The 57293-nt window shown below is 68.1% G+C and carries 49 protein-coding genes and 1 pseudogene (2 of these 50 running past the window's edge); 19 read left to right on the top strand and 31 right to left on the bottom strand.

Going from position 1 to position 57293, the window contains the following annotated elements; all coding sequences use genetic code 11:
• The 6 genes from ligA to ACAM26_RS05875 all read right to left on the bottom strand — a co-directional run.
• Positions 1-715 carry the 5' end (the start) of an NAD-dependent DNA ligase LigA gene (ligA, locus tag ACAM26_RS05900; RefSeq protein ID WP_369613269.1) on the bottom strand. The gene continues 1553 nt to the left of window position 1, outside the view, so the window shows 715 of its 2268 coding nt (coding positions 1-715); its start codon is at positions 713-715; its stop codon lies off the left edge, out of view.
• Positions 712-1437, bottom strand: a complete 726-nt coding sequence (locus ACAM26_RS05895) for a cell division protein ZipA C-terminal FtsZ-binding domain-containing protein (protein WP_123139376.1) — start codon at positions 1435-1437, stop codon at positions 712-714. The genes ligA and ACAM26_RS05895 overlap by 4 nt, the downstream gene beginning before the upstream one ends.
• Positions 1438-1779: 342 nt before the next feature.
• Positions 1780-5271, bottom strand: a complete 3492-nt coding sequence (gene smc / locus ACAM26_RS05890) for a chromosome segregation protein SMC (protein ID WP_369613268.1) — start codon at positions 5269-5271, stop codon at positions 1780-1782.
• Between the two features lie 92 nt (positions 5272-5363).
• On the bottom strand, positions 5364-6197 hold the full coding sequence (gene mepA, locus ACAM26_RS05885; protein ID WP_123142837.1) for a penicillin-insensitive murein endopeptidase: 834 nt from the start codon (positions 6195-6197) through the stop codon (positions 5364-5366).
• Positions 6198-6240: 43 nt separating this feature from the next.
• Positions 6241-8034, bottom strand: a complete 1794-nt coding sequence (locus tag ACAM26_RS05880) for an SLC13 family permease (RefSeq protein ID WP_123142836.1) — start codon at positions 8032-8034, stop codon at positions 6241-6243.
• 13 nt (positions 8035-8047) lie between these two features.
• On the bottom strand, positions 8048-8635 hold the full coding sequence (locus tag ACAM26_RS05875) for a hypothetical protein (RefSeq protein ID WP_123142835.1): 588 nt from the start codon (positions 8633-8635) through the stop codon (positions 8048-8050).
• An 84-nt stretch (positions 8636-8719) separates the two neighbouring features.
• On the opposite strand from ACAM26_RS05875, the gene ACAM26_RS05870 reads away from it, so the two are divergent.
• The 5 genes from ACAM26_RS05870 (at position 8720) to ACAM26_RS05850 (ending at position 12881) form a co-directional block, all read left to right on the top strand.
• Complete coding sequence (locus tag ACAM26_RS05870) at positions 8720-9397, top strand: Fe2+-dependent dioxygenase (RefSeq protein ID WP_123139381.1); 678 nt, start codon at positions 8720-8722, stop codon at positions 9395-9397.
• 257 nt (positions 9398-9654) lie between these two features.
• Positions 9655-10194 (top strand): glycine cleavage system protein R, encoded by a 540-nt coding sequence (locus ACAM26_RS05865; RefSeq protein ID WP_005222440.1) that lies wholly within the window; start codon positions 9655-9657, stop codon positions 10192-10194.
• Between the two features lie 81 nt (positions 10195-10275).
• Positions 10276-10746, top strand: a complete 471-nt coding sequence (locus ACAM26_RS05860; RefSeq protein ID WP_123139382.1) for a peroxiredoxin — start codon at positions 10276-10278, stop codon at positions 10744-10746.
• 224 nt (positions 10747-10970) lie between these two features.
• Entirely contained in the window at positions 10971-12389 is a 1419-nt protein-coding gene (locus ACAM26_RS05855; RefSeq protein ID WP_123142832.1) for a PhoH family protein, read from the top strand.
• 72 nt (positions 12390-12461) lie between these two features.
• Positions 12462-12881: a DsrE family protein gene (locus ACAM26_RS05850; protein WP_123139384.1), complete on the top strand. Its 420-nt coding sequence runs from the start codon at positions 12462-12464 to the stop codon at positions 12879-12881.
• Positions 12882-12961: 80 nt separating this feature from the next.
• Here ACAM26_RS05850 and ACAM26_RS05845 read toward each other — a convergent pair whose 3' ends face one another.
• Positions 12962-13978 carry a class 1 fructose-bisphosphatase gene (locus ACAM26_RS05845; RefSeq protein WP_132229103.1) on the bottom strand — a complete coding sequence of 339 codons (1017 nt, stop codon included), beginning with the start codon at positions 13976-13978 and terminating at the stop codon, positions 12962-12964.
• Positions 13979-14181: 203 nt separating this feature from the next.
• Between ACAM26_RS05845 and ACAM26_RS05840 the strand changes: the two genes are divergently transcribed.
• The 8 genes and pseudogenes from ACAM26_RS05840 to ACAM26_RS05805 all read left to right on the top strand — a co-directional run bounded on the left by ACAM26_RS05840 (position 14182) and on the right by ACAM26_RS05805 (position 24300).
• On the top strand, positions 14182-14748 hold the full coding sequence (locus tag ACAM26_RS05840) for a GspH/FimT family pseudopilin (RefSeq protein ID WP_369613267.1): 567 nt from the start codon (positions 14182-14184) through the stop codon (positions 14746-14748).
• A gap of 11 nt (positions 14749-14759) precedes the next feature.
• On the top strand, positions 14760-15209 hold the full coding sequence (locus ACAM26_RS05835) for a prepilin-type N-terminal cleavage/methylation domain-containing protein (protein WP_369613266.1): 450 nt from the start codon (positions 14760-14762) through the stop codon (positions 15207-15209).
• On the top strand, positions 15206-16216 hold the full coding sequence (locus ACAM26_RS05830) for a prepilin-type N-terminal cleavage/methylation domain-containing protein (protein WP_190288090.1): 1011 nt from the start codon (positions 15206-15208) through the stop codon (positions 16214-16216). Before ACAM26_RS05835 ends, ACAM26_RS05830 begins: the two co-directional genes overlap by 4 nt.
• A complete protein-coding gene (locus tag ACAM26_RS05825; protein WP_123139388.1) occupies positions 16213-16797 on the top strand; it encodes a PilX N-terminal domain-containing pilus assembly protein in 585 nt (194 codons plus the stop codon). The genes ACAM26_RS05830 and ACAM26_RS05825 overlap by 4 nt, the downstream gene beginning before the upstream one ends.
• Positions 16798-16815: 18 nt before the next feature.
• Complete coding sequence (locus ACAM26_RS05820) at positions 16816-21006, top strand: pilus assembly protein (RefSeq protein ID WP_369613265.1); 4191 nt, start codon at positions 16816-16818, stop codon at positions 21004-21006.
• A 3-nt stretch (positions 21007-21009) separates the two neighbouring features.
• Positions 21010-21420, top strand: a complete 411-nt coding sequence (locus ACAM26_RS05815; RefSeq protein ID WP_369613264.1) for a type IV pilin protein — start codon at positions 21010-21012, stop codon at positions 21418-21420.
• Between the two features lie 111 nt (positions 21421-21531).
• Positions 21532-21828, top strand: a pseudogene (locus ACAM26_RS05810) (PAS domain-containing protein); the annotation flags it as partial.
• A gap of 6 nt (positions 21829-21834) precedes the next feature.
• Positions 21835-24300: an EAL domain-containing protein gene (locus tag ACAM26_RS05805; protein WP_369613481.1), complete on the top strand. Its 2466-nt coding sequence runs from the start codon at positions 21835-21837 to the stop codon at positions 24298-24300.
• A gap of 12 nt (positions 24301-24312) precedes the next feature.
• On the opposite strand, the gene ACAM26_RS05800 is transcribed toward ACAM26_RS05805, so the two are convergent.
• On the bottom strand, positions 24313-26466 hold the full coding sequence (locus tag ACAM26_RS05800; protein ID WP_369613263.1) for a methyltransferase domain-containing protein: 2154 nt from the start codon (positions 26464-26466) through the stop codon (positions 24313-24315).
• Positions 26463-27014 (bottom strand): gamma carbonic anhydrase family protein, encoded by a 552-nt coding sequence (locus tag ACAM26_RS05795; protein ID WP_200189335.1) that lies wholly within the window; start codon positions 27012-27014, stop codon positions 26463-26465. Before ACAM26_RS05795 ends, ACAM26_RS05800 begins: the two co-directional genes overlap by 4 nt.
• 134 nt (positions 27015-27148) lie before the next feature.
• Here ACAM26_RS05795 and ACAM26_RS05790 point away from each other — a divergent pair, with 134 nt between their 5' ends.
• Complete coding sequence (locus tag ACAM26_RS05790) at positions 27149-28369, top strand: hypothetical protein (protein ID WP_369613262.1); 1221 nt, start codon at positions 27149-27151, stop codon at positions 28367-28369.
• Here ACAM26_RS05790 and radA read toward each other — a convergent pair whose 3' ends face one another.
• From radA to ACAM26_RS05730, 12 genes are all read right to left on the bottom strand, one after another.
• Positions 28370-29743, bottom strand: coding sequence for a DNA repair protein RadA (gene radA, locus ACAM26_RS05785; RefSeq protein ID WP_123139394.1), 1374 nt, complete (start codon positions 29741-29743; stop codon positions 28370-28372).
• Positions 29744-29763: 20 nt separating this feature from the next.
• Positions 29764-31173: a replicative DNA helicase gene (dnaB, locus tag ACAM26_RS05780; protein ID WP_123139395.1), complete on the bottom strand. Its 1410-nt coding sequence runs from the start codon at positions 31171-31173 to the stop codon at positions 29764-29766.
• A gap of 267 nt (positions 31174-31440) precedes the next feature.
• Positions 31441-31890, bottom strand: coding sequence for a 50S ribosomal protein L9 (gene rplI / locus ACAM26_RS05775; protein ID WP_005222409.1), 450 nt, complete (start codon positions 31888-31890; stop codon positions 31441-31443).
• Positions 31891-31937: 47 nt separating this feature from the next.
• A complete protein-coding gene (locus ACAM26_RS05770) occupies positions 31938-32822 on the bottom strand; it encodes a hypothetical protein (RefSeq protein WP_369613261.1) in 885 nt (294 codons plus the stop codon).
• Between the two features lie 85 nt (positions 32823-32907).
• The gene (gene rpsR, locus ACAM26_RS05765) at positions 32908-33132 is read right to left on the bottom strand and encodes a 30S ribosomal protein S18 (protein ID WP_005222396.1); all 225 of its coding nucleotides are present in this window, start codon (positions 33130-33132) and stop codon (positions 32908-32910) included.
• Positions 33133-33154: 22 nt separating this feature from the next.
• Positions 33155-33511, bottom strand: coding sequence for a 30S ribosomal protein S6 (gene rpsF / locus ACAM26_RS05760; RefSeq protein ID WP_062271666.1), 357 nt, complete (start codon positions 33509-33511; stop codon positions 33155-33157).
• Between the two features lie 394 nt (positions 33512-33905).
• Positions 33906-34604 (bottom strand): molecular chaperone DnaJ, encoded by a 699-nt coding sequence (locus tag ACAM26_RS05755; RefSeq protein WP_123139397.1) that lies wholly within the window; start codon positions 34602-34604, stop codon positions 33906-33908.
• Between the two features lie 41 nt (positions 34605-34645).
• The gene (locus ACAM26_RS05750) at positions 34646-36553 is read right to left on the bottom strand and encodes an ATP-dependent DNA helicase (RefSeq protein WP_123139398.1); all 1908 of its coding nucleotides are present in this window, start codon (positions 36551-36553) and stop codon (positions 34646-34648) included.
• 35 nt (positions 36554-36588) lie between these two features.
• Positions 36589-37377, bottom strand: coding sequence for a tetratricopeptide repeat protein (locus ACAM26_RS05745; RefSeq protein WP_123139399.1), 789 nt, complete (start codon positions 37375-37377; stop codon positions 36589-36591).
• Positions 37378-37379: 2 nt separating this feature from the next.
• A complete protein-coding gene (mrcB, locus tag ACAM26_RS05740) occupies positions 37380-39755 on the bottom strand; it encodes a penicillin-binding protein 1B (RefSeq protein ID WP_123143455.1) in 2376 nt (791 codons plus the stop codon).
• Between the two features lie 407 nt (positions 39756-40162).
• The gene (locus ACAM26_RS05735) at positions 40163-40939 is read right to left on the bottom strand and encodes an ABC transporter permease (RefSeq protein WP_123139401.1); all 777 of its coding nucleotides are present in this window, start codon (positions 40937-40939) and stop codon (positions 40163-40165) included.
• Between the two features lie 5 nt (positions 40940-40944).
• Positions 40945-41874 carry an ABC transporter ATP-binding protein gene (locus ACAM26_RS05730; protein WP_123143495.1) on the bottom strand — a complete coding sequence of 310 codons (930 nt, stop codon included), beginning with the start codon at positions 41872-41874 and terminating at the stop codon, positions 40945-40947.
• Positions 41875-42329: 455 nt separating this feature from the next.
• On the opposite strand from ACAM26_RS05730, the gene ACAM26_RS05725 reads away from it, so the two are divergent.
• Positions 42330-43082 carry a TSUP family transporter gene (locus ACAM26_RS05725; RefSeq protein ID WP_369613260.1) on the top strand — a complete coding sequence of 251 codons (753 nt, stop codon included), beginning with the start codon at positions 42330-42332 and terminating at the stop codon, positions 43080-43082.
• A 6-nt stretch (positions 43083-43088) separates the two neighbouring features.
• Here the strand turns inward: ACAM26_RS05725 and ACAM26_RS05720 are convergent, their stop codons facing one another.
• Complete coding sequence (locus ACAM26_RS05720) at positions 43089-43499, bottom strand: bacteriohemerythrin (RefSeq protein WP_369613259.1); 411 nt, start codon at positions 43497-43499, stop codon at positions 43089-43091.
• Positions 43500-43970: 471 nt separating this feature from the next.
• A complete protein-coding gene (locus ACAM26_RS05715) occupies positions 43971-44549 on the bottom strand; it encodes a hypothetical protein (RefSeq protein WP_369613258.1) in 579 nt (192 codons plus the stop codon).
• A gap of 425 nt (positions 44550-44974) precedes the next feature.
• On the opposite strand from ACAM26_RS05715, the gene mutS reads away from it, so the two are divergent.
• Positions 44975-47569, top strand: a complete 2595-nt coding sequence (gene mutS / locus ACAM26_RS05710) for a DNA mismatch repair protein MutS (RefSeq protein ID WP_369613257.1) — start codon at positions 44975-44977, stop codon at positions 47567-47569.
• 13 nt (positions 47570-47582) lie between these two features.
• Here the strand turns inward: mutS and ACAM26_RS05705 are convergent, their stop codons facing one another.
• The 5 genes from ACAM26_RS05705 to ACAM26_RS05685 are packed head-to-tail and all read right to left on the bottom strand — an operon-like array spanning position 47583 to position 51006.
• Positions 47583-48368 (bottom strand): PP2C family serine/threonine-protein phosphatase, encoded by a 786-nt coding sequence (locus tag ACAM26_RS05705; RefSeq protein ID WP_369613256.1) that lies wholly within the window; start codon positions 48366-48368, stop codon positions 47583-47585.
• 26 nt (positions 48369-48394) lie between these two features.
• Complete coding sequence (locus ACAM26_RS05700) at positions 48395-49126, bottom strand: DsbC family protein (protein WP_123139407.1); 732 nt, start codon at positions 49124-49126, stop codon at positions 48395-48397.
• An 8-nt stretch (positions 49127-49134) separates the two neighbouring features.
• The gene (locus ACAM26_RS05695; RefSeq protein ID WP_123139408.1) at positions 49135-49617 is read right to left on the bottom strand and encodes a YajQ family cyclic di-GMP-binding protein; all 483 of its coding nucleotides are present in this window, start codon (positions 49615-49617) and stop codon (positions 49135-49137) included.
• Between the two features lie 34 nt (positions 49618-49651).
• Entirely contained in the window at positions 49652-50548 is an 897-nt protein-coding gene (gene xerD / locus ACAM26_RS05690; protein ID WP_132229081.1) for a site-specific tyrosine recombinase XerD, read from the bottom strand.
• Complete coding sequence (locus ACAM26_RS05685) at positions 50548-51006, bottom strand: methylated-DNA--[protein]-cysteine S-methyltransferase (RefSeq protein WP_369613255.1); 459 nt, start codon at positions 51004-51006, stop codon at positions 50548-50550. Before ACAM26_RS05685 ends, xerD begins: the two co-directional genes overlap by 1 nt.
• Before the next feature lie 350 nt (positions 51007-51356).
• Between ACAM26_RS05685 and ACAM26_RS05680 the strand changes: the two genes are divergently transcribed.
• Entirely contained in the window at positions 51357-51800 is a 444-nt protein-coding gene (locus tag ACAM26_RS05680; RefSeq protein ID WP_123139410.1) for a YcgN family cysteine cluster protein, read from the top strand.
• A gap of 10 nt (positions 51801-51810) precedes the next feature.
• On the opposite strand, the gene ACAM26_RS05675 is transcribed toward ACAM26_RS05680, so the two are convergent.
• Together ACAM26_RS05675 and ACAM26_RS05670 are read right to left on the bottom strand one after the other, a co-directional pair.
• Entirely contained in the window at positions 51811-53070 is a 1260-nt protein-coding gene (locus ACAM26_RS05675; RefSeq protein WP_369613254.1) for a U32 family peptidase, read from the bottom strand.
• The gene (locus ACAM26_RS05670) at positions 53070-54203 is read right to left on the bottom strand and encodes a ChaN family lipoprotein (protein WP_369613253.1); all 1134 of its coding nucleotides are present in this window, start codon (positions 54201-54203) and stop codon (positions 53070-53072) included. Before ACAM26_RS05670 ends, ACAM26_RS05675 begins: the two co-directional genes overlap by 1 nt.
• Before the next feature lie 159 nt (positions 54204-54362).
• Here ACAM26_RS05670 and ACAM26_RS05665 point away from each other — a divergent pair, with 159 nt between their 5' ends.
• The gene (locus ACAM26_RS05665; RefSeq protein WP_369613252.1) at positions 54363-56405 is read left to right on the top strand and encodes a M1 family metallopeptidase; all 2043 of its coding nucleotides are present in this window, start codon (positions 54363-54365) and stop codon (positions 56403-56405) included.
• Between the two features lie 98 nt (positions 56406-56503).
• Entirely contained in the window at positions 56504-56911 is a 408-nt protein-coding gene (locus ACAM26_RS05660) for a hypothetical protein (protein ID WP_123139414.1), read from the top strand.
• A gap of 34 nt (positions 56912-56945) precedes the next feature.
• Here the strand turns inward: ACAM26_RS05660 and ACAM26_RS05655 are convergent, their stop codons facing one another.
• On the bottom strand, positions 56946-57293 hold the end of the coding sequence (locus tag ACAM26_RS05655) for a GGDEF domain-containing protein (protein ID WP_369613251.1). Its footprint extends 702 nt past the window's final position; 348 of the gene's 1050 nt are visible here — the last part of the coding sequence; its start codon lies off the right edge, out of view; its stop codon occupies positions 56946-56948.

Below are 57293 nucleotides of genomic sequence, written 5' to 3'. Positions count from 1 at the left end.
CGCACGCCGGCCCGCCCTCGACCGCGCCGAAGCCGTAGCAGACGAAGGCCAACGGTCGGGTCGCGGTGACCGCGGGGTCGAGCTGGCGGAGGCTGCCGGCGGCGGCGTTGCGCGGATTGGCGAAGGTGCGCTGATCGCTCTCGCGCATCCGCGCATTGAGCCGGACGAAGCCCGCAGTCGGCAGCACGATCTCGCCGCGCACCTCGAGCAGGTGCGGCCAGTCGGCACCGCGCAGCCGCAACGGCACGCTGCGCACGGTCCGCACCTGGGCGGTGACGTCCTCGCCCCGGCGGCCGTCGCCGCGGGTGGCGGCACGGCTCAGCACCCCATTCTCATAGGTGAGATTGATCGCCAGCCCGTCGAGCTTGGGCTCGGCGACGAAGTCGACTGCCTCGCGCCCGAGCGCCCTGCCTACCCGGGTGGCGAAGGCGGCCAGCTCCTCGGTGCTCTTGGCGTTGTCGAGCGAGAGCATCGGCAACCGGTGCTCGACCTCGGCGAAGGCCGCCAGCGGCTCGGCGCCGACACGCTGGGTCGGTGAGTCGGGGCTGACCAGCTCGGGGTATTCGGCCTCGAGCGCCTGCAGCTCGCGCAACAGACGATCGTACGCGTCGTCCGGGATCTCCGGATCGTCGAGCACGTAATAGCGATAGTTGTGGTGGAGCAATTCGGCGCGCAGCGCCTCGGCGCGGGCGCGCGCCGAATCGGGCGGGTTCAATTCAGGGTCACTCCGGCCCACAGGCGCTCGTTCTCACGCACTGCGCGGCGCATCTCTTCTTCTTTCTTGATCGACAGCGGTTTGCGGTGATCGTCGTGGACCTCGCCGTCGAGCATGGTGGCGAGCTTGCGGGCGGTGGCGATCATCTCGTCGAACACCGCCATATCCTCCGGCTCACCCTCGAGCTGGGCGAACAGCAACAGCCCGGGGGTGGAGAAGGTCTCCATCTCGTCGAAGGGGAAGATACCGGGTTTGACCATGTTGGCCATGCTGAAGGCGTAACGCGGCTCGCCGTCGAGGGTATCGGTGTAGTGGAAGATCTCCATCTCGCCGGGGTGCAGGCCACAGGTCTCGGCCACGTCCATCAGCGCCTCGCCGGTGAAGGGCCGTTCGTCCGGGGCGACCACGCTCACCTGCAGCAACAAGGGCGCAGGCGGCTCGAGCGCCTGCTGGTGCGCGGCCTCGAGGGCGTCATCGAAGTCCTCGGGGGCGTCCTCTCGCGCCTCACGATGACGGGGATCGCGCGGCTCGTCACCGGCATCGAAGTCGCCGAGCGCCGGCTCGCGCTTGGCGCGGGTCGAGGCGCGCGCGGGCCCGGCGTCGTCATCGTCATCGGGACCGGCGGGGTCCTCGAGCTCGTGACCACGCTCCCAGAGATAGAGGGCAAGGATCAGGATGGCCCCCACGACCAACAGAATCAGGCGAAGCGTATCGGCGTCCATTCGGCTCTCGGTTGCTGCACGGGTGACGGGATCTCGCCCCGCGCAGAGGCGCGGGATTCCAGCGGACGGCCATGGCGCGACTCGGCCCCAGGCCCGCGTTTTCGTGCGCATGAGTATAACAATGCCGAGGCCCGGCGCTGTAGAGGGGCAGCGCCGCGCGAGCGCGATCAGTAACGGTGAACCGCAAAGACACAAAGGGCGCAAAGGATGAACAAAGTGATCAGCTACCAGCAAGCAGCCACCAGCGGGGATTGGCGCCAGTGCTGAAGCGGTAAGCATGGACTTTTCTTTGCGTCCTTCGCGCCTTGGCGGTTCAATCCCTTGGTCGCTGGTCGCTCGCTCTCACACCGCCGCCAGACGCACCGCCTCGTCGACGTCGACGGCGACCAGGCGCGAGACGCCGGGCTCGTGCATGGTGACGCCGAGCAGGTGGTCGGCGATCTCCATGGTCACCTTGTTGTGGCTGATGAAGATGAACTGCACCCGGTCGGACATCGAGCGCACCAGCTCGCAGAAGCGCCCGACGTTGGCGTCGTCGAGCGGGGCGTCGACCTCGTCGAGCATGCAGAAGGGTGCCGGGTTCAACTCGAAGATGGCGAACACCAGGGCCACCGCGGTGAGCGCCTTCTCGCCGCCGGAGAGCAGATGGATGCTGGAGTTGCGCTTGCCCGGCGGGCGCGCCATCACGCTCACCCCGGTCTCCAGCAGGTCGTCGTCGGTCAGCTCCAGATAGGCGTGACCGCCGCCGAACAGCCGCGGGAAGATGGCCTGGAAGCCGCTGTTGACCTGCTCGTAGGTCGCCTTGAAGCGGGTGCGGGTCTCGCGGTCGATCTTGCGGATCGCCTGCTCCAGGGTCTCGAGCGAGTCGGAGATGTCGGCATGCTGGGCGTCGAGATAGGTCTTGCGCTGCGACTGTTCCTTGAACTCGTCGATGGCGGCGAGGTTGATCGCGCCGAGTCGCTGGATGCGATTGCCGGTCTGGGTCAGGCGTTGCTGCCAGACCTCCTCGGTGGCCTCGGGGTCGAGACCCTCGAGCAGCGCCGGGGCGGTGGCGGCGGACTCGGCGAGCTGTTCCTCCAGGGTGCGCTGGCGTACCAACCGCTCCTGTCGCGCCAGGCGCAGCGCATCCAAGCCCTGATGGGCGCCGGCGAGCAGCTGTTCGAGACGCTGGCGTTCCTGTTCGAGCGCGCGCTGCTCGGCCTCGAGGGTCTCGACCCGGGCACGCGCCTCGCCCAGCCGGGCCTCGACCTCGAGGCGCAGTTCAAGCTGCTCCTCCAGCCGCTCGCGCTGCTCGGCGAGCGGCTCGACCCCGGATTCCAGGCTGTCGAGCAGGGTCTCGCGGCGCTCGGCGAGCTGGGCGCCGCGCTCCTCGGCGCGGTCCAGGCTGTGACGGGTGGCGGTCTGCGCGGTGCGGTTGGACTCGACCCGCACCCGCAGCGTCTGCGCCTGTTCGCGACAGCCACGCTCGCGCTCGCGCCCCTCGGCGACCACCGCGCGCAGCCGCTCGCGTTCGCCGTCGAGCGACTCGCGCCGCTCGGCCAGGGCGTCGACCTCGGCGAGCAGGTCGTGCAAGCGCTCGCGCCGGTCCTCCATCTCCAGCAGCGCCTCGGCGCGCTGCTCCTCGAGCTCGGTCCGCTCCTCGGCGAGCGCCTGCAGACGGGCACGCTGGTGCTCGTCACGGGTGCGCAGCCCGGCCAGCTCGGAGCGCAGCGTGGAGAGCTCGCGCTGGTACTCGGCGAGGGTGGCGGCGCTCGCAGCACGCGCCTGCTCGGCCTCGGCGCGCGCGGCGCGACGCTGCTCGTCGTCCTCGAGCAGCGCCTGCTCGCGCGCCGCCAGATCATCGAGCCGCTGCTCGAGACCGCGGATCGCCTCGGCGCGCGCCAGCACGCCGTCGTCGTCGCTCGGCGGCGCGCACCACCAGTCGCGACCGACGCGCAGCCCCTCGCGGGTCACCCAGTACGCGCCGGCGGCAAGCCCGGCGCGATCGGCGAGCGCCTGCTCCAGGTCCTCGGCGGCCCATGCCCCGGCGAGCAGCGCGGTCAGCGGGCCGCCGCCGCGCACCCGCGCCGCCAGGGCATGGGCCGGCGCGGGCTCGGGGGCGGCGGCGGTGTCGAACAACATCATCCCCGGCGGGATCGATTCGGGCCGCGCGAGCAGGCGCTGCGGCTGGGCGCAACCGAGCGCGCCGAGACGCTCGCCGAGCACGCACTCGATCGCCCGCTCCCAGCCCGGCTCGACCGTCAGCCCGTCGAGCAGACGGGGCGCGTCCTCCAGCCCGGCCTCAGCGAGCCACTGCGCGCGCGCGCCGTCGGCCTCGGCCAGCGCCGCCTCCTGCAGCGCCTGCAGGGAGGCGTGACGCCCCTTGGTCTGCTGCAGCTCGGTGCGGACCTGATCGAGTTCGGCGGCGAGCGCGCGCAGCGCCCGATCGTGCTCGGCGAGCGTCTCGGCGTGGGTGTGCTGGCGCTGCTCGAAGTCGTCGATCCGCGCCAGAGAGACCTCTTCCTGTTCCTCCAGCACCTCGATGCGCTCGTGGACGTCGGCCGAGCGCAGCCGCGAGACCTCCTCCTCGATCCGGCGCAGCCGCTCGCGATCGCGTTCGATTCGCTGCTCGATGGCATTGATCTGCGCGCGCTCGACCTGCGCCTGCTCGGCCGGCTGCGCCGCCTCGCGGTTGAAGCGGTCCCACTCCGCCTCCCACACCCGCAGTTGCTCCTCGGCGGTCATCACCGAGCCGGCAACCTCGGCGAGCGCTTGCTCGGCGCGGGCCAGCTCGGGCTCGTCGGCGGCGAGCGCCTGCTCCAGCTCGACCAGACGGGCGCGATCGCGTTCGAGATGACGCACCGCGTCGCCCTGTTCCTGGTCGAGCCGCGCCAGCTCGGACTCGGTGCGCGCGCGCGCCTGGCTGGCGAACTCGATCGCCTGCTCGGTGCGGGCGATCTCGGCGCCCACCGCGTAGAACTGCTCCTGGACCCTGTTGAAGACCTCGCCGGCCTCGGCGCGCGCCGCGCGCCGCTGCTCGAGCGCGGACTCGACCCGGCGCTGCTCGGCGAGATGGCCCTCGGCGCCGGTCTCGGCCTCGGCGATGCGCCGATCGTCGGTGGCGATCTCGGTGGCCAGCGCGCGCCAGCGCAACGCCTTGAGTTCGAGCCCGAGCTGGCGTTCCTCGGCCTTGAGCCGGGTGTACTTCTCGGCGGTGGCGGCCTGGCGCTCGAGGTGTTCGAGCTGCTTGCCGACCTCCTCGCGCAGGTCGTCGAGCCGCTCCAGGTTCTCGCGGGTGTGGCGCATCCGGTTCTCGGTCTCGCGGCGGCGCTCCTTGTACTTGGAGATGCCGGCGGCCTCCTCGAGGAACAGACGCAGGTCCTCGGGGCGGGCCTCGATGATCCGCGAGATCATCCCCTGCTCGATGATGGCGTAGGAGCGCGGCCCCAGGCCGGTGCCGAGGAAGAGGTCCTGGATGTCGCGCCGACGACAGCGCGCGCCGTTGAGGAAGTAGGTCGACTGGCCGTCGCGGGTGACCTGACGCTTGACCGAGATCTGCGCGAAGCGCGCGTACTCGCCGCCGGCGCGACCATCGCTGTTGTCGAACACCAGCTCGATGCTCGCCGTGCCCACCGGCTTGCGCCCGGTGCTGCCGTTGAAGATGACGTCGGCCATCGACTCGCCGCGCAGCATCTTCGCCGAGCTCTCGCCCATCACCCAGCGCACCGCGTCGATCACGTTGGACTTGCCACAGCCGTTGGGGCCGACCACCCCGACGAGGTTGCTGGGGAAGGCGACGCTGGTGGGGTCGACGAAGGACTTGAAGCCGGCGAGTTTGATCTTTTCGAGACGCATGCGAGAAACATACCGGAAGCCATGCAACGGGTACAGCGAAACGCGCCGAGCCCGCATGGCCAGCGGGCTGGCGCGTCATCGGGCGGACCGGTTCAGGGGGCGCGCAACAGCCGCGCGCAGGCCGCCGGCGGGGTCGGCTCGACGGCGCGCCCTCCGCCGCCCGGGCTACGCGCCTCGGCGCTGAACCACCAGTCGAGTTCGGCGCCACAGCCCGGCCCCGCCGGGATCGGCGACTGCGGCTCGCAGGCCGGGCTGTCCTCCGGGCAGGCCAGACGCACGTGCGTGTGGGCGTCGTGTCCCCACCACGGGCGTACCTTGCGCAGCCAGTCGCCGGCGCCACCGGTGGCGTCACAGAGCGCGCGCTTGATCGCCGGGTTGACGAACAGACGGTCGACCTCGGGTCGGCGCGCCGCCCACTCGATGAGAAAGCGCGCATCCTCGCCCCAGCGCCCGTTGACCCGATCGCCGCCGACCAGGCTCGGCGGGTCGCCCTCGTCGAGCAGCGCTCGCGCATCGGTCGGCGACGCCGCCAGGGTCAGCCACAGGTCGACGTCGAGCCCGTGCTGGTGGCTGCGATGACCGCCGGACATCCGCCCGCCGCGCGGCTGCGAGAGATCGCCGACCATCACCAGCCGCTCGTCGCGCGCCTGCTGCGCCCGGCCGAGCGCCTCGATCAGCGCGAGCAGACGCGGATGGCCGTAGTAGCGACCACGCCAACGGCGTACGTCGAGATAACCGACCCCGCTCGCGGGCAGTGCCACGGCACCGGCGAGACAGCCATTGGCCGGGGCGCCGATGACCTGCGCCGGACCGGCGCTCGGGCGCTCGACCCCGGGCCAGGGGTTGGCGACGGCGACGGCGCCCCAGCCCAGGGACAGCGACAACAGCAACAGGGGACGCAACGGGCGCGAGCACAAGGGCGACATCCGGACCTCCGGGCCAGTGACGGGACGATGCCCCGAGCTTAACTCAGGGCCGGAAGGGCCACACCAACGGCGTCAGCGCGACGGTCACCACGCCCACCAGCAGGGTCAGCGGCACCCCGGCGCGGACGAAGTCGCCGAAGCGGTAACCGCCGACGTTGAACACCATCAGGTTGGTCTGATAGCCGATCGGGGTGGCGAAGCTCGCCGAGGCGGCGATCATCAGCGTCAGCACGAAGGGCTCGAGCGCCACCCCCATGGTGCGCGCGGTCTCGACCGCGATCGGGAACACCAGCACCGCGGCGACGTTGTTGGTGGCCAGCGAGGTGAGCAGCGCGGTGGCGACGAACACCAGACCCAGCGCCGACCACGGCTGGCCGTCGGCGAGCCCGATCAGACCGCCGGCGAGCAGCGCCGCGGCGCCGGTCTTCTCCAGCGCCGCGCCGATGCCGAAGGAGGTGGCGATCACCACCAGCACCTGCCAGTCGGGCGCGCGCCGGGCGATGCGCCCGCTGGTGCAGCCGGTGAGGATCATGCTGCCGGCGGCCAGCAGCGCCGCCTCGAGCATGCTCAGCCAGCCGAACGCGACCACCGCCACCATCGCCAGCACGATGGCGATGGCCAGTGGGGCGCGACCGTGCTCGAGCGGGTGCGAGTCGCCGATCTGGCTCACCAGCAGGAAGTCGCGGACGTTGCGTTGGCGCTCGACGAAGTCCGGACGCGTTTCCAGCAGCAGGGTGTCGCCGGGGGCGAGGACGATGTCGCCGATCTTGCCGCGCACCCGTCGGCCGTTGCGCGAGAGCGCGATGATCACCGCGTCGTAGCGGTTGCGAAAGCGCCCGTCGCGCACGCTCAGTCCGATCAGCGGCGACTTGTCGGAGAGTACCGCCTCGACGAAGCAGCGCCCGGGGCGTGGCAGGTCGAGCTTGAACACCTGGTCGGTGGCGGGGATCAGCCCGCGGGTGCGCTGCAGCTCCATCATCGAGTCGATCACCCCGACGAACACCAGCCGATCGCCGGCCTGGAGCACCGCCTGCGGGGAGACGGCGGGCAACACCTGGGCGCCGCGCTCGATCTCGACCAGGAACAGCCCCGGGAGCTGACGCAGCCCGGCGGCCTCGATCGAGCGCCCGACCAGCGCACTGCCCGGCTCGACCAGCATCTCGGCGACGTACTCGCGCAGGTCGCCGTAGCCGGCCGCCGGGGGCTGGCGGCGCGGCAGCAGCCAGTCGCCGGCGAGCAGCAGGAAGCCGAGGGTGACCAGGGTCACCGGCAGACCGATCCACAGCGGCTCGAACAACCCCAGCCCGGCGCCGCCCTGGTGCTCGATATAGAGCCCGTTGACCACCAGATTGGTACTGGTGCCGATCAGGGTGCAGGTCCCACCGACGATCCCGGCATAGGACAGCGGGATCAGCAACCGCGACAGCTCCAGACGATGACGTCTGGCCCAGTCCTGCACCGCGGGGATGAAGATCGCCACCACCGGGGTGTTGTTGAGCAGCGCACTGAGCGCGGCCACCGGCGCCATCAGCCGCACCCGCGCCGCGCGCGGTCCGCGCGGGCGGCCGAGCAGGCGCGGGCCGAGCCAGCCGATGGCGCCGGTCTCGGCCAGCCCGCTGACCACCACGTAGAGCACCCCGACGGTGAGCATGCCGGGGTTGGCGAAACCGGCCAGGGCCTCCTCGGCGGTGAGCACCCCGCTGACCAGCAGCAGGGTCAGCGCGCCACTGGTGACGATGTCGGGGGCGACCCGGGTGAAGGCGAACAACACGAAGCAGCAGGCCACCATCGCCAGACTGAACCAGCCCTGCCAGTCGAGTTGCGTCAACGCCTCCATGCCCGCCTCGCGCTCAGTCGGCGCGCCCCCGCTGCAGCGCCTCATAGCGCGCCTTGAAGGCCGCCTCGCGCAGCCGCGCCGCCTCCGCCTCGGCGCCGCACAGCGGACCGTCGCGCCAGGCGCCGCTGGCGTGGTCGAACACCGAGAAGCGATAGCCGCGACCGACCTTGAACACCGCCGTGACCTCCTCGCCGGCGCGTGCCAGCGCCGCGAGCTTGTCGAGCCCGAGCGCCGGGGTGGCGGTCTCGACATCGACGACGGGCGCGGCATCAGGCGCGACGACGAGATTGAAACGATGGTCGTGGATCTCGCCATCGACGGCGAGCGCCACGGATTCGAGTTCGGGCAGGCGATCGAGCAGATAGCCGGCCATCAGCAGCCCGAGCCGGGTGTTGCCGTCCTCGATCGCGGTGAGCAGCTTGTCGGCGACGATCCGGCAGCGCTGCTCGCGATCCGGGTGCTCGACCCAGGTGCGTCCGAGCTGCCAGCCACGGTCCATGTCGCGATCGAGTTGGGCGAAGAACGCCGCCGCCTGTTCGAGCAGCGCCTCGGGCACCTCGAGTCGATGGGTCCGGTCATCGATGCTGACCTGCAGGATCATGTCGCCGCCTCCCTCGTGTCTCGACCAATCCGATCGCCCCGGGCGCGGGGCGACCATCACCGAGATCCCGACCAAGGAGATCCCATGTTGCAGATCATCCCCCAGCTACTCGGCCCGGCTCAACTCGACAAGGTCCACGCCACGCTGGCCGAACTGCCGGCGGTCGCGGGCACCCGCAGCGCCGGGCGCAGCGCGGCACGGGTCAAGCACAACCAGGAGCTGCAACCCGACCCCGAGCGGATGCAGCGACTCGCGCGCATCATCATGTCGGCGCTCGGCCATCACCCGGTGTTCCGCGCCGCCGCCCTGCCCGAGCGGGTCGCCGACCCGATCTTCGCCCGCTACCGCCCGGGGATGCACTACGGCGAGCACGTCGACGAGCCGATCATGGGCGGGGCCGGGGGACGGATGCGCAGCGACCTGGCGCTGACCCTGTGGCTCAGCCCGGCGGACGACTACGACGGCGGCGAACTGGTGATCCGTACCAGCTTCGGCGAGCAGCGGGTGCGGGGCGAGGCCGGCGACGCGGTGCTCTACCCCGCCTCCAGCCTCCACCAGGTCGCCCCGGTGACCCGGGGCGAGCGGCTGGTGGCGGTGACCTGGATCCAGAGCCTGGTGCGCGACCCGGCCCGCCGCGAGCTGCTCTACGAACTCGGCCAGGCCCGCGAGACCCTGCTCGAGCGCGCCCCCGACGACCCCGCCGCCCAGCGGGTCGACCGCAGCTATGTCAACCTGCTGCGGATGTGGGCCGAGCCGGGGTGAGGGGGATTCGAGCCATCAGCCATCAGCCGCCAGCCGCCAGCCGCCAGCCAAAGTAGCCGACCCTGCCTCACTGGCGGCTGATCGCTGATAGCTGGCGGCTGGTAGCTGGTAGCTGGCGGCTGGTAGCTGGCGGCTGGTAGCTGGTAGCTGGTAGCTGGCGGCTGTTAGCTGGCGGCCGAAAGCCGCCGATAGGGGTGCGCAGACACGCCATGCTACACTCAGCGTTGTCTCCTCAACCCTCCACCTTCGGCAAGGACATGACCAGGCAGAAGACCTACCTCGTGATCTCGGCGCTCGGCGAAGACCACCCCGGTATCGTCGATCAGATCTCCCGGACCGTGCTCGAGCACGGCTGCAATATCGAGGACAGCCGGATGAGCGTCCTGGGTGGCGAGTTCGCCGCCATGCTGCTGGTCGAAGGAAAATGGAACACCCTCGCCAAGATCGAGAACGCGCTGCCCGAGCTCGAGCGCCAGCTCGGCATGACCATCGTCTCCAAGCGCACCGGCCAGCGTAACGCCGGGGCCAACCTGCTGCCCTACGCGGTCGACGTGGTGTCGATGGATCATCCGGGGATCGTCAACAACCTCGCCGCCTTCTTCGCCGAGCGCCGGATCAACATCGAGGACATGGCCACCAGCACCTATGCCGCGGCCCATACCGGCACCCCGATGTTCTCGGTGCATATCGCCGTGGGCATCCCCGCCGACATCCATATCGCCGGACTGCGCGACGAGTTCATGGACTACTGCGACGGACTCAACCTCGACGCGGTGCTCGAGCCGCTCAAGAGCTGAGTCGACGGCGATGCCCGCTTCCAATCCGGCGACGGCGACCGCACATCCGCGGATGAGCCATCGCTACAGGGAGCAAGACGCATGAGCATTGCCATCGGTGACCCGGTCCCCGACCTCGAGCTGACCGCCACCGGCGACCAGCGGATCCGGCTGACCGACTATCGTGGCCGCAACCTGGTGCTCTACTTCTACCCCAGGGCGAGTACCCCGGGCTGCACCCAGGAGGGGCTGGACTTCGCCGCCGCCCACGCCGACTTCGGCGCCGCCGACACCCTCATCCTCGGCGTCTCGCGCGACGGTCTGCGCGCGCAGCAGAACTTCAAGACCAAGCAATCCTTCCCCTTCGAGCTGATCGCCGACACCGACGAGCAGCTCTGCCGCGCCTTCGACGTGATCAAGCTCAAGACGCTCTATGGTCGCGAGAGCCTCGGTATCGAACGCAGCACCTTCCTCATCGACGCCACCGGCACCCTGGTGCGGGAGTGGCGCAAGGTGAAGGTCAAGGGGCACGTCGACGAGGTGCTTGAAGCGGCCAGGGGCCTGGCCCAGTAGCAGGCGGAGAGGGCGCGCCATCGCATCATGTCCCGCCACGCCCGCCGCAGGCCCCTCGCCTCCCCCCATCCTCACCCCGCCGGACGGACCTCCAGGGTACCGCCGGGTACGACCCCGAGCGGTCACGCCCGGCCCTCGAGGCCCGCCACGCGGGCGTCCGCAACGGCGCGACCGACGCAGCCCTGCGCGCCAGGCCACGCCCCAACCGCTCCCTGCAGACCGTCATGATCAAACGCGAAAACGACACCACCTGTCTGTTCGTCCTCGACACCAACGTGCTGATGCACGATCCGAGCGCACTGTTCCGCTTCCAGGAGCACGACCTCTTCCTGCCGATGGTGGTGCTCGAGGAACTCGACCGCGGCAAGAAGGGCATGTCCGAGGTCGCGCGCAACGTGCGCCAGGTCAGCCGCTTCCTCGACCAGCTGATGGCCGGGGCGGACAAGACCGAGATCGACGCCGGACTGGCGCTCGGCCCGCTCGCCGGCAACGGCGGCGGGCTCGAGGCGGCCAGTGGCCGGCTCTACTTCCAGACCACGGCCTTCGAACTCGACCTGCCCGAGGCGCTCCCCGGCACCGTCGCCGACAACCAGATCCTCGGCATCGCCCAGGTGCTCAGCCGCGAGCGCCCGGACCGCCAGGTGATCGTGGTCTCCAAGGACATCAATCTGCGTATCAAGGCGGCGGTCCTCGGCATCGTCGCCGAGGACTACAGCAACGACCGCGTGCTCGACGACGCCGAGCTGCTCTACAGCGGTCACGACGAGCTGCCCGCCGACTTCTGGGAGCGACACCAGAAGGCGGTCGACGCCTGGCAGGAGGATGGCCACACCTTCTACCGCGTCTCCGGACCCGACATCGCCGACTGGTACCCGGCGCAGTGTCTCTCGCTCGATCGGGACGACGGCTTCGAGGCGATCGTGCGCGACAAACCCGCCGAGACCGAGGCGGTGATCGAGCTGGTCGAGGACCATCGGGTGACGCGCCACAACGTCTGGGGCATCACCGCACGCAACCGCGAGCAGAACTTCGCGCTCAACATGCTGATGGACCCCGAGCTCGACTTCGTCACCCTGCTCGGCACCGCCGGCACCGGCAAGACGCTGCTGGCGCTCGCCGCGGGGCTGGCGCAGGTGCTCGACCAGAACCGCTATCGCGAGATCATCATGACCCGGGTGACGGTCCCGGTGGGCGAGGACATCGGCTTCCTGCCCGGCACCGAGGAGGAGAAGATGACGCCCTGGATGGGCGCGCTGATGGACAACCTGGAGGTGCTCACCCGCCCCGAGGGCGGCGGCGACTGGGGGCGCGAGGCAACCAACGACCTGCTGCGCAACCGCATCCGCATCAGCTCGCTGAACTTCATGCGCGGGCGCACCTTCCTCGACAAGTACATCATCCTCGACGAGGCGCAGAACCTCACCGCCAAGCAGATGAAGACCCTGATCACCCGTGCCGGTCCCGGCACCAAGGTGGTCTGTCTCGGCAACATCGGTCAGATCGACACCCCCTACTTGACCGAGACCACCTCGGGCCTGACCTATGTGGTGGACCGCTTCAAGCACTGGGAGCACGGCGGGCACATCACCCTGATGCGCGGCGAGCGCTCGCGTCTGGCCGACTTCGCCTCGCAGACACTGTGACCCCTGCCGGCGGACCCCAGGGTCCGCCCCTCCCGGTGCACAACCGACACCCCGCACCGGGAGGAGCCAACCATGCACGCCCGCGCCACCCTCGCGCTGCTGTCCGCGCTCATCGCCCCCGCCGCACTCGCCGAGCAACCCCCGCTCGACGTCGTTTATCACGTCTCCGAGACCGCCAAGGTCGCCTTCGTGCTCAACAACATCCAGAACCACATCGACGGCGCCGGCGGGCCCGAGCGGCTCAACGTGGTGCTGGTCGCCCACGGCCCGGCGATCCGCGCGCTCGACCAGATCGAGACCACCGATCGCATCCGCGACGCCACCGAGAGGCTGCGCGCGCAGGGCGTCGCCCTGGAGATCTGCGGCAACACCCTCAAGGGCTACGGCTATGCGCTGGAGGACCTGGTGCCCGGCTTCAGCATCGTCGAACAGGGCGGGGTGACCCGGATCGCCGAGCTGCAGTCGCGCGGCTATGTCTATCTGCGACCCTGAACGACGACGGCCCCCGCCCGATCGGGCGAGGGCCGTCGTCAGCTATCAGCTATCAGCTATCAGCTATCAGCTATCAGCTATCAGCTCTCGCGATGGTAGCCCTGGATACGCTCGATCTCGTTGCGCGAGCCGAGGATCACCGGCACGCGCTGGTGCAGCGCCTCGGGCTGTAGCGACATGATCCGTTCGCGCCCGGTGATCGCCGCGCCGCCGGCCTGCTCGACGATGAACGACATCGGGTTGGCCTCGTAGAGCAGACGCAGCTTGCCGCCCTGCCCCTTGGCGCGGATCTTCTCGTCCATCGGGTACATGAACACCCCGCCACGGGTGAGGATGCGGTGCACCTCGGCGACCATCGAGGCGATCCAGCGCATGTTGAAGTCCTCGCCGCGCTCACCCTCGCGCCCGGCCAGGCACTCGTCGACATAGCGCCGCACCGGCGGCTCCCAGAAGCGCATGTTGGATGCGTTGATGGCGAACTCGCGGGTATCGGCGGGGATCGTCATCCCCGGGTGGGTGAGGATGAACTCGCCGATGTTCTGGTCGAGGGTGAAGCCGTTGACGCCGTTGCCGGTGGTCAACACCATCATCGTCGACGGGCCGTAGAGCGCGTAACCGGCGGCGACCTGCTCGGTGCCGGGCTGGAGGAAGTCCTGCTCGGTCGGTTCGGCGGTGTCGTCGGGGCGGCGCAGGATCGAGAAGATGGTACCGACCGAGACGTTGACGTCGATGTTCGAGGAGCCGTCGAGCGGGTCGAAGGTCAGCAGATACTTGCCACGCGGATAGCGTGCCGGGATCGGGTAGATCGCCTCCATCTCCTCCGAGGCCATCGCCGCGAGGTGTCCGGCCCACTCGTTCGACTTGAGGAAGACGTCGTTGGAGAGCACGTCGAGCTTCTTCTGCGTCTCGCCCTGCACGTTCTCCTGCCCGGCGCTGCCCAGCACCCCGACCAGGGCGCCGTGGTTGACCATGTTGCTGATCACCTTGCAGGCGGTGACCACATCGTTGAGCAGCCCGCTGAAATCGCCCGTGGCCCCGGCGACGTGACGCTGCTCCTCGATGATGTACTGGGTGATGGTGGTGCGGTTGTTATGCATGACTCGTCCTCGTCTCCGCGTACATAAGTGTTATCGAATGGACGGCCAGTATAAGGGGTTCATCGTACCCCCAGAACCCCTACCCTTCCTGGGGTTTAGGCTTCAACTGTGGAGCATGCCCGATCGGCACCACGACCCTTGCACTAGACTAGTGTCGTGGTCAGTCGCCAACGATCGAACCGACAGCGGTCAGCCCAGGGCTTATGAAAGCACTCCCACCACCTCGAGACACCAGCCGTCAACAAGGTGTCACCTTGCTGGAGCTGATCGTGACCATCAGCATTCTCACCATCATCCTCAGCGTCGCGATACCCAGCTTCCGCGAGATCATTGCAACCAACCGTATCGCAGTGATCAACAACGACCTCCTGGAGGCGCTCCATGTCGCGCGTTCCGAGGCGATCAAGCGCGGCACACGCGTCACCGTTTGCAAATCGACCACCACATCGAGCAGCTCACCCGCTTGCGCCACCGGCGACTCCGGCTGGGAAAGCGGCTGGATCATCTTCTCCGACCGGGGCACGAGAGGTCAGATCGACGGCAACGACCAGGTCATCATCGTACACGAACAAAACATCCCTGCTGTCACCATTACCACCAGTAACTATCAGAACTTTATCTGCTATCTACCCTCGGGTTTCTCGCAAAGCAGCGGCGGCTTACCTAACGGGTCCTTCCTCATAAAACTACAAGGAAAAGCCAGAAAGATAGGGATCAACTTTACCGGAAGGATAAGGAGTTGCGACGCTTCCGATAACAGCAGCTGCTGAGTCACAGGATCATGGACCACACACTGCCACACAAACAAAAAGAGTCTTCATCCGGAGCAACCCTGATCGAGGTGCTCGTCGCCGTCGTCATCCTCTCGATCGGACTGCTCGGCATCTCCGGACTGCAGATGCGCGCAATGATGAACAATCAGAGCGCGATCAACAGAAACGCAGCCATCGTTCACGCTTACTCGATTTCCGAGGCAATGCGCGCGATCCCGGCCCGCGCCGCCGCTGGTGATTTCGACATCGGTCTTACGGAGGACAAGCCGACAGGCACGTCTTTTCCGGAGGTCGCATTGGCGAACTGGCGTGACCAGATTTACTCGACGCTCGGGGAAGATGCAACTGGCAGCGTCTCGTGCACCGGCAACAGTTGTACCATCATTGTGCAATGGGATGACTCCCGCGGCACGTCCGGTAGCGATCAGCAGCAATTCACCATCGAGTTATTACTGTGAAAGAGCCGCTTACTTCACTCCTATCGAGCAAGGGCTTCACCCTGGTCGAACTCATGATCGCCATGCTGCTCGGCCTGGTGGTCACCGGCGGCACGATCAGCGCGCTCACCGCCAACCGTCAGAGTCAACGAACGATCGAGGCGCTCGCGGAGACGATCGAGAACCAACGCACGGCCTTCGAGCTGTTGAGCCGGGACCTCCGTCAGGCGGGCAGTACCGGCTGTGGCAACGAGCGGATTTCCAGCGTACTCAACACCTCCCCGGAGTGGTGGGCAACATGGCGTCCGATCCAGGGGTATCAGGGGGACGAGGCCGCATCAGCGATCGACTTTTCATCGAGCAACGGCGGACGCGTCAATGGCACCGACGCATTACAGTTGCAGTCGATCCGCGACAACGGCTTTGCCGTCTCCACACACGACGTCGACAATGCCCGGATCACGATCGACCCGGCATCCACGGACATCGAAGCCGGCGAGATTCTGATCGTCTGCGACAACGACCACGCGACCCTCTTTCAGGCGAACACCTATAACCAATCATCCGGGATCATCGGCTACAGCGACACGGGCGGGACCCCAGGAAACTGCACAACCGGCCTTGATTATTCTGCCGCATGTGACTCTGACCCACCCCAAAATCACCGGTTCCCCAAGAACGCCCTGGTCTCCAGGCTCAACGCCACCTTCTGGTACATCGGCAACAACGGGCGAACGGCAGAAGGCGGGCGAGGTCTGTATCGTGCGATGCTCGAGGTCGGAAGCTCCGGAACCCCGGCAGCAAAAGGCATCGAGATCATCCCCGGCGTCACCGACATGCAGTTGATATACCGCTATGGGGATAAATTTGACGCCGAAAAGCCGGCGGACTGGAACGACGTCAACGCAGTCGAGATCACCCTGACGTTCGCCAGTACCGCACAGAACATCTCTGTCGCAAGCGCAACGGATGGCCGGATCATCAAAAAGCAAACCTATCTGGTCTCATTGAGAAATCGCGCGCAATGAACACGATCAAGCAGCCGATCTCGGGCACGCCATCCTCGCAGCGCGGCGCGGCGCTCGCCATCTCCATGATCCTGCTCATGGTCGCCACCCTGATCGGCCTCTCCGGAATCAAACAGGCAAGGGTCCAGGAGAAGATGAGCGCCAACACCTACGACCGCTCGCTCGCCATGCAGATGAGCGAGGCCGCGCTACGTGCAGCCCAGAGCGCGATCGCCGAGGACTGGGAGATCAGCGCACTCGGTGGAATCGACTGCTCTCCGACCAGTGCCAATAACTGCTCCCCTGTTCCACCAGAAACCTTCCAGAGCGACGGCACCAACTGGATCACCGTCGACACCGAATACCGAATCAACGATGGCATGGTCATCGGTGCACCACAATACCAGATCCACTATCTCGGCAAAGCCCCCAGTACGACCTCACTCAACTCCGGCAACAGTGCCAACAACATGCAGTATGGCGGCAGCGGCAGCGGCGGCGAGGTCGCTTACTATCGCGTCATCGCGCGAAGCGCAAGCCCGACAGCGGTACAGGATCGCGCACTCGTCGTCCTCTCCGGCATCTTCGAAAGGAACCTCTGAACTCGCGGGGCAAGCTCCATGCATACTGAACTCGAGAATCACATCAGAAGATCGGCCGCCAGAATCAAGCTGACACTCGCCACGCTCCTGATCTCACAGCTTGCATGCGCAGACATGGTTTCACAGATCCCTCTGTCCGTAGGAACCAATGTCCCCGGTAATCTCGCGCTGGTTCCTTCCGTGGAATGGCCCACGATCAACAGTGTCGCCAATCTCGGCGCATACACCGAGGATCGCGCCTACGCAGGTTATTTCGATTCAAATAAATGCTATCGCTATGAAGGGATCGATTCAGCCGAGGAGGAGCGCCACTTCTACCCTTCATCCACCACGAATAATCGAAGATGCTCAGGGGATGGCGAGTGGAGTGGCAACTTCATGAACTGGGCAGCAACCCAAACCATTGACCCCTTCCGCGCAGCACTCTCGGGGGGATACAGATACCGCGACACTGTCGAAGAAACCTGGCTACAAAAAGCGAGGCATGACGGCCAAGGCGGCACCAATGTGTATCCCGAGAGAAGAACACCTCAATCCGGAAGTAATGCATCACTTATCTCTGGCGCAACCCCATTCGAGGCGGACTGGATAAACATTCGCATCAATGGCCTCGGCAACAGGATGTATTTCACCTTGCCGAACGATTTCAGCTCGACTAGTGACACACAGACGAGCCAACAGGTGTTCGACGACTCTGACTTCTCATCCGGCTGGATTCAATATCGCAACGGAGAGGTGTCAAGAGACAGTTCGCGCTCTGTCGACGCGATAACAGGAAGTCTAAGAAAGACAGATTCGAACGACCCCAACGGCGGCTACAAGACAATGTCCCAGACGGTCGATAGAAATTTCATCTTCACCGGCTGGATTTATCGCCCTTCCAACAGCGGCGGAGGAAATGCCGACCGTCTTTCCATCAGCGACTCCGATTTCGACGGCTACGGCGTCGTATTCACCAGCACACAATTTGGCATCGAGAAGCGTAGCGATGGCAACCCATCATCCCTTGGCTCTAGACAGAGCTGGAACAGACCGGAAAACGAATGGTATCGCTTCGTCCTTACATCATATGATGACGGCGAAATTTCTTTAGAGGTCTACGACGACAGAAACCAGCAGCTCGGCAGTATCAGCGGGATCACCGACAGTAGTTATAGCAGCTTCGACCGTATCGTCATCCATGGCGGCCACACGTATTATGTCGACAACCTGTCCGTATCGACAACGGATAGCGACATACCCTACCCGCTGAAGTCTTCCGATTCCCAGTCGAGCACCTTCGAGGCTCATGTCCGCGTCAAGGTCTGCGACCCGAGTGTTTCCCTCGAAGACAATTGCGTGCGATACGGCAGCCATTACAAGCCAGAGGGGCTACTTCAGGAGTACTCCAGCAGGATTCGCTATGCGGTCTTCGGATATCTGAACGACTCGAACAAATATCGGGACGGTGGAGTACTCAGGGCCGGGATGCGCTTCATCGGCGAGAACATGATCGATGACTCCGGGCTCACCATCGAGAACCCGAACCCCGAATGGGACCTGGCGACCGGCGTCCTGACCCCAAACCCAACCCCATCGGATATCACCTCGACGCTCATCGCAGCTGGTGTCGAGGATAGCGGCGTCATCAACTATCTCAACAAGTTCGGCGAGATGACCAGTGCGAACCACAAGAGCATCGACCCGGTCAGCGAACTCTTCTATGCCGCACTACGCTACTTCAAGCATCAGGTAAATGTCCCCGAATACTCGGACATCTCGGGCTCCGACGACCAGAAGTACCAGCTTGCCGATGGCTTCCCCGTCATCACCTCATGGCAGGACCCCATCCAGCACTACTGCCAGAAGAGCGTCATTCTCGGTATCGGCGACGCCAATACCCACAGGGACAAGAACCTCCCGGGAAACAGCAGGAGCAGCGACGAGCCAGCAACACCGAGCGAGGTCAGCGGTGATAGCAGCATCGACGTCGTGACCGCGACCCAGCGCGTCGCACTGCTCGAAGGCATCACCATCAGCACCCCCTTCACCGGACGCGAGAACTCGGCCTACATCGTGGGGCTCGCCTATGACGCCCATACCCGCGATATCCGTCCAGACCTTATCGACAAGCAAACCGTGTCGACCTACTGGGTCGATGTCCGCGAGGCACAGAAACTGGAATCCCGAGCGCGCAACCAGTACTGGCTCGCCACCAAGTACGGCGGCTTCTCCGTACCGAACGACTACCGAACCTACGAGCAGACCGAACCACTCCCCGACAGCTGGTGGCACACAACCGGCGACATCCTGTCGACAGGCGACAAGCGCCCCGACAACTTCTATGTCGCCAGCGAAGCCGACAAGATGATCGAAAGCCTGACCCAGGCATTCAGCAACATCGTCGAGGAGACCGTGGGAACCGGGAGCGGACTGGCGACCAACTCATCGGAGCTGAGTACCGACACCAGAAGCTACCAGGCGAGCTTCGTCAGCGGTTCCTGGGACGGAGATGTCGAGGCCTTCAGCATGGACACCCAGACCGGAGTGCTCAGCGAAACACCGGAGTGGAGCGCAAACGACGCTCTTCCTGCCTGGGATGCCCGCAAGATCTTCTTCAACCGCCCGGACTCGCAAACCGCCGAACCTTTCACCTGGGATAATCTCAGCGGCGCTCAGCAAGCCCTCCTGCAATCGAGCTCGATCGTCGACTATCTCCGTGGAGACACCTCGAACGAAACGCCGAGCGGAACCCTGAGGAGTCGCCAGCACCTGCTCGGCGACATCGTCAATTCAGCACCGGTCCATGTGTCCTCACCCGACCCGTCCTTCTATGTCGGTGCAACCTTCCTCGGCGCCAGCAGCTATGCCAATTTCAGTCGCAACCAGCAGAGTCGTTCAGCAACACTCTACGTCGGCGCAAACGACGGCATGCTGCACGCATTCGACGCCGCCACCGGAGAAGAGATCTACGCATTCATCCCCAACGCTGTCTTCTCGAAGGGCCTCGTATCCCTGGCCAACCCCGACTATGCCCATCGCTACTTCGTCGATGGTGAGCTGACGGTGGCAGACGTCTATACCTCGGGGGCCTGGAGGAGCGTGCTGATCGGGACCCTGGGGCGAGGTGGCCCCGGGGTATTCGCACTGGATGTCACCGATCCGACCAACATTTCGCTGCTCTGGGAAAGGGATGAGCAGGACATCCCCGGACTCGGTCGCAACATCGGCAAGCCGATCGTCGCTCAGGTCGACGACGGCGAGTGGCGCGTTCTGCTCGGCAACGGCCCGGACAACCAGAGCGGCACGGCCCAACTGTTGATGGTCGACGTGGCCGATGGCAGCGCGGTAAGCGTGGAGCCGACGACGGTAACCGACAACGCCTTGTCCGCGATCTATGCATGGGACTCGAACGGTGACGGCTTCACCGACACTGTCTATGCCGGCGACCTGAAGGGCAACCTGTGGAGATTCGAGAACCTCTCCAGCAACACCCCACAGAGCAGGTTACTGTTCAGTGCAACGGATGCCTCGAACACCTCCCAACCCATCACCGTCTCGCCATTGGTCGGCGTCGATCCCGACAGCGACCTACGCTGGGTCTTCTTCGGCACTGGCCGTTATCTCAACGAGACCGACATCACCGACACGCAAGTGCAAAGCTGGTACGGCCTGGTCGACGAAGGTCAGACCATCTCCAGCCGCTCCAACCTCGTCGCGCGTCAGATCGAGGCCGAAGGGCTGGTCGACGAGCTGGCCGTCAGGGTCGTTTCCGCCGGTGACAGCGAGGATCTCGAGGGCAAGAGCGGGTGGTACATCGATCTCGTCTCGCCGATCAATGGTCGCGAGGGTGAACGCATGACCCTGCCCAACCAATTCCAAGGGGAGGTCCTGTTCGGTACCACCCGTATACCCGACTCGAGTGACAGTTGCCAACCCACGGGTAACGGCTTCGTCATGGCGATCGACCCCTTCACCGGAGCCAGGCTTAGCGAGGGGATCTTCGACATTGACCGAGACGGAGAATTCGACCAGAGTGACGCGCTCGAGGTCAGCGGCGAGCCAATCCCGGTATCCGGGGTCGGATTCTCGCACGTTCCGAACCAGCCGACCTTCGTCGCCAACTTCATGCAGGTCGTTCTCGACAACAGTGACACCGAGACGATCCAGATCCGTGCACCGGAGAGTTCGATCAACCGCGCCTCCTGGCGAGAGATCCTGGAGTACTAGGTCATGAGAAAGAATCACAGCGCTGGTTTCTCGCTGATCGAGTTGATGATCACCGTTGCCATCATCGGAATACTGGCAGCGATCGCTTATCCATCCTATATCGACCAGGTCACCAAGACCTATCGTGGACGAGCCAAGTCCTGCATCGGCGAATACGCTCAGTTCATGGAGCGTTATTACACCGAGAAAATGTCTTATGCAGACGCAGTCCCAAACCTGTCCTGCAGCAGCGACGACAGCATGGATACCAGGTACACCATTTCAGTCAAGGACCTCAGCCGCAGCACCTACACCATAGAAGCAATCCCCATCGGCGCACAAAGCACACATGACACCAAGTGCGCGACACTGAGCCTGGACCAATCAGGGAAGAAGGGGGTATCCGGTAGCGGCGGCGTTAGTGGCTGCTGGTAAACCCCGACCGGAAAACGGACATCCAAATCATATGAACCGGCCAAACTCCCCGATCGATTCAGGAACGACACCATTCCCCGGAACCGAAAAAAAACGTCCCTCGATCCCTTTATGTCTCTGCTCTCAGCCATCCCGCAAGGAGCGCTTCTCCTAGACAAAGGACTGCGCATCACCGAAATCAATCGCCCGCTTCTCGAACTGGTCGGCAAGCCCAACACCGACCTGCGTGGCACATGCTTCAGCGACCTGCTGGCAAACCCCTCCCCCGCGCTACTCGCACAGTTCGACATCGCCACTCACGAGGCATCGCCGCGGCGACTGAATATCCTGCTGACGACCAAGAACGGACAGCTGAGGGCGCAGCTGACGGTATCGCCCTACCAAGACCAGGAGACGCAATGGCTGGTGATGGTCATGGATACCGCCTGGAGCGAACTCGCAAACCAGTATCCAGCCCATACCGAAGAGGCCCAGGCCTTCGCCCGGGTCGCCAACTGGCAGCTCGAGGTGGCGACCGGTCAGGTCCGCGTCACCCGTACCTGGTACGACATCTGGGGGCTGCCCCCGACCGAGACGCTGATGCTCGAGGACGCGCTCGGGCTCATCCACCCCGACGACCGTCCGCGCGTCGAACAGGCCCTCGAGCAGGCTGCAGAGTCCCAAGCACCGATCCAGGTGCGCTTCAGGCTGCAGCGCCCCGATGGCAGCGAGTGCTGGATCGAGGGCACCGGCCACATCGACCCGCGCGCCACCGAGAGCGACGCCCGTATCTGCGGCGTGGTCATGGACATCACCGAGCGCTACCGCGCCGAGCAGGCGCTCTCGCACTACAGCGAGATCCTCTCGGCCTCATCCGAGCGGCTCGCCTTCGTCGATCCCGAGCACCACATCCGCGCCGTCAACCGCGCCTTCCTCAACGCGCTCGATCGTGACTACGACGCGGTCATCGACCAGCCACTTGGTCGGGTGATCTCCGACCAGACACTCGGCGCCGCGCTGCAGCAGGCACTGGAGCGCTGTCTCGCACACGCCAAGGAACATGCCGAGGACCTGCGTCGCCCCGGCCCCGACGGCGAACCACGCGACCTCGAGATACGGGTCAGTCCGCACCGCGGCGAGGACGACCAGCTTGCCGGCGCGGTGATCAATGTCCGCGACGTCACCCTGGTGCGCGAGGCCGAACGCCGTCTGCTGCAGTCGGCCGCGGTCTATGCCGCGACCTCCGAGGGCGTGCTGATCACCGACCCCGAGGGCGGCATCGTCGCCGTCAACGCCGCCTTCAGCCGCATCACCGGCTACACCGAGGCCGAAGTCCTCGGTCGCAATCCCAGCCTGCTCAACTCGCACTGGCACCCGCGCAGCTTCTTCGTCGGCATGTGGCGTCACCTGCTCAAGCACGGCTCCTGGATCGGCGAGGTCTGGAACCGCCGCAAGGACGGCGAGATCTATCTCCAGCGCCTGGCCATCCACCGCATCGTCGACGCCCGCGGCAACCTGCTCAACTATGTCGGCGTCTTCGCCGAGCACAGCGCTACCCTCAACACCCCCCGCCGCGCCGAGTACCTGGCCCACTACGACCAGCTCACCAAGCTGCCCAACCGGCTGCTGTTCAACTCCCGCCTGGAGCACGCCATCGAGCTGCGCCAGCGCAAGCAGATCCCGCTCGCGCTCTTCCTCATCGACCTCGACCGCTTCGCCAACATCAACACCCATCTCGGTCCGCAGATCGGCGACGAGCTGCTGCGCTCGGTGGCGCTGCGCCTGCGCAGCGAGATCCGCCCGGCCGACACCCTCGCCCGACTCAGCGCCAACCAGTTCGGCCTGATCTTCGAGGAGATCCCCGGGATCCGTGAGGCCGAATCGATCGCCCAGCGACTGCAGAACTGTCTCGCCGCGCCCTTTCACATCCGCGAGCACGAGGTCTTCGTCACCGCCAGCATCGGCATCGCCTTCGACCCCAGCACCGGCCGCGACCGCGACCTGCTGCTCGCCAAGGCTGAGTCGGCGCTGCGCGCGGTCAAGCAGGGCGGACGCAACACCTATCGCTGTCTGGCGATCCACACAGATGCCGCCGCCGAGGAGCGCCAACGGCTCATCGGCCAGCTGCGCGAGGGGCTCGAGCGCGGCGATTTCCAGCTCCATTACCAACCGCGCGTCGACGTCGAGTCGGGTCGATGGTGCGGCATCGAGGCGATGGCGCGCTGGAACCAGCCACAACTCGGTCTGGTCGCGCCCGAGCGCTTCCTGCCACTGACCGATGACGGCGGCTTCCTGGTCGAGCTCGGTCACTGGACGCTGAACCGCGCCTGCGAGCAGTTCCAGCACTGGCGCAGCCGGGGGCTGCCGGTCGGACGACTGGCGCTGAACGTCTCCGAGCCGCTGCTGCTGCGACTCGATCTGGCCAGCACCATCGCGCGCGCGCTCGACACCCACGGACTCGACGGCGATCAACTCGAGCTGGAGTTCACCGAGGGGCTGCTGCTCAAGCACAGCGATCAGATCGTCGAGCTGTTCGCCGCCCTGCACCAGCTCGGCGTCCACCTGACGCTGCGTGACGTCGGCGCCGGCTGGCTCGCCCCCTCGCTGTTGCGCCGGCTGCCGGTGGGCACCCTGAGCATCCATCGCGGCTTCATCGAGAACCTGCCCGAGGCCCAGGAGGATCTCGACGTGGTACACGCGGTCATCGCCCTCGCCCAGTCGTTCGAGATCGGCCTGCTCGCCGATGGCGTACGTACCGAGGGTCAGCGCGAACTGCTGCTCACCATCGGCTGTCCGCACGCCCAGGGCGAACTCTACGCCCCGCCGCTTCCGCCCGAGCAGCTCGAGCACCGTATCAGTCAAAAACCCGCGCCCCGTCCACCCAAGCTGCGCGGTAGCTGATCGCCCCTCCGTCTAGCCCGGCCGCGCCCCGGCGCGCGGCCTGACCCAGCAGTGATACATCGCCGTGAAGGTCAGCGGATGATCGCGCTCGAAGGTATCGAGCCGCGCCAGATCGGCCACCGTCGGATCCTCCGGGAAACGCGTGCGATAGGCTGCGCGCCGGGTCGGATCGAGCTCGACCCCGAGCAGCTCCAGTCCGGCATCACTGAACAGATCGGCAAGCCCAGACGGCGTGAAGCAGTGTTCCTGGACGTGGAACAGCAGATCGCGACAACCGCTCATCGAGTGGAAATCTGGCGAATCGAGCAGCGGACGCAGTACCCGCTCCTCGTCGGCGGCCTCGATCAGTCGCTGACGGGCGCGACGGATCCGCGCCGGGTCGTCACCGATCCCGACGGCATCCACCAGCGCCCGCGCACGATACACGGCCGCGCGTGCCCGCTCGCTGTAGAGCCCGAGCAGCATCACCCCGCCGGGCCGCAGACGCCCGACGAGCACCCGCACACCGGCGAGCGGATCGTCGAGATGGTGCAACACCCCCACCGACTCGATCAGGTCGAAGCGCTCGTCGAGCGCGGCGAGCGCCAGCAGGTCGGCCTGGGCATAGCGCACCGCGACCCCGAGGGCCTCGCTGCGCGCGCGGGCATGGCAGAGACTGCGTAGCGACAGATCGATCGCCAGCACCCGCGCCCCGCGCAACCGCCGCGCCGTGGCGATCGCGTGCTCGCCGGTGCCGCAGCCGGCGACCAGCACCTCGGGCGTCTCCGGACAGGTCACGCCCCCCAGCTCGACGCCGGGCAGCCGCTGGCGCAACAGCGCCGGCAGGTCGGGCGCCGGCGTCAGTACCGGCTCGCTCACCCGCCAGCGCGGATAGGGGTTGCGCTCGTACTGCGCGCGCACCCGCCGGCTCACCACGTCCTCGGTGAGCGCCCAGCGCTCGATGTGTTCGAGCTGACGCCGTTCGGCCAGGGGCTCGACGAGCTGACGCTCGAGCAGGGGCTGCAGCGACTCCGGCCAGTCCCGCTCGAGCAGACGCTCGGCGAAGGGGATGGAGCCGAGCGGCAGATAGGCGGCCAGCGCCGCCACCCGCTCGGCGGCGATCGGCGCGCGCCAGCGCAGCGCCTCAGCGAGCTCAGCGCGCAGCGTCGCGACCCGCGCGGTCTCCTCGGCGTCCTGGTCGTGGACGAACTCGGCAAGCTCGCACTGCTGCGCGATCGCCACCAGCAGCGCCAAGCCGTCGGCGTCGAGTCGCCCCTGCTCGACCTCGACGAGCAACGCCCGGCGCAACAGGGTCAGCAACCGCTCGAGCCCGACATCACCGAGGATCACCCGTGGCAGCAACGCCATCAGCAATGCGTCGGCGAGCAGGGCCGCAACCACCGGAGCACCGCCGAGCGCTGCCAGGGTCGGCGCCCCCGGCCAGTGCGCGGCGACACGCGCGAGCGCCGCGGCGATGACCGGCTCGGCGTGCAGCAGCGCACAACTGGGCACGAGCAGCCGCTGCGGCATACACCAACACTCATCCAGCGCCCGTACCAACAGGCCGCGCAACGCCGGGGACGGCGCGTCGGGGCGCAGCATCTCGACACTGCGCACCCAGTTGGCGCGCGCCTGCACCAGCCCGGGATCGAGCGCCAGCGCCCGTTCCAGCAAGGGGCGCGCGGCAGCGGCGCGATCGAGCGCGAGCAAGGCACCGGCCTGGTTGTTGAGCGCCGCCGCCGAATCGGGCGCCAGCGCCACGGCGCGGGCCAGCGGCACGAGCGCCGCCTCGCTCCGGCCCAGCGTCTGCAGCGCGGCGCCGAGATTGCCGAGCACCATGGGGTCTGCCGGACGCAGCGCCCGGGCGCGCTCGAGCACCTCGAGGGCGCGCCCGGGCTCGCCCAGGTCGAGCAGCGCGCGGCCCAGGGTATTGCGACACTCGGGATCGTCCCCGGCCAGCGCCAGCGCCCGCTCCAGCGCATCCAGCGCCGCGCGTGGACGGCCCTCGGCGAGCAACACCGAACCGAGCGCCTTCCAGCCGAAGGCCGCGCCCGGACGGGTCGCGGTGAGACGTCGAGCCAGGGTCTCGGCACGTGGCAGATCGCCACTGCGGAAGGCATCGACCAGGGCCGCCTGCGTGCTCGCATCGTGCGACGCGGCCGCCGGACGTCGTGCTCGCCGGCTCATCCGTCGACCTCCGCCAAGGCGGCGCGATGGCGCGCGGCGAGCGCGACATAGTGTTCGGCCGAGTAGTCGATCTGCGCCCGCTCGCGTTCGCTCAACGGACGCACCGGGCGCGCCGGCGCGCCCAGCCACAGCTGACCGCCGGCGAGTTCCTGCCCCGGGGTGACCAGGGCGCCGGCGCCGAGCAGGGTGTAGGGATGGATCAGGGCGCCGTCGAGCACCCGGGCGCCGCTGCCGATCAGACAGCGCTCGCGGATCTCGCAACCGTGGAGCAGCGCCTGATGACCGACGGTGACCCGCTCACCGATCAGCAGCGGCGCGCCGCCCGGTCGGAAGGGCCCGTCGTGCGAGACGTGCAGCACGCAGCCGTCCTGGATGTTGCTGGCGGCGCCGATCTCGATGCGCTCGACATCGCCGCGCACCACGCACCCCGGCCACACCGAGGCCGCGGCGGCAAGCCGCACCGCACCGATCAGCACCGCACTCGGGTCGACCCAGGCGCCTGGGTCGATCTCCGCACGACGCCCCTCGAATACACGGATCGGACACATCACCATCGCCTCACTCGATCTGACACGGATCGCCCCAGCATGACCGCGCCGGACACACCCCGCAAGCCGCGGGCTTGGCCGCGCGCAACACAGCCGCTACCCTGCCCGCCATGCGCCGCACAGGAACCCGCATCATGCATCTCATCATCAAGGGACTCGGCTGGCTCGGCCTGCTGATCCTGCTCGGTCTCGCCGGGCTCGCGCTCAGGGTCGCGCTCGACGGCCAGGCGGTGGTCCCGGAGCGCGCGCCGCTCAGCGTCGCCGACCATGCCTGGGCCGAGGACTGGCTGCGTCACAACCGCCCGCGCGACCGCCTCGCCGGGATGCCGACCATGGTCGCGCTCAGCGCCGCCGAGGCCGAGCGGGTGGCCAACCACCTGATCGCCCGGATCGGCGCCGAGGGGCGCGCCGCGGTCCAGCTCGCCCCCGGGCGACTCGACCTGCAGGGCTCGATCGCGCTGCCCTGGGTGGGACCCGGACGCTATCTCAACCTCGAACTCGGTCTGGTCGAGACCGACGGGGCACTGCCCGAGGTGGTCAAAGCCCGGGTCGCCGGACTGCCGCTGCCCGCCGGACTGGTGCAGGGCCTGACCGAGCGACTGCTCGATGCGCTCGGTCAGAGCCGGTTGGTACAGCGCACCCGGCTCGGACCGGAGCGGATCAGTGTGATCTACACCTGGCAGGCCGACGGGCTGGAGCGCCTGGCCAGCAGCCTGATCGCCGACACCGACCGCCCCGCCATGCTCGCCGCGCAGCGCCGGCTCGGCCGGCATCTCGCCGAGGATCGCTCGGCGCCCGATCTCGCCACCCTGCTCGGCGTGCTGCTCGGCGCGCCGAGCGAGGCCCCGCTCGCCGACAACCGCGCCGCGCTGCTGCTGCTCGCGCTCTATGTCAACGGCCAGCAGTTGCACGATCCCGAGGGCGCGCGGCTGCCACAGCGCACCGTGACCCTGCGCAAGCGCGAGGACCTCGCCCAACACTTCACCGCCTCGGCAGCGCTCGCGCTCGAGGGCGGCGACCTGTTCTCGACCCTGGTCGGTTGGTACAAGGAGCACAGCGACAGCGACGGCGGCAGTGGTTTCAGCTTTGCCGACCTCGCCGCCAACCGCGCCGGCATCCGCCTCGCCACCCTCGCCACCGCCACCCCGGAGCAGGCGCGCTGGGTGCGCGAGCGGGCCCGCGCCGGGCTGATCGAGGACGATTTCATGCCGCGCATCGCGGGGCTGCCGGAGGGGATGAACAAGACCGAGTTCGCCGCCCGTTTCGGCGACACCGAGGACCCGCGCTACCGCCGCATCGCCGAGCACATCGAGCGGCGCATCGACGCCCGACCGCTCCATCGCGACGCGCCCTGATCAGAGCGCGTCGAGCGCCTCGCTGAGGGTGCGCACGGCGACGATCTCCAGGCCCTCGACACCGCCCTTGGGGACGTTGCCGGCCGGGGCGATGACCCGGCGAAGCCCATGCTTGACCGCCTCGCGCAGCCGGTCCGGGCCATTGGGCACCGGACGCACCTCGCCCGAGAGCCCAACCTCACCGAACACCGCCAGCTCCAGCGGCAGCGGGCGGTCGCGATAGCTCGACAACACCGCCATCAGCACCGGCAGGTCGGCGGCGGTCTCGCCGATCCGCACCCCGCCGACGACGTTGACGAAGACGTCCTGGTTGAACATGCCGATGCCGCCGTGACGGTGCAGCACCGCCAGCAGCATCGACAGACGGTTCTGATCGAGCCCCAGCGCGACCCGGCGCGGATTGGCCAGCGAGCTCTCGTCGACCAGCGCCTGGACCTCGACGAGCAACGGCCGGGTGCCCTCGCGGGTGACCATCACCAGACTGCCGGGGGTCGGCTCGTCGTGACGCGAGAGGAAGATCGCCGAGGGGTTCTTGACCTCGCGCAACCCCTGGTCGCCCATCAGGAAGACGCCGAGTTCGTTGACCGCGCCGAAGCGGTTCTTGATCGAGCGCACCAGGCGGAAGGCGCCGCCCGACTCGCCCTCGAAATAGAGCACGGTGTCGACCATGTGTTCGAGCACCCGGGGACCGGCGAGTGCGCCCTCCTTGGTGACATGACCGACGAGGAAGACCACGGTGTCGCGCTGCTTGGCGAAACGCACCAGCTGCGCGGCCGACTCGCGCACCTGCGACACCGAGCCCGGCGCCGACTGCAGCTGCTCGGTGAACAGGGTCTGGATCGAGTCGACCACCATCACCCGCGGCTGCTCGGCGGCGGCGTGATAGAGGATGCGCTCGACACAGGTCTCGGGCAGCAGCCGGATGTCCTCGCCGTCGAGCCCGAGCCGGCGCGCGCGCAGACTGATCTGCTGCGGCGATTCCTCGCCGCTGACATAGAGCACCCGGCGGCTACTGGCGAGCGCCGCGCAGGCCTGCAGCAGCAGGGTCGACTTGCCGATGCCGGGATCGCCGCCGAGCAGGATCACCGAGCCGCCGACCAGCCCGCCGCCGAGCACCCGGTCGAGCTCGCCGATGCCGCAGGCGGTGCGGGCGCGCTCCTCCGGGGCGACCTCGGCGAGGGTCTCGACCACCGCCCCGCCGGCGAGCCCGGCATAGCCGCCGCCACGCGCCGCCGCCGGACGCGCCGGCGCGAGCTGCTCGTTGAGGCTGTTCCAGGCGCCGCAGTCCGGACACTGGCCGGCCCACTTGGGCTGGCTCGCGCCGCACTCGCTGCACACATAGCTGGTCTTGGGCTTCTTGGGGGGGGTCGCCATCCGCGTTCAGTCTCCAGGGGTCAGCCGTCGTCGCCCTCGCCGTAATAGCTGCCGATATAGTTCTCGAACTTGGTGTACTTGCCGAGGAAGGTCAGCCGGGTGGTGCCGATCGGGCCGTTACGTTGCTTGCCGATGATGATCTCGGCAATCCCCTTGTCGGGGGTGTCCTCGTGATAGACCTCGTCGCGATAGATGAACACGATGAGGTCGGCGTCCTGCTCGATGGCGCCCGACTCACGCAGGTCGGACATCACCGGGCGCTTGTTGGGGCGCTGTTCGAGGCTGCGGTTGAGCTGCGAGAGCGCGATCACCGGGACGTCGAGTTCCTTGGCCAGGGCCTTGAGCGAGCGCGAGATCGCCGAGATCTCGGTGGCGCGGTTCTCCCCCACCCCGGGCGCCTGCATCAGCTGCAGATAGTCGATCACGATCAGCGCCAGGTCGCCCTGTTCGCGCTTGAGCCGGCGGGCCCGTGCGCGCACCTCGGTCGGCGACAGCGCCGGGGTGTCGTCGATGAACATCTTCGCCGAGGCGAGGATGTTGACCGCCGAGGTCAGTCGCGGCCACTCGTCGTCCTCGAGCTTGCCGGTACGGATGCGGTGCTGATCGATACGCCCGAGCGAGGACATCATGCGCATCGCCAGCGAATCGCCCGGCATCTCCATGCTGAACACCGCCACCGGACGCTTCGACTGGATGGCGACGTGCTCGGCCATGTTCATCGCAAAGGTGGTCTTGCCCATCGACGGACGCCCGGCGACGATCACCAGATCGGAGGGCTGCAACCCGGAGGTCATGCCGTCGAAGTCGGTGAATCCGGTGGCCAGGCCGGTGATCGGCTCGTCGCTCTGATAGAGGGTGTCGATGCGCTCGACGGCGAGGTTGAGCAGCGACTTGATCGGCTGGAAACCGCCGCCGCCGCGCGACTGCTGCTCGGCGATCTCGAACACCTGACGCTCGGCGTCGTCGAGCAGCTCGGTGACCGGACGTCCCTGGCTGTCGTAACCGCTGTCGGCGATCGCGGTGCCGGCGGCGATCATCTGGCGCAGCACCGAGGTGTCGCGCACGATCTGGGCATAGGCCTTGATGTTGGCCGCGCTCGGGGTCTCGTTGACCAGGGTGGCGAGATAGGACAGTCCGCCGGCGGCCTCGAGCTGCTCGGAGCGCTCCAGGGTCTCGGCGAGGGTGACGACGTCGAAGGGCTGGTCGGACTCGGCGAGTCGGGCGATCGACTGGAAGATCAACCGATGCTCGCGACGATAGAGATCACGCGCCGAGACCACATCGGCGACCCGGTCCCAGGCGGTGTTGTCGAGCATCAGACCACCGAGCAACGACTGCTCGGCGTGGAGATTGTGCGGCGGCACCCGCACCCGATCCATGCCACCCTCGGTGGCGAGCGCGGCAAGCTCTTCGGTATCAGGGTCGAACATGAGGCCCCCGGTGGAAAGGATAACCGGCTCGGCGACGCTCGGGGAGGTTGATCGGGATCCGCTGGCGTGTCGTTCGAGCGGGGCTCGGACGCCCTGATTGTGGTGTCATGCACCAGGCGTTGGCAAGCATGGTCCGCGACGATCCGAGATCACCCGAAGCAGGCGCGGGACAGCAACGACAGCACGGCGGCGCAGAGACAACACAGGGGCGCAGAGCGCCCCTGTATCCACGCACAGGCCCCGGTGAGGGCGGGGCGAGCGGCGGACTCAGTCTTCCGGGACGACGTCGACCATGATGGTGGTATCGACGTCGGCGTGCAGGTGCAGCGCGACCTCGTACTCACCGGTGGCGCGGAAGGCGCCGTTGGGCAGACGCACCTCGGACTTGTCGAGCGCGATACCGGCGGCGGTGACCGCCTCGGCGATGTCGGCGGTGCCAACGGAGCCGAACAGACGTCCCTCGTCACCGGCCTTGCGAGCGACGGTCACGCGCATCTCCTCGAGCTCGGCCTTGCGCGCCTCGGCCGCGGCCAGCTGCTCGGCGGCGAGCTGCTCGAGCTCGGCGCGACGCGCCTCGAAGGCCTCCAGGTTCTCGGCGGTGGCGACCACGGCGAAGCCGCGCGGCACCAGGTAGTTACGACCGTAGCCCGGACGCACATTGACCTTGTCTCCGAGCGAGCCAAGACCACCAACGTTCTTCAGCAGAATGAGTTCCACGTGATATTTCCTCTTAAATCGTTCGTCGTCTGCATGCGATTCAAGCCTCAGCGTCGCCGCGAGGGCAGGCGCGCTGCCCGGGCGCGGATGTCCACCCAGACATCGAGCAGGCCGAGGGCGGCGATCGCCACCGCCATCTGCGGCAACAGCACCAGCAGCACATAGAGCAGCACCAGCCAGCCCGTCCCCGAGCCACGTTGGACTCGCAGCTGGTGGACCACCGCCAGCCCCTGGAGCAACAGGCCCACCCCGGCGACCAGCGCGAGATCGGCGAGCAACCCCGGGCCTCGCACCAGCGCCCAGCCGGCGATCAGCAACAGCGCCAACAGCGCGAAGGCGCGGTGCAGGCGATAGGCCCTGAAGCCCTCGCCGAAGCCGCCCGGGTTGTAGAGCTGCGCCTGCCACCAGCGGGCGAGGAACAGGGCGAGCACGACCTGGAAGGTCAGCGCCATGGCGAAGGCCCCGGTCATCCACCGCGCCAGCTCGCCGAACAGCGCGGCGTTGGCCGCCGCGCCATCGGGCTGAGCGGCCAGCGCCGCCTCGCGCATCAACTCGAGCAACCGCGCCCAGAAGACGGCGGGGTCGCCAACGATGGCGTAGACCAGCACCAGACCGAGCATCACCAGCAGGCTCGCGGACTCGACCGTGAGCGCCAGCGATCGGCTGTAGCGCAACACCAGCGCCAGCCCCCAGATCGGCACCCAGAACAGCAGCAACACCCCGAGCACCAGCAGCGGGGCCCCGAACACGAGACCGTAGAAGAGTCCCGCCCCGAGGGTCGCGAACAGCGCCACCAGGGCACCGCCGCGCGCGCCGTTGCGCAGGGTCACCAGGCCCACTGCCGCTGCGGCGACGACCCCGAACACCGGGATCATCACCGACAGCAGGGCCGAGGTGGCAGCCACCAGCGCCGCCTGCGAAGGCCCGCGCATGATGAAACTCGCCAGTGACTTCATCGCATCAGACCTGCAGCCGTGCCGCCACCGGTCTCAACCGAGGGCGGCACGACGCGCCGGATCAATGACCGTCGGTGTAGGGCAGCAGGGCCAGGTAGCGCGCGCGCTTGACCGCCTGGGCGAGCTGGCGCTGGTACTTGGCCGAGGTACCGGTGATGCGGCTGGGCACGACCTTGCCGGACTCGCTGACATAGGCCTTCAGCAGGTTGAGATCCTTGTAGTCGATCTCGGTGATGCCTTCAGCGGTGAACCGGCAGTAACGCTTGCGTCGAAAGAATCGGGACATGATGTTCTCCAGTGCCTAGTGATCAGTCGTCGCGCTTGCTCGAAGCGCCCTCGTCCTCGCCTTCGGTCTTGGCCAGGGGCGAGGGCTCGGTGACGGCGCTGTCACGACGGATGATCATGTTGCGCAGCACTGCGTCATTGAAACGGAAGGCGCTCTCGAGCTCGTCGATCGCTTCCTGATCGCACTCGACGTTCATCAGCACATAGTGTGCCTTGTGCACCTTGTTGATCGGGTAGGCCAGCGGACGACGGCCCCAGTCCTCGAGGCGGTGGATCTGACCGCCGCGCTTCTCGAGATTGGTCTTGTAACGCTCGACCATGCCGGGCACCTGCTCGCTCTGGCTCGGGTGCACCAGGAAAACCACTTCGTAGTGTCGCATCTTGGCTCCTTACGGATTGGACAGCCTCCCGCCGCGCAGACTCGGCGCCGAGACGGTGAGGCAAGGAGTATCCCCGAGGATTCGGGGAATCGATCATTGTACGCAAAATCAGGGGGCTTTGGAAACGAAAGATTAGTCGGGGGAAAGAGCCGACGGGGGGTTGAACCGCCAAGGCGCGAAGGACGCAAAGAAGAGCAGAGCCTCCAGCGATCAGCCTCCAGTCGCCAGTGGGTGTGCGCCCTCGACAACAGCACGGTTTGCCGTCATCAACCGGTGCGCACGTCCTTGGCCCAGCGCTTGAGGGCAGGCGACCACCGGCGACCGGTCGGTAACAGCTTGAACACCCCTTTGCGCCCTTGGTGCCTTGGCGGTTCAATCTTCCGGCAACTGGCCGCTACTCCTCCAGCAGCACCTGCTTGGCGGCGTTGATGCGCGCGGCCAGGTAATCGGAGCCGCCGCGGTCGGGATGCAGACGTTGCATCAGCCGACGGTGGGCGGCGCGGATCTCGTCCGGCCCCGCGTCCGCACCGAGGCCGAGGATGGCGCGCGCCTCGCTCGGGCTCGGTCGTCCCGAGCCGGCGCCACCGCTGCCGCCACTCGCCCCGCTCCAACCGCGTGCCCGGGAGAGATAGGTCTCGAGCAACCGCGCCGATTCCGCGTCGGACTCGCGATAGAACTCGAGCATCCGTGCCAGCGCCTCGCGATCGAGCGCGCTCAGTCGCCGCCCGGCGAAGGGGCCGTCGAGTACCTGGCCGTCGAGCGCGCCACCACCCGCATCAAGCTCGAGTTCGAGATAACGACTGCGCAATCGCGGCCCCTGACCGGCGCGCCCGCGCCCCAGAAAGCGCTGCAGCAGCGGCAACAGCTGCGCCAGATTGGCGATCCGCAGCACCACCGGGATCGCCGCGCCCAGGGCGGCGAACAGCGGATTGAGCCGTCCGGTGGCTGCCGCCAGCACCAGCAGGCCGACCAGACCCCACACCACCCAGCCACGCAGGGCGCGCGCGACCTCGGGCGCCGGGGTACGGACGAACCAGCGCCACCCCCACCACAGCAGGACCAGCAGCGCGATCAGGACCAGCAGACGAGCCATCCATCCTCCTCGATTGTCGATATCGACCGGGGCCCCGGACCTCAGTCGGCGGTGGCGAAGAAGTCGCGCACATCGGCGATGTCGCGGGTGCGCGCGGTGCGCGGCAGGCTGTCGAGAAAGGCGTAGCCATAGGAGCGCGAGAGCAGTCGCGGGTCACAGACCACCAGCACGCCACGGTCCTCGCTGCCGCGGATCAGCCGTCCCGCCCCCTGCTTGAGCGCGATCACCGCCTGCGGCAACTGGTAGTCGCGGAACGGGTTGCCGCCGCGCTGGCGCAACGCCTCGATGCGCGCGGCGAGCACCGGGTCGCCGGGCGAGGCGAAGGGCAGGCGATCGATGAGCACGCAGGAGAGCGCCTCGCCACGCACGTCGACCCCCTCCCAGAAGCTCGAGGTGCCGAGCAGCACCGCGTTGCCCAGCTCGCGAAAGCGTTCGAGCAGCTCGCCGCGCGGCGCCTGCCCCTGCACCAGCAACGGATAGTCGATCTGGCCGACCAGCCCGGCGGCGACCTCGCGCAACGCCCGATGGCTGGTGAACAGCAGAAAGGCCCGCCCCCGACTGTAACCGATCACCTCGCGGGCGAGCGCCAGCACCTGCTGGTTATAGTCCGGTTCCGAGGGCTTGGACAGACCGCGGGGGACGAACCAGAGTGCCTGGCTGGAGTAGTCGAAGGGGCTCTCCCAGCGCGCGGTCTCGGCCTCGTCGAGCCCGAGCCGGCGGATGAAATGACCGAAGTCGTCGCCCACGGCCAGGGTCGCCGAGGTCAGCACCCAGGCGGTGCCGGGTCGCGCCATCTGGGCACGGAACACTCCGGAGACCTCGAGCGGGGTCTGGTGCAGACGGAAACCACGCCCCTGGGTCTCGAACCAGCGCACCACCCGTTCGTCGGGCTCGCCGAGCAGGGTCTGCAGCCGCGCCAGCAGCTCGGTGGCGCGCTCGGCACAGGCATCGAGCCCCTTGCCCCGCCCGCCGAGCGCACCGAGCCCCTCGCCGAGCGCGGTCAGACGACGCGCCAGGGCATCGAGCGCGCGTATCACCGCAGGCTCCTCCTTGAGCGACTCCCAGGGGCCGCGCCGCTCACCGCTGCCGAGCGCCAGACGCAGGTCCTGCAGCACCCGGCGCACCCGGGCGCAGTGCTCGAGCAGCTCGGGCACGTCGCCCGCCTCGCGCTGGTACTCCAGCTCGGTGTCGCGCAGCAGGTCGTGCAGCTGACGGCTGCTCAGCGCCATGCCGAAGAAGGTCGAGGCGGTGTCGGGCAGCTGGTGGGCCTCGTCGAGGATGAAGCAGTCGGCGCCGGGCAGGATGTCGCCGAAGCCCTCGTCCTTGAGCGCCAGGTCGGCGCAGAACAGATGATGATTGACCACCACCAGGTCGGCGGCCTGGGCCTCGCGCCGGGCGGCGAGCAGGTGGCAGGACTGCCACTGCGGACACTCCTGGCCGAGACAGTTGTCGGTGGTCGAGGTCACCAGCGGCCACACCGCGCTCTCGTCCGGGAGCGGCAACTCGGCGATGTCACCGCTGCGGGTATTGGCCGACCAGTCGCGCACCCGCTCGAGATGCGCGCGCAGCACCCGATCGTGACGCCCCGGCTCGTCGAGCGCGAGACCCAGGCGGTGGACGCAGAGATAGTTCGCCCGCCCCTTGAGCAGCGCGGCGCGCAACGGCAGGCCGAGGGCGTCGCGGATCAACGGCAGATCGCGATGGAAGAGCTGGTCCTGGAGGTTGCGGGTACCGGTGGAGATCAGCACCTTGCGCCCGGAGAGGATCGCCGGGACCAGATAGGCGAAGGTCTTGCCGGTGCCGGTGCCGGCCTCGCACACCAGCACCCCGCCGCCGTCGATCACGGCGCCGACCCGCTCGGCCATCTCGCGCTGCGGCTGACGCGTCCGGAACCCCGGCACGCGGGCGCTCAACGGCCCGTCGTCGCCGAAGACCCGCGCAAGCTCCATGCGGTCCACCCTGGCCGTCGCCGTGCCCGTCGCGCTCAACCGCCGCTGGCGCGACGTTCGGCCTCGCTCGCACCGGCGGCGTCACCGGCGCGCCGACGCACATCGGCGATGATCAGCCAGTTGTCACGACGTACCGCCGCGTCCTCACCGGCGAGGTTGTTGGAGCGCGAGGCGAGATTGCCCGCCTGCCCGGTCTGGCCCTGCTCGAGCCGCACCCGCGCCAGCCGGTTCCACAGATAGGCCTGCTTGGGCGCGATGCGCAGCGAGCGCTCGAGCGAGGCGGCGGCGCCGGCATAGTCGCCCGACTGACGCTGGCGCTCGGCCTGTCGCGCCAGGGCCTCGGCGGCAGCCGGCAGATCGGGCGCGCTCACCGAGGAGGCCGGCGCAGGCGCGGGTTGCGCCGGGGCCTGCTGAGGCGTGGTCACCGCCGCGGTACGAGGCGTCTCCGGCGGCGGCGGGGTGATGGCCGCTGGCGCGTTCGAGCGCACGCTCGGGGCGCTCGGGCGCTGTTCGACCGGCGCCGGCGTCGGCGTCGGAGATTGGGTCGGCGCCTCGGAGACCAGCGCCGGCACAGTGGAGCCGGTCGGGCCTGGCTCGGCAACCACCTCGGGCGCCGGGAGCTGCGCCGGGTCGCGATAGGCATAGACCTCGGTCTGCGGCTCCGCGACCGCCGGATCCTCGGCGGCGGATTCGGCCGACTCCGGGGTCGGCGCCTGCTCGGGGCGCGGGGTCACCCGGACCACGGGTGCGGGGTCCCCTTGACGGGGTTGGCCGGCGCAGGCACTCAGCGCCAGGACGGCGATCAGGATGATGAAGGCTCGCATCGTCAGTTGTAGAAATCGCTCATGAAGAGGTTCTGTTCCCTGGCGGGGCGTGAACGCTCGGGCGGCGCAGGCTCTTCATCCTGCGCCGCCCCCTCGGCCACGGCCTCGCCCTCCTGCTCCTCGGCCGACTCGTCGCCACCGCAACTGTCGGCGCTCGGGACATAGTCGGCGACATAAGGCATCTCGGCGCCATCGCAAACCTGCGCCGTCACCACGCCCTCCGGGCGCAGCGGCGCCAGCGGCTCGTTCTCGAGCTTGAGCATGAAGTCGCCCCAGACCCGCAGCGCGCCGCTACTGCCGGTCAGCCCCATCGGCTTGAAGTCGTCGCGCCCGACCCAGACCACGGCGACCTTGTCGCCCGAGAAGCCGGCAAACCAGCTGTCGCGCAGTCCGTTGGTGGTACCGGTCTTGCCGGCCATGCTCATGCCATCAGGCAGCTGACGTCCCAGCCAGGCGGCAGTGCCGCGCTCGACCACCCGCTCCATCGCCCAGGTGGTGAGATAGGCCGCGCGGGGATCGACCACCGACTCGACGGCCAGCGGATAGCGGTTGAGCGGACGCCCCTCGGCGTCGACCACCTCGCGGATCGCACGCAACGGCGAGCGATAGCCGCCGGCGGCGATCGACTGGTAGACCTGGGCCACCTCCAGCGGCGAGAGGTTGACCGCACCGAGCAGCATCGCCGGCACCGCCGAGATGCGCCGCTGGGCACCGAGCCGGTAGAGATTGTCGACCACCTCGTCGACGCCCAGGTCCATGCCGAGGTTGACGGTGGCGAGGTTGAGCGAGCGCACCAGCCCCTCGTAGAGCGGCAGCTTGCCATAAACGCGATGGCTGTAGTTGCTCGGCTCCCAGCGCGACCCGGTGCCGTCGGGGATGCTCACCGCCTTGTCCTCGATGATGGTCGAGAGGCTGTAGCGCTCGGGGTGGGTGAGCGCAGTGAGATAGACCACCGGCTTGACCAGCGAGCCGATCGAGCGCACCGAGTCGAGCGCACGATTGAATCCGGCATAGGCCGAATCGCGTCCGCCGACCAGTGCCAGCACCTCGCCCTGGGCGACCGAGGTGACCACCGCCGCGGCCTCCAGTGAGCCCTTGCGCTTGCCGCGCGCCGACTCGATCGCCCCCAGACGCTCCGGCACCGAGCGCTCGACCGTGGTCTGTACCAGCGGATCGAGCGTGGTGAAGATGTTGAGCCCCTCGGAGCGCAGGTCCTCGTCGCGATAGTCGCGCTGCAGCTGGCGCCGCACCAGGGTGATGAAGGCCGGATACTCGCCGGCCGGACGCCCGCCACCGTCGACCACCCCGAGCGGCGCGTCCTTGGCCGCGGCGGCGGTGGCGGCATCGACCACACCGTCGCGCACCATGACGTCGAGCACCAGATTACGCCGCTTGAGCGCCGCCTCGGGGCGACGTCGCGGATCGAGGCTCGAGGGCGCCTGCACCATGCCGACCAGCAACGCGGTCTCGGCGACATCGAGATCGGCCAGCGACTTGTTGAAATAGAAGCGACTGGCCAGCCCGAAGCCGTGGATCGCGCGGCTGCCGTCCTGACCGAGATAGATCTCGTTGGCGTAGGCCTCGAGGATCTCGCCCTTGGTATAACGGCGCTCGAGCAGCACCGCCATGAACGCCTCCTTGAGCTTGCGCTCGAGGGTGCGTTCGGCGGAGAGATAGAAGTTCTTCACCAGCTGCTGGGTCAGGGTACTGGCCCCCTCGACCACGCCGCCGGCCATCAGGTTGCTGTAGGCGGCGCGAGCGATGCCGCGCGGGTCGACCCCGAGGTGGCGCTCGAAGCTGCGATCCTCGACCGCATAGAGGGTGTGCACCAGCAGCTCGGGCAGATCCTTGCGCCGCACCAGGATGCGGTCCTCGTTGTGGGTCGGATAGATGCTCGCGATCAGCATCGCGTCGAGCCGCACCAGCGCCGGATCGGGACCGCCGTCGACGGCCTCCAGCACGCTCACCCGGTGGCCGTCGAAGCGCACCCGCAGGCCACGGCTCGACTCGCGCCCATCCCAGAAGCGGAAGGGACGGGTTCGCAGCACGATCTGCTCGCCCTCACGGTGATAGCTACCGGGGCTGTCGGGGTTGGCGAGCCGGCGATAGTTGAGCCGTTGCAACTCCTGTTCGAGTTCGTCGACGGCAAGCTGGCGCCCGGCATAGAGCTCCAGCGGACGGGCATAGACGCGCGCCGGCAGCGCCCACCGCTGTCCCTCGAACTTGGCGCGCACCACCCGGTCGAGATGGATGCCGTAGAGGGTGGTGCCGAGCCCGATGGCGAGCGCGAGCAACAGCCCCACCCGGATCAGGAAGCCGAGGATCTTGCCGCCACGTTTGCGCGGCGGACGGCGACGGGTCTTGCGGGTCGTGGCCATGGGATCAGCCCCACCGCCGCGCCACGGCGCGGCGCATCGACTGGACGGGATTCGGCTGCTGGGATCGGGGCGTCGCGGGCACGGGCTGTCCTGAGTCTCGCTGTAATCAGTTGCTTATGGTCCCATTTGCGGCGGCGGCGCACAACTGCGAGCGGCCAGCGGCCAGCGGCCAGCGGCCAGCGGCCAGCGGGAGAGATTGAACCGCCAACGCGCGAAGGACGCGAAGAGAAGAAGGGCTTCCAGCTGCCAGCCTCCAGGTGAGGAAGCTGGATTGCATCGTACCGCCGCAGTTGACCGCAAACCGATACTGGAGGCTGCTTGCTGAAGGCTGGTCGCTTTCTTTGCGCCCTTCGCGCCCTTGGCGGTTCAACCTTCTGGCCGCTGCAAGCCGAGCCGCCCCCGACGGCTCAGTTCTTGATCCCGATGCCGCGGCGCAGCAGGTGCAGGCTGTAGGCGGCGAGCGCGACGATGAAGGCGGCGATCATCGCAAAGGCGACGCCGAGCGGGATGTCGCTGATGCCGAGCAGGCCGTAGCGGAAGGCGTTGACCATGTAGAGCACCGGATTGGCCATCGACACCCCCTGCCAGAACTCCGGCAGCAGCTCGATCGAGTAGAAGACCCCGCCGAGATAGGTCAACGGGGTGAGCACGAAGGTGGGGATGATCGAGATGTCGTCGAAGCTGTTGGCATAGACCGCGTTGATGAAGCCGCCGAGCGCGAACAGCACCGCGGTCATCAGGAACACCAGCAGGGTGACGCCATAACTGTGCACCTCGATGTCGGTGAACAGCATCGCCACCACCATCACCGCCACGCCCACCACCATACCGCGCGCCGCGCCGCCGGCGACATAGCCGGCGAGGATCACCCAGTTGGGCGCCGGCGAGACCAGCAACTCCTCGATATAGCGCGAGAACTTGCTGCTGTAGAAGGACGAGACGACGTTGGAATAGGCGTTGGTGATCACGCTCATCAGTGCCAGACCGGGGACGATGAACTCCAGATAGGCGACCCCGTCCATCTCGCCGATGCGCTCACCGATCAGCCGACCGAAGATCACGAAATACAGGGTGGTGGTGATCACCGAGGGCAGGATGGTCTGCACCCAGATCCGCGAGAAGCGCAGGATCTCCTTGGTGAGGATGGTCTGGAAGGTGATCCAGTAGCGATAGGTCTCGGCCATGATACTCAGACCCCCTCGTCGGCGGGACGACGCTCGACCATGTCGAGGAACAGTCGTTCGAGCCGGTTCTGCTTGTTGCGCAGACTGATCACCTCGATGCCGTTGCGCGAGAGCGCCTCGAACAGCCCATTGATGGTGTGATCACGGTTCATCTCCACCTCCAGGGTGCAGTCGTCGAGATGCTGGAGGACGAAGCCGCCGAGTTCGGGCAGCTCGCTGACCTGTCCCTTGAGGTTGAGCACGAAGGTCTCGGTGTGCAACTTGCCGAGCAGCGCCCCCATGGTCGAGCGCTCGACCAGCTCGCCGTGCTGGATGATGGCGATGTTGCGGCAGAGGCTCTCGGCCTCCTCCAGATAGTGGGTGGTGAGGATGATGGTGGTGCCCTCGGCGTTGAGTTCGCGCAGGAAGGACCACATCGAGCGACGGATCTCGATGTCGACCCCGGCGGTCGGCTCGTCGAGGATCAGCAGCCGCGGCTGGTGCACCAGTGCGCGGGCGATCATCAGCCGGCGCTTGAGCCCACCGGAGAGTCGGCGCATCTCGGTGTCGCGCCGATCCCAGAGATCGAGCTGGCGCAGATAGCGCTCGGCGCGCACCTTGGCCTCGCGCCGCGGGATGCCGTAATAACCGGCCTGGTTGAGCACCACCTCGAACACCGGCAGGAAGAGGTTGAAGTTGAACTCCTGCGGCACCAGGCCGATGCACGACTTCACCCGCTCGGGGTCGCGATCGAGATCGTGACCGAAGACGCTGACCCGACCGCTGCTCTTGTTGACCAGCGACGAGAGGATACCGATGAAGGTCGACTTGCCCGCCCCGTTGGGGCCGAGCAGCGCGAAGAAGTCACCCTCCTCGACCGTCAGGTCGATCCCCTTGAGCGCCTGGAAGCCACCCTTGTAGGTCTTGGTGAGTTGCTGGACATCGAGTGCGAGCATGATGGAAGTCTGACGGATTGCGACCGAATGAGCGGCGGACCGACGGCCCGCGCGAGGCGGCCCGCCAACGACCGGGCCGGCGGATCTGGATAGCCGACTACTCTAGCGGCGCCGGCCGCGCGCTCGCAAGCGGCGCCGCCAGCCGCCAGCCGCCAGCCGCCAGCCGCCAGCCGCCAGCCGCCAGCCGCCAGCCGCCAGCCGCCAGGGGATTGAACCGCAAAGACCCAAAGGACTCGAAGAAAGCGACCAGCCTTCAGCAAACAGCCTCCAGTGTCGGTATGCGGTCAACCGCGACGCGACGAGACAACCCTGCCCCCTCACCGGAGGCTGGCGGCTGGAAGCCCTTCCTCATCTTCGCGCTCTTGGCCCTTGGCGGTTCACACGTTCTGGTCGCTGGCGGCTGACGCTCGAGCGCCGAGCGGCGATAATGAAGCGTTTGCCCCACGCCTCACGCCATGCTCGATACCGCACTCTGGCTGCTGCCGGTGGCGCTCGCCGCCGGTTTCGTCGACGCCGTCGCCGGCGGCGGCGGACTGATCACCATCCCGGCGCTGCTCTGGGCCGGACTCGGCCCGGTCGAGACCCTGGCGACCAACAAGGCCCAGGCGGTCTTCGGCAGCGCCACCGCAACCATCCACTTCATCCGCCGCGGCGCCATCGCGCTGCGCGAGACGCTACCTGCGGTGCTCCTCACCTTCCTCGGCGCCGCAGCCGGAGCGGTGCTGGTGCAACACATCGACGCCGCCGCGCTCGAGCACGCCATCCCGCTGTTGTTGATCGGCTTCGCGCTCTATTTCTGGTTCTCGCCCCGGGTCAGCGACATCGACTCGCACCAGCGCATCGGCCACGGCGCCTTCGCGCTCACCATCGGTCTCGGGGTCGGTTTCTACGACGGCGTCTTCGGGCCTGGCACCGGCACCTTCTTCGCCATCGCCTATGTGTCCCTGCTCGGCTACAACCTGCGCCGGGCGACGGCGCATACCAAGCTGCTCAACTTCACCAGCAACCTCGCCGCGCTGCTCTTGTTCGTCAGCGGCGGCCACGTACTCTGGCAGATCGCGCTGGTGATGGCCGCCGGCCAACTGGTCGGCGCCTGGATCGGCGCTCATCTGGTGCTGCGTCACGGCGCCGCGCTGGTACGCCCGATCCTGGTGGTGGTGTCGATCGCGATCTCGGCGCGGCTGCTGTGGGAGCAGCTGCTCGGCTGAACGGACTCAGGCCGCGTCGCCGCTCTTGATGTGGAGGGAGTAGAGCATATCCTCGTCGGCGATATGGTCGATCAGCCAGTCCTGGGTGATGTCGAGCGCGCGCTCGGCCAGGTCCTGGGTGGGACCGAACATCTGCAACTCCTGTTCGAGGATATCGAGGCGGCGAAAGAAGGCAGCATGCTGTTGCAGGTGATCCTTGATATCCGGATAGCCGTGCTCGTTCATGAACGCCTCCTCGGTGGAGAAGTGGCGCTCGGCGTACTCGCGCATGAAGGACACGGCACCCTCGACCGCCTCCTTGCCCTTGCGATCGAGGATCTCGCTATAGAGCCGGTGCGAGGCGGAGAAGAAGCAGCGATGCTGCTCATCGATCTCGGAGATACCGATGGAATAGACGTCGGACCATTCTTTCAGCATGAGGGATACCTGTGGGGTGACACGGAGCGGGCGCGGCCAACGCGGTCACGCCGAAACAAACGCCGACTGTAGCCGAGGAAGACGCCAGCCGCCAGCCGCCAGCCGCCAGCCGCCAGCCGCCAGCCGCCAGCCGCCAGCCGCCAGCCGCCAGCATGGATTGAACCGCGAAGGCGCGAAGGGCGCAAAGCAAGCGAACGGTCTTCGGGTCCGCAGACGTGGCGTGCCAGCTACCAGCTACCAGCTACCAGCTACCAGCTACCAGCTACCAGCTACCAGCTACCAGCTACCAGCTACCAGGGGATTGAACAGCGAAGGCGCGAAGGGCGCAAAGGGGGATCAGCCGCCAGCGATCAGCCGCCAGTGGGTGCGGACCCGTGCCGCCTGTGGCCTCACGCCGACATCACACATCATTCAGTGTGCGTGCTTCGCGGCTTTGCGGTTCAACCCTGTCGGCCGATCGCTGATCGCGGCTCAACGCCCGGCGAGTGCCGCCTGGGACAGCCACAGCAGCGCGGGTTCCTCGTCCTTGCCGAGTTCGCCGTCACGCAGGAAGATCGCGCCGTCGGCCACCGCCAGCTGGCGCACCCCGCCGCTGTCGCGCACCTCGCTCTCGCGGTGCAGCGCATCGCCACGCGTCGCGACCCGCCCGGCGATCCAGTCGCCGATCCGCTGGTGATAGGCGCGGCGATAGACCAGCTTGGTCGCACGCAGCTGGCCGTCGCGGAAGAAGAAGGTCACCGCCGAGGCCGGCATCTGGTTGAAGCTGCCGATCGCGGCGCCGCACAGCCGGTCGCCATAGGGGTTGGGGCCATCGGCGCACTGCAGTTCGAGATCCGCGAAGGTCTCGCGCAACCGCGCCTCGGTCAGGTCGCTGTCGAAGGACTCGAGTGCGGCATTGAACTCGCTCTTGCCGAGCACGTACATCAACGCCAGGTCGGTGCAACGCTTGCCGTCATCGGTGAAGGTCAGCCAGAAGAACGGCCCGAACACCAGGGCCAGCATCAGCAGCGTCTTGTAGGTCTTGGGGAGTTTCAGGTCATTCTTTTTCATGGCCGGCATTCTACCGGGAAGCGCCGCCGCACGGACACCCAATCGTCCACTCAGCGAGGACACCCGATCTGTTGAACCGCAAAGGCGCGAAGGACACAAAGTTTTTACCTACTGAGTCGTCAAAGGGGCTCGAAACTCGTCCGCATCCCCCGCGAACCTCAGCACTCACCAGCAGGGACGGCGTCTCCCGCCTGACGCCAGTGGCTCACACCCGACCACAACCCGACGGATAAAAACCTCTTGGGGAAGCGGTCGAGCCACATGTTCCTACTGCGGACTGATGACCTGCCGCTGAGAAGTCGCCCCGAAAACAACCGCCTTCGCGTCCTTGGCCTCTTTGCGGTTCAGGTTCCCCCGCTGCACACCCGCGCCAAAGCCTCTAGACTAGCTGGCCTTTTCCACCCGGCCACGACAGACGAGAGCGGATGTCCCAGGATCTTTCTCAGCACACCCCGGCGATGCGGCAGTACCTCGGACTCAAGGCGGAGTATCCGGACCTGTTGCTGTTCTATCGCATGGGCGACTTCTACGAACTCTTCTTCGAGGACGCCGAGCGCGCCGCCCGGCTGCTGGACATCACCCTGACCAAGCGCGGCCAGTCGGCCGGGCGTCCGATCCCCATGGCCGGGGTGCCCTATCACGCCGCCGAGGGCTATCTCGCGCGACTGGTGCGCCAGGGCGTGTCGGTGGCGATCTGCGAGCAGATCGGCGACCCGGCCAAGAGCAAGGGGCCGGTGGAGCGCAAGGTCACCCGCGTGGTCACCCCCGGCACCCTCACCGACGAGGCGCTGCTCGAGGACCGTCGCGAGAACCTGCTGGTGGCGATCGCCGAGTCGGCGCGCGCGGGCTACGGACTGGCCCAGCTCGAACTCTCCAGCGGGCGCTTCTCGGTGCTCGAGGTCAGCGGTCGCGAGGCGCTCGCCAGCGAGCTCGAACGCCTGCGCCCCGCCGAGGTGCTGGTCGACGAGTCCTCCTCCCTGCCCGAGGCGCTGCGCCTCGAGCGCGGTCTCACCCGTCGCCCGGCCTGGCACTTCGAGGCCGACAACGGCGCGCGCATGCTCTGCGAGCAGTTCGGCACCCGCGACCTCGGCGGCTTCGGCTGTGCCGGCATGACGCTGGCGATCGGCGCCGCCGGCTGTCTGTTGCAGTACGTGCGCGACACCCAGTTCGCCGCCCTGCCCCACATCCGCGGGCTGAGCACCGAGCAGCGCGACGAGGCGCTGATCATCGACGCCGCCACCCGGCGCAACCTGGAGCTGACCGAGAGCCTCAGCGGCGAGCACCAGCACACCCTCGCCGGGGTCATCGATCACACCGCCACGGCGATGGGCAGCCGACTGCTGCGCCGCTGGATCAACCGCCCGCTGCGCGACCGTCACGCCGTCGCCCGCCGTCACGGCGCGGTCGCCGCGCTGCTCGCGGCCCCGGGGCGCGCCGACCTCGCCGAGCTGCTCGCCGGCATCGGCGATCTCGAACGCATCCTCGCCCGGGTCGCGCTCGGCTCGGCGCGCCCGCGCGACCTCGCGGTGCTGCGCGACTCGCTGGCGCTGCTGCCGGCACTCGGCGAACACCTCGGGGCGATCGACGACCCGCTGCTCGCCGAGCTGGCCGACAGGATCGCCACCCACCCCGAGACCCAGGACCTGCTCGCCCGCGCCGTCATCCCCCAGCCGCCGCTACTGATCCGCGATGGCGGGGTGATCGCCGCGGGCTATGACGCCGAACTCGACCGGCTGCGCGGGCTCTCGGAGAACGCCGACCGCTTCCTCGTCGAACTGGAGCAGCGCGAGCGCGCGCGCACCGGCATCGCCACCCTCAAGGTCGGCTACAACCGGGTGCACGGCTATTACATCGAGGTCGGGCGCAGCCACGGCGACGCGGTGCCGGTCGAGTACGTGCGCCGCCAGACGTTGAAGGCCGCAGAGCGCTACATCACCCCGGAGCTGAAGGGTTTCGAGGACGAGATCCTGAGCAGCCGCGAGCGCGCCCTGGCCCGCGAGAAGGCGCTCTACGAGGCGCTGCTCACGACCCTGGCCGAACGGCTCGCGCCGCTGCAGACGAGCGCCACCGGGATCGCCACCCTGGATGTGCTCACCAACCTCGCCGAGCGCGCCGAGCGACTCGGCTGGGCGCGCCCGACGCTCGACGACACGCCCGGGATCGAGATCATCGACGGCCGTCACCCGGTGGTCGAGCAGGTCATCGACCAGCCCTTCGTCGCCAACTCGCTCAGCCTCGACGGCGAGCGACGGATGCTGGTGATCACCGGCCCCAACATGGGCGGCAAGTCGACCTACATGCGTCAGTGCGCGCTGATCGTGCTGCTGGCCTATGCCGGCAGCTTCGTGCCGGCGCGCAGCGCGCGGCTCGGCCCGGTTGATCGGGTGTTCTCGCGCATCGGCGCCTCCGACGACCTCGCCGGCGGGCGCTCGACCTTCATGGTGGAGATGGAGGAGACGGCCAACATCCTCCACAACGCCACCGCCGAGAGCCTGGTTCTGATGGACGAGATCGGTCGCGGCACCAGCACCTTCGACGGGCTGTCGCTGGCCTGGTCGTGCGGGGTCGAGCTGGCCACCGGGATCGGCGCCTACACCCTGTTCGCCACCCATTACTTCGAGCTGACCACGCTGCCCGAGGAGTATCCGGGGATCGCCAACGTCCATCTCGACGCGGTCGAGCACGGCGACACCGTGGTGTTCATGCACGCGCTGCGCGAGGGACCGGCGAACCAGAGCTACGGGCTGGCGGTGGCTGCGCTCGCCGGGGTGCCGCAGCCGGTGATCGCGCGTGCCCGCGCGCGGCTGCAGGAGCTGGAGCAGAATGCCCGCGCCCACGCCGAGCGCGAGGCGGTGCAGCTGTCGCTGTTCGCCGCCGAGCCGGCGGCCGCACCCACGCCCGAACCGCCGGCACCGGACCCGCTGCACGAGGCGCTCGAGGCACTCGACCCCGACGCACTCAGCCCGCGCGAGGCGCTCGACGCGCTCTACCGACTGCGGGCGCTGCTGACGACCGACTGAGCCGGCACGCCACTCAGCCGAGCGGATCGGTCTCCGGCACCAGCCGGGGGCCGACACCGAGCAACGCCAGGGTGATGTTGTCCTTGCCGCCCGCGGCGTTGGCCGCGGTGATCAGGTCCTCGGCGGTTCGTCCCAGGGACGCGGGGTCGGCCGCGCGCAACGCGGCATGCAGCTGCGCCTCACCGAGCATGCCGCTCAGCCCGTCGCTGCAGAACAGATAGAGATCCCCGGGTGCCAGGGTGCAGATCGACGAACTCACCCCGGGGCTCGGCAGCGAACCCAGCGCACGGGTGAGGATGTTCTCGCCGATGCCGCTCGCCATCGCCTCCTCGCGCGAGTCGTAGAGTCCCTGGTCGAGGACCTCCTGGAGCAGGCTGTGATCGCGCGAGAGCTGTTCGAGTACGCCGTCGCGCAACCGGTAGAGACGCGAGTCGCCGACATGCGCAGCCACCATCCAGCCGGGACCGAGCACGCCGAGCACCACCGTGGTCCCCATCCCGGCGCACCCCGGGTTGGTGTTGGCATGGCGCCAGATGGCGATATTGGCCTCCTCGATCGCCGCCTCGACGAACAGCCGGGTACGCTCGGCGTCGTGGCGTGGCGAGGGGTGACGACGGAAGCGCTCGGCGATGGTCTCGACCGCGGTGCGGCTGGCCACCTCGCCGGCGCTTGCGCCGCCGACCCCGTCGGCGACCACGATCAGGCCGAGCGCGGGATGGACGCCGACGGCGTCCTCATTGTGCGCGCGCACCCGACCGCAGTCGGTCTGCCAGGCGTACTCGAGCTGATGCGACCACATCACTGGGCCACTCGCCGTCGCCGCGCTCAGGAGCCTGCCATCTGGTCGAGTTCGACCGCGAGGCGCTTGGGGTCGACATAGCCCGGGATCAGGGTGCCGTCCTCGGTGATGATCGCCGGGGTACCGCGCAGGCCCAGCTCACGCCCCAATGCCATGTGCTCGGCCACCGGGTTGTCGCACTTGCGCATCTCGATCGACTTGCCCTGCTTGGCCTCGGTCATCGCCTCGCGACGCGCCTCGGCATCACCGGCGCACCACACCGAGACGGCCTCGCGATAGGCCTCGCTGCCCTCGCCGGCGCGGGGGAAGAACAGATAGCGCACGCGGATACCGTTGGCGACATAGTCGTCGATCTGGCTGTGCAGCTTGCGACAGTAGCCACATTCGATGTCGGTGAACACCGTGACCGTGTGCGCGGCGTCGGCGGGACCGAAGCTCACCATCGACTCCTCACCGATCGACTCGATCAGCCCCTTGCGGGCCTCGGCCAGACGCGGCTCGGTGAGATCGGTGCGGGTCTTGAGATCGACGATGCGTCCATCGATGAAATAACGACCGTCGGCGGTCATGTACATCAGCTCACTGCCGACGAGCACCTCGTAGAGGCCATCGACCGGGGCCGGACGGATATCGCTGATGGCGATGTCCGGGGACACCGCCTCGAGCGCGGCGCGAATCTGCTGCTCGGGACCGGCCTGCACGGCGGTGGCGAGGCAGCCGAGGGTGGCGGCCAGCGCGAGGGATCTGATTCTCAGCATGGGGCTTCCTAGTCTCTGAAGTTTTCGAATTGCAGCGGCAGCCCCCAGTCGGACTCGCGCAGCAGCGTGATCACCGCCTGCAGGTCGTCGCGCTTCTTGCCGGTGACCCGCACCTGCTCGCCCTGGATCTGGGCCTGCACCTTGAGCTTGCTCGTCTTGATCGCCTTGACCATGCGCTTGGCGGTGTCGCTGTCGACGCCCTGCTTGAGGACGATCTCCTGGCGCGCGGCATTGAGCGTCTGCACCGCCTCGCCCGGCTCCAGCGCGGCGAGATCGATCTTACGCTTGACCAGCTTCTGGCGCAGGATGTCGAGCATCTGCTGGAGCTGGAACTCCTGCTCGGCGGCGAGCTGGATCTTGTCCTCGGCGAGCTCGAAGCTGGCGGTGACGCCCTTGAAGTCGAAGCGGGTACCGATCTCGCGATTGGCCTGATCGACCGCGTTGCGCACCTCTTGTAGATCGAACTCGGAAACGATGTCAAACGATGGCATGAAGAACCTCGAACAGGGATATGGCCCGACCGGCTCAGCCGCGCGGATGATGCACGGCATGCATCCGCTTGAGCCGCTCTCGGGCAACGTGGGTATAGATCTGGGTGGTTGAAAGGTCGCTGTGTCCGAGCAGCATCTGCACCACGCGCAGATCGGCACCGTGATTGAGCAGATGGGTGGCGAAGGCGTGACGCAGGGTGTGGGGCGAGAGCGGCTTGAGCACCCCGGCCTCGATGGCATAGCGCTTGATCAGCATCCAGAAGGCCTGACGGCTCATGTGCTCGCTGCGACTGGTGGGGAACAGATAGTCGCTGCAACGCCCGCCGAGCAGCTCCAGGCGCGGCCCCTTGACGTACTCGCGCACCCAGTGCGTGGCCTCGTCGCCGAGCGGCACCAGACGCTCGCGCCCGCCCTTGCCCTGCACCCGCACCAGCCCCTGGGTGAGGCTGATCTGGGCGGGCATCAGGGTGACCAGCTCGGTCACCCGCAGCCCGCTGGCATAGAGCACCTCGAGCATGGTGCGGTCGCGATGACCGCGCGGGTCGGTGGTATCGGGCGCGCGCAGCAGATACTCGACCTCGGCCTCGCTCAGGCTCTTGGGCAGCGGGCGGCCCAGGCGCGGGGTCTCGATGCGCGCGCTCGGGTCGTCAGCGATCACCTCGCGGCGCAGCAGATAACGATAGAACTGCCGCAGCGAGGAGACCAGGCGCGCGCTCGAGCGCGGCTTGCGGCCCTGCTCGGCGAGCAGCGCCAGATAATCGAGCAGGTCCTGACGTCCGGCCGCCGCCAGACCCCGCTTGCGTTCGGCGGCAAGCCAGGCGGCGAAGGCGCGCAGATCGGAGCGATAGGCGCTCTGGGTGTTGCGGCTCGCGCCGCGCTCGAGCCACAGCGACTCGACGAAACGCTCGATCAGGATCCCGTCCTCGGCCATCAGTCCTCCTCCCAGCCTTCGTGGCGCAGCAACCAGCGCTTGACGGCCAGCGGCGCACCGGCGCGCGCACCACCGAAACCACCCGCCCCGCGCCGGCCCACCACCCGGTGACAGGGCACCACCAGCGGGCAGGGGTTGGCGCGACAGGCCTGACCGATGGCGCGCGCCGCGCTGCCGAGTCTCGCGGCCAGCTCGCCGTAGGTACAGGGGCGCCCCGGCGGGATCGCCCGCAGCGCGCTCCAGACGCGCTGCTGGAAGGCCGTGCCCGCGGGCTGCAGCGGCAGGTCGATCCGATGCCCCGGATCCTTGAGATAGGCGACGAACTCGGCGCGCACCCAATCGGGCAAGACCGCGCCATCGCGCTCGCCCTGTGGCACGAGATCGACCCCGGCCAGCGCGCCCCCGCGCCAGTCGACGGCGATCGGCCCGAACGGGGCCTGGATCAGCGCCTTCGCCATGTTCCCCTCCTCCTCGACCCGACCACCGACCCAGCGACCGGACCGGCGATTATAGCCCAGGCGCCCGGCGGCCGACCTTCAGCGACCAGGGACGGTCTAAACCGCAAAGACCCAAAGAGCGCAAAGCGCTGATGGGATGACCACCTCCAGTGCCCCCACTCGCCTCACCCGCAAGCAACACCGCTCGCCGGGGATCGCCGAGCCAGATGAATGCATCCACAGGCGACGGGACGCTGTTAGCACTCTGCTCCTTTGTGTCTTTGCGGTTCAATCATTCCCCTGGCGAGACCCTCGGCTTTACGGCAAGATGAAGCGCTTTTCGCGCCCGATCGGGCGACCGAGGACCCCGCATGAACCAGACCGCCGCCCCCTTCTGGGAGACCACCCCGCTCGAGCTGATGGACACCGGGCAATGGGACGCGCTCTGCGACGGCTGCGGCAAGTGCTGTCTGGAGAAGTTTGAGGACGAGGACACGGGCCGCATCGTTTACTCCCGCATCGCCTGCGCCCTGCTCGATCTCGACACCTGCCGCTGCCGCGACTACCCCAACCGCGCCCGGCGCATGCCCGACTGCATCACCCTCACCCCCGAGCACCTGGCCGACCCGCGCTGGCTGCCCGAGACCTGCGCCTACCGGCTGCTCGCCGAGGGCCGCCCCCTGCCGCGCTGGCACCCGCTGGTGAGCGGCGACCCGGAGTCGGTGGCCGAGGCCGGCGAGAGCGTACGCGGACGCGTGCTCAGCCCGGAGACCGGGGAGAACCCGCTGATGCACCTCATCGACTGGGTGCGCTGAGCCGCCGCGCTCAGACCGCGCGGGTGAGCAGCGCCCGCGCGCCGGGCTCGACGCCCTCGGGCAGGCGCACCCGCACCGTCCAGCCCGCCCCCGGCGCGACCTCGAGCGGCGCGCCCTCGCGATCGCTGAGCGCCTCGAGACGGAAGGCGTGGTTGCCGCCCGGGCTCATCAGCTCCAGTTGATCGCCGCGCGCAAAGCGGTTGCGCACCGCCACCTCGGCCCAGCCCTCGCGTGCCCCCAGCACCTCGCCGACGAACAACTGGCGCTGGTTGCGCGAGGCACCGCAGTCGTAGTTCTGCAGCGCCGGATCGGCGCCGTGACGGCGATAGAAACCCTCGGTATAGCCCCGATTGGCCAGTCCCTCGAGCGCCTCGAGCAGGTCGGCACGGAAGGCGCGCCCGGCGAGCGCGTCGTCGATCGCCTGGCGATAGACCTGGGCGGTGCGCGCGACATAGTAGTCGGACTTGGTGCGACCCTCGATCTTGAGACAGTCGATGCCGATCTCGATCAGCCGGGCGACGTGCTCGACGGCGCGCAGGTCGCGCGAGTTCATGATGTAGGTGCCCTGCTCGTCCTCGAACACCGGCATGTACTCGCCCGGGCGCTCGCCCTCCTCCAGCACGAACCCGGGCTCGCCGCCAGCCACCTCGCCCAAGCGGTAGCGCCAGCGACAGGCGTTGGTACACACCCCCTGGTTGGCGTCGCGGTGGTTGAAGTACCCCGAGAGCAGACAGCGCCCGGAATAGGCGATACAGAGCGCGCCGTGGACGAAGACCTCCAGCTCGGTGTCGGGACAGGCCTCGCGGATCGCCGCGATCTCGTCGAGCGAGAGCTCGCGCGAGAGGATCACCCGCTCGATCCCCTGCGTCGCCCAGAAGCGCACCGCCGCGGCGTTGACCGTGTTGGCCTGCACCGAGAGGTGGATCGGCAGCTCGGGCCAGCGCTCGCGCACCAGCATGATCAGCCCGGGGTCGGCCATGATCAGCGCATCGGGGCCGAGCGCGACCAGCGCGCCGATGTCGTCGACGAAGGTGCGCAGCTTGGCCCCGTGCGGCATCAGGTTGACGGCGAGATAGAAGCGCTTGCCGAGATCATGGGCCGCGGCGATGCCGGTGGCGAGCGAGGCGGCGTCGAAGCCGCCCTTGCGCACCCGCAGGCTGTACCGGGGCAGCCCGGCATAGACGGCATCGGCGCCATAGGCGAAGGCATAGTCGAGATGGCTGGGGCTGCCGGCCGGGGAGAGCAGCTCGGGGCGGTGCGACATCGACATCAGCGCAACTCCACCTCAAGATCGTGCCGCTCCTCGGCGCCGCGCAGCACCGTGACCGCGACCCGCTCGCCGGGGACACGATCGAGCAGCACCAGACGGATATCGGCATAGTCGGCGACCGCTCGCCCGGCAAGGGCGAGGATGCGATCGCCCACCGCCACCCCGGCGGCCTGCGCGCCACTGTCGGCGGCGAAGCCGACCACGCGGGTGCCGGCCCCTTCCTCGCCCTCGCCGAGCTGCACCCCCAGCAGCCCGGCCGGGGGCAGCTCGGCCGGGGCGGGATAGAGATAGAAATCGGCCGCCGGCGGCTCGACCGGTCGCCCCTCGCCGTTGAGCAACACCGCACCCGGCAGCCCGAGCCGGCGCTCGACCCGGTCGGGGATACCGATGCCGTACTCGAGGTGCCCGGCCCCGGCGAGCACCACCAGGGTGCGTTCGGGGTTGGCGTCGAGATAGTCGGCGGCGCGCGCGGCCATGCCCTCGTCCCACAGCAGCTGGACCTCGATGAAGTGATCGAGATCGCGCTCGTCGCCGAAGGGGTGCTGGGCGAAGATCTCGCGCAGCCGCTCGCGATAGGCCGCGTCGGGCCGGGCGAGCGCGGCGGGCAGGGCGGCGCGCTGACGAGGGTCGAGCCCGTCGATGCCGACCTCGCCGACACGGCGGGTGAGGGCCTGGTCGAGATTGAGCGCGATCAGCGGGATCTCGTGCTCGCGCGCGAAGCGCAGGATCGGACGATAGAGCCGGTAGTCGAAGCGCCAGCGTTCGAAGTACTCGGTGCGGCGCAGCATCTGCGCCTCGTCGATGGCGCCGGCGACATAGGCGTCGAGATGGATCTGGAAGGGCTGCTGGAAGCACTCCAAACCGATCGCCAGCGGCTTGCCGCGGGCGTGCAGGCCGCGGATCACCGCCAGCTGATCGAGATGGTCGGCATAGCGGTCGTGGTGCTCGCCGACATAGACCACGCGGCGCTCGGCGATGCGCCCGAGCAGGGTCTCGACCCCGGTCAGCGCATCGAGTTCGAGCACCCGGGTGGCCGCCCCCGCCGCAGGCTCGGCATCCCGCGCAAGGACACTCGCCCCCGGCGCCGCCAGCACGACGGCGACGGCAATCATCGCCAAGCTTTTGTAGGACACGTCTCACCCCGCTGGTTTCGGGCCACCGCGGCCCGCATGATTGACCAGGTCACGCGCTCTGCGCTTCCCTCGAGCATCGAGAAGGAACGCCGACCACCGACCCTGTTGCCCGGGGCACACACCGCCCCGCTCCCTATTCTGCCGAGGATCCGGATACTGATGCGACACTTGATCCTTTCAACCCTGCTGCTGCTCGGTCTGACCCCGGCCCAGGCCGCGTCCCCGCCACCGCTCGTCGAGCACCAGCTCGCGGTGCACATCGACCCCGCCACCGGCACCCTGGAGGCGAGCGATCGGCTGCGCCTGCCCGCCGGGCTCGAGGACACCCTGGTGCTGCTCGACGCCGGGCTCACGCCCACCGTCGGCGACGAGACGGCGACCCTCACCCCGGTCGGGCGACGCGGCCACCTCGCCGTCTATCGGTTGCGGCACGCCGGCACCGGGCCGGTCACCCTCGACTACCGGGGCCAGATCCGTCACGGCCTGCGCCGCCAGATCGAGGGGGTTGGACGCGACCGACAGTGGTCGCTCGGCACCATCGACAGCGATGGCATCTTCCTCTCCGGGGCCAGCGGCTGGTACCCGCTGCTGCCCGGACAGCGACTGCGCTTCGCACTCGATATCACCCTGCCCGCGGGCTGGATCGCCGTCTCCCAAGGCAGCGGCCCCGGCGCGGCGCCCGAGTCGGGACGCTCACAGTGGCGCGAGACGCAGCCGCAGGAGTCGATCTATCTGGTCGCCGCGCCCTTCACCCTCTATCGCGACAGCAGCGAGGGCATCGCCACCCAGGTCTATCTGCGCGCGCCCGACCCCGCACTCGCGCGACGCTATCTCGACGCCACCGCCACCTACCTGCGCGACTATGGCGAGCGCATCGGCCCCTACCCCTACGCCAAGTTCGCGCTGGTCGAAAACTTCTGGGAGAGCGGCTACGGCATGCCCTCCTTCACCCTGCTCGGCTCACGGGTGATCCGTCTGCCCTTCATCCTCCACACCTCCTACCCGCACGAGATCCTCCACAACTGGTGGGGCAACGGGGTCTATGTCGACGCCGACTCGGGCAACTGGAGCGAGGGCCTGACCAATTATCTCGCCGACTACTGGCAGCGCGAGCGCGCCGGCACCGGGGTCGAGGCGCGGCGCGAGATGCTCAAGGCCTACGCCGATCACGTCCACCACGGCGAGGACTTCCCGCTCAGCGCCTTCCGCGCCCGTCACGACGGCGGCTCCCAGGCGATCGGCTACGGCAAGGGGGCGATGGTCTTCCACATGCTGCGCCGCCGCCTCGGCGACGAGACCTTCAGCGCCGGACTGCGCCGCTTCTATGCCGACAACCGTTTCCGCGCCGCCGGCTACGCCGAGTTGCGCCGCGCCTTCGAGCAGGTCTCGGGCACCGACCTCGGCGACTTCTTCGCCGCCTGGGTCGAGCGACCCGGGGCACCGACGCTGGCGCTCGACGGGGTCAGACTCGAGCAACACGACGGCCAGATAGAGGTCCACGGCGAGATCCGCCAGACCCAGCCCGGCGCGCCCTTCCCGCTGCACCTGCCGCTGCGACTCGCGTGGTCAGACGGCAGCACTCGCACGCTCTGGATCGAGACCGACGAGCGCGCCCAGGCGTTCGGCATCGCGCTCGACCAGCGCCCGCTCGCCCTCGCCGTCGACCCCGGGTTCGACGTCTTCCGCACCCTGCTGCCCGGCGAGACCCCGGTGGCACTCGGCAACCTGTTCGGCGCCGAGCAGGGGCTGATCCTGCTGCCGGCACGGGCGCCGACAGCATTGCTCGACGGCTATCGGGCACTGGCCGAGCGCTGGCGCAGCGGACATCCGGGCTGGCGGGTGGCGCTCGACAGCGCGTTCGACACCCTGCCCGAGCACGGCGCGATCTGGCTGCTCGGCTGGGAGAACCGCCATCGCGCAACCTTCGAGCACGCCGTCCCCGACCCCACCGCAGCGCCCCCGACGCAACGTCTCGACGGGCTCGACAGCATCGTGCTCACCGCCGCGCGCGGTGAACAGCCGCTCGCCTGGCTCGGTACCGAGCGGGCCGAGGCGCTGCCGGCACTGGCGCGCAAGCTGCCCCACTACGGCAAGTACGGCTATCTCGGTTTCGTCGGCGCACGCGCCGAGAATCGGCTCAAGGGCCAGTGGCCGAGCGGACCGAGCGCCCTGACCCACCGCTTCGCCCCGGCGCACCGATGAGGACGTCACGACCTGCGCCAGCGCACCTGCATTGGGGACAGAATTGGCTAGAATCAAACGGACTCAACGACTGCCGGACTCCGGCTCAAGGATCGATCATGCCCATCCACTCCCGCGCACTGCAGCGCCTTGTCTTCCTCGCCACGCTCGCCATCGCGCTCGTCGCCTGTGGCCCGTCCTATCGCACCGAGTACAGCTACATGCCCCCGGCCGACAGCGCCGGCAAGCAGTGCCTGAACCAGTGCCTGAGCATGCGCGCGATGTGCCGCAACCAGGCCGAGAACCGCGCCGCCAACGCCCGCGCCGATTGCGAGCGCAACGCCATGATCAACTACACCGCCTGCATGGCCACGGCCAAGAGCGACATCGAGCGCAGCAAGTGCTCGTCGAGCAGCTACTGCAACCAGGGTGCCGACACCGGCCAGTGCGATGAGGAGTACCGACTCTGCTACGAGAACTGCGGCGGTACCGTCAGCAGCTATCAGGTCTGCGAATACGGTTGTTGACGCGCACCGGGCTGGCGCCACGACGCGCCGGCCCTCAGCAGCGATCGACCACGCAATTGCGCCCCCCTTCCTTGGCGCGGTAGAGACAGCGGTCGGCCACCGAGGCGAGCCGGTCGTAGTCGGTCTCGCCCGGCTCGGCCTGGGCCAGCCCGATGCTCAGGGTCAGCGCCCGGGTGCATCCCGCCATCTCCAGCGGCGCACGCGCCAGCGTCTCGCGCAGCTTGTGCGCGAGGGTCGCAGCCCCCTCCAGGTCGGTGCCGGGCAACAGCAGCGCGAACTCATCACCGCCGAGCCGCGCCAACAGGTCCTGGCGCCGCACCAGCCCCTGGATCACCCGCACCACGTGACGGATGGCGGCATCGCCCGCCGCATGTCCCAGCTC

Origin of the sequence: Marichromatium sp. PS1 (assembly GCF_041155115.1) — a bacterium.
Lineage (GTDB): Bacteria > Pseudomonadota > Gammaproteobacteria > Chromatiales > Chromatiaceae > Marichromatium > Marichromatium gracile.
Note: the sequence above shows the minus strand (reverse complement) of the source record. Positions and strands in the feature narration are given on the sequence as shown.

Excerpts from the sequence above, each read along its gene's own strand:
- ACAM26_RS05895 (WP_123139376.1), bottom strand. The coding sequence starts at position 1,437 with ATGGACGCCGATACGCTTCGCCTGATTCTGTTGGTCGTGGGGGCCATC.
- smc (WP_369613268.1), bottom strand. The coding sequence starts at position 5,271 with ATGCGTCTCGAAAAGATCAAACTCGCCGGCTTCAAGTCCTTCGTCGAC.
- mepA (WP_123142837.1), bottom strand. The coding sequence starts at position 6,197 with ATGTCGCCCTTGTGCTCGCGCCCGTTGCGTCCCCTGTTGCTGTTGTCG.
- ACAM26_RS05880 (WP_123142836.1), bottom strand. The coding sequence starts at position 8,034 with ATGGAGGCGTTGACGCAACTCGACTGGCAGGGCTGGTTCAGTCTGGCG.
- ACAM26_RS05875 (WP_123142835.1), bottom strand. The coding sequence starts at position 8,635 with ATGATCCTGCAGGTCAGCATCGATGACCGGACCCATCGACTCGAGGTG.
- ACAM26_RS05870 (WP_123139381.1), top strand. The coding sequence starts at position 8,720 with ATGTTGCAGATCATCCCCCAGCTACTCGGCCCGGCTCAACTCGACAAG.
- ACAM26_RS05865 (WP_005222440.1), top strand. The coding sequence starts at position 9,655 with ATGACCAGGCAGAAGACCTACCTCGTGATCTCGGCGCTCGGCGAAGAC.
- ACAM26_RS05860 (WP_123139382.1), top strand. The coding sequence starts at position 10,276 with ATGAGCATTGCCATCGGTGACCCGGTCCCCGACCTCGAGCTGACCGCC.
- ACAM26_RS05855 (WP_123142832.1), top strand. The coding sequence starts at position 10,971 with ATGATCAAACGCGAAAACGACACCACCTGTCTGTTCGTCCTCGACACC.
- ACAM26_RS05850 (WP_123139384.1), top strand. The coding sequence starts at position 12,462 with ATGCACGCCCGCGCCACCCTCGCGCTGCTGTCCGCGCTCATCGCCCCC.
- ACAM26_RS05845 (WP_132229103.1), bottom strand. The coding sequence starts at position 13,978 with ATGCATAACAACCGCACCACCATCACCCAGTACATCATCGAGGAGCAG.
- ACAM26_RS05840 (WP_369613267.1), top strand. The coding sequence starts at position 14,182 with ATGAAAGCACTCCCACCACCTCGAGACACCAGCCGTCAACAAGGTGTC.
- ACAM26_RS05835 (WP_369613266.1), top strand. The coding sequence starts at position 14,760 with ATGGACCACACACTGCCACACAAACAAAAAGAGTCTTCATCCGGAGCA.
- ACAM26_RS05825 (WP_123139388.1), top strand. The coding sequence starts at position 16,213 with ATGAACACGATCAAGCAGCCGATCTCGGGCACGCCATCCTCGCAGCGC.
- ACAM26_RS05820 (WP_369613265.1), top strand. The coding sequence starts at position 16,816 with ATGCATACTGAACTCGAGAATCACATCAGAAGATCGGCCGCCAGAATC.
- ACAM26_RS05815 (WP_369613264.1), top strand. The coding sequence starts at position 21,010 with ATGAGAAAGAATCACAGCGCTGGTTTCTCGCTGATCGAGTTGATGATC.
- ACAM26_RS05805 (WP_369613481.1), top strand. The coding sequence starts at position 21,835 with ATGGATACCGCCTGGAGCGAACTCGCAAACCAGTATCCAGCCCATACC.
- ACAM26_RS05800 (WP_369613263.1), bottom strand. The coding sequence starts at position 26,466 with ATGAGCCGGCGAGCACGACGTCCGGCGGCCGCGTCGCACGATGCGAGC.
- ACAM26_RS05795 (WP_200189335.1), bottom strand. The coding sequence starts at position 27,014 with ATGTGTCCGATCCGTGTATTCGAGGGGCGTCGTGCGGAGATCGACCCA.
- ACAM26_RS05790 (WP_369613262.1), top strand. The coding sequence starts at position 27,149 with ATGCATCTCATCATCAAGGGACTCGGCTGGCTCGGCCTGCTGATCCTG.
- radA (WP_123139394.1), bottom strand. The coding sequence starts at position 29,743 with ATGGCGACCCCCCCCAAGAAGCCCAAGACCAGCTATGTGTGCAGCGAG.
- dnaB (WP_123139395.1), bottom strand. The coding sequence starts at position 31,173 with ATGTTCGACCCTGATACCGAAGAGCTTGCCGCGCTCGCCACCGAGGGT.
- ACAM26_RS05770 (WP_369613261.1), bottom strand. The coding sequence starts at position 32,822 with ATGCGCGGGCCTTCGCAGGCGGCGCTGGTGGCTGCCACCTCGGCCCTG.
- rpsR (WP_005222396.1), bottom strand. The coding sequence starts at position 33,132 with ATGTCCCGATTCTTTCGACGCAAGCGTTACTGCCGGTTCACCGCTGAA.
- rpsF (WP_062271666.1), bottom strand. The coding sequence starts at position 33,511 with ATGCGACACTACGAAGTGGTTTTCCTGGTGCACCCGAGCCAGAGCGAG.
- ACAM26_RS05755 (WP_123139397.1), bottom strand. The coding sequence starts at position 34,604 with ATGGCTCGTCTGCTGGTCCTGATCGCGCTGCTGGTCCTGCTGTGGTGG.
- ACAM26_RS05750 (WP_123139398.1), bottom strand. The coding sequence starts at position 36,553 with ATGGAGCTTGCGCGGGTCTTCGGCGACGACGGGCCGTTGAGCGCCCGC.
- ACAM26_RS05745 (WP_123139399.1), bottom strand. The coding sequence starts at position 37,377 with ATGCGAGCCTTCATCATCCTGATCGCCGTCCTGGCGCTGAGTGCCTGC.
- mrcB (WP_123143455.1), bottom strand. The coding sequence starts at position 39,755 with ATGGCCACGACCCGCAAGACCCGTCGCCGTCCGCCGCGCAAACGTGGC.
- ACAM26_RS05735 (WP_123139401.1), bottom strand. The coding sequence starts at position 40,939 with ATGGCCGAGACCTATCGCTACTGGATCACCTTCCAGACCATCCTCACC.
- ACAM26_RS05730 (WP_123143495.1), bottom strand. The coding sequence starts at position 41,874 with ATGCTCGCACTCGATGTCCAGCAACTCACCAAGACCTACAAGGGTGGC.
- ACAM26_RS05725 (WP_369613260.1), top strand. The coding sequence starts at position 42,330 with ATGCTCGATACCGCACTCTGGCTGCTGCCGGTGGCGCTCGCCGCCGGT.
- ACAM26_RS05720 (WP_369613259.1), bottom strand. The coding sequence starts at position 43,499 with ATGCTGAAAGAATGGTCCGACGTCTATTCCATCGGTATCTCCGAGATC.
- ACAM26_RS05715 (WP_369613258.1), bottom strand. The coding sequence starts at position 44,549 with ATGAAAAAGAATGACCTGAAACTCCCCAAGACCTACAAGACGCTGCTG.
- mutS (WP_369613257.1), top strand. The coding sequence starts at position 44,975 with ATGTCCCAGGATCTTTCTCAGCACACCCCGGCGATGCGGCAGTACCTC.
- ACAM26_RS05705 (WP_369613256.1), bottom strand. The coding sequence starts at position 48,368 with ATGTGGTCGCATCAGCTCGAGTACGCCTGGCAGACCGACTGCGGTCGG.
- ACAM26_RS05700 (WP_123139407.1), bottom strand. The coding sequence starts at position 49,126 with ATGCTGAGAATCAGATCCCTCGCGCTGGCCGCCACCCTCGGCTGCCTC.
- ACAM26_RS05695 (WP_123139408.1), bottom strand. The coding sequence starts at position 49,617 with ATGCCATCGTTTGACATCGTTTCCGAGTTCGATCTACAAGAGGTGCGC.
- xerD (WP_132229081.1), bottom strand. The coding sequence starts at position 50,548 with ATGGCCGAGGACGGGATCCTGATCGAGCGTTTCGTCGAGTCGCTGTGG.
- ACAM26_RS05685 (WP_369613255.1), bottom strand. The coding sequence starts at position 51,006 with ATGGCGAAGGCGCTGATCCAGGCCCCGTTCGGGCCGATCGCCGTCGAC.
- ACAM26_RS05680 (WP_123139410.1), top strand. The coding sequence starts at position 51,357 with ATGAACCAGACCGCCGCCCCCTTCTGGGAGACCACCCCGCTCGAGCTG.
- ACAM26_RS05675 (WP_369613254.1), bottom strand. The coding sequence starts at position 53,070 with ATGTCGATGTCGCACCGCCCCGAGCTGCTCTCCCCGGCCGGCAGCCCC.
- ACAM26_RS05665 (WP_369613252.1), top strand. The coding sequence starts at position 54,363 with ATGCGACACTTGATCCTTTCAACCCTGCTGCTGCTCGGTCTGACCCCG.
- ACAM26_RS05660 (WP_123139414.1), top strand. The coding sequence starts at position 56,504 with ATGCCCATCCACTCCCGCGCACTGCAGCGCCTTGTCTTCCTCGCCACG.